General features: G+C 72.2%; 51 protein-coding genes and 1 tRNA gene (1 of these 52 only partly in view). 25 read left to right on the top strand and 27 right to left on the bottom strand.

Annotated features, from left to right (window positions below):
• The 6 genes from IE290_RS29770 to IE290_RS29795 form a co-directional block, all read left to right on the top strand.
• Positions 1 to 760, top strand: partial view of a S9 family peptidase gene (locus tag IE290_RS29770; RefSeq protein WP_191248016.1) — the 3' portion only. Its footprint begins 1,331 nt before the window's first position; only the last 760 of its 2,091 coding nucleotides appear in the window; its start codon lies beyond the left edge, outside the window; its stop codon occupies positions 758 to 760.
• Positions 757 to 1,707, top strand: coding sequence for an LLM class F420-dependent oxidoreductase (locus tag IE290_RS29775; RefSeq protein WP_191248017.1), 951 nt, complete (start codon positions 757 to 759; stop codon positions 1,705 to 1,707). Before IE290_RS29770 ends, IE290_RS29775 begins: the two co-directional genes overlap by 4 nt.
• Before the next feature lie 159 nt (positions 1,708 to 1,866).
• Positions 1,867 to 3,273 (top strand): pyridoxal phosphate-dependent decarboxylase family protein, encoded by a 1,407-nt coding sequence (locus IE290_RS29780; RefSeq protein ID WP_191248239.1) that lies wholly within the window; start codon positions 1,867 to 1,869, stop codon positions 3,271 to 3,273.
• Positions 3,270 to 4,550, top strand: coding sequence for a lysine N(6)-hydroxylase/L-ornithine N(5)-oxygenase family protein (locus IE290_RS29785; protein WP_191248018.1), 1,281 nt, complete (start codon positions 3,270 to 3,272; stop codon positions 4,548 to 4,550). The genes IE290_RS29780 and IE290_RS29785 overlap by 4 nt, the downstream gene beginning before the upstream one ends.
• 53 nt (positions 4,551 to 4,603) lie before the next feature.
• Positions 4,604 to 6,307, top strand: coding sequence for an IucA/IucC family protein (locus IE290_RS29790; RefSeq protein WP_373300566.1), 1,704 nt, complete (start codon positions 4,604 to 4,606; stop codon positions 6,305 to 6,307).
• A complete protein-coding gene (locus tag IE290_RS29795) occupies positions 6,301 to 7,623 on the top strand; it encodes a type I glutamate--ammonia ligase (RefSeq protein WP_191248240.1) in 1,323 nt (440 codons plus the stop codon). The genes IE290_RS29790 and IE290_RS29795 overlap by 7 nt, the downstream gene beginning before the upstream one ends.
• Here the strand turns inward: IE290_RS29795 and IE290_RS29800 are convergent.
• Positions 7,583 to 8,818 (bottom strand): glycosyltransferase 87 family protein, encoded by a 1,236-nt coding sequence (locus IE290_RS29800; RefSeq protein ID WP_191248020.1) that lies wholly within the window; start codon positions 8,816 to 8,818, stop codon positions 7,583 to 7,585. The two genes, IE290_RS29795 and IE290_RS29800, sit on opposite strands and share 41 nt — an antisense overlap.
• A 6-nt stretch (positions 8,819 to 8,824) precedes the next feature.
• Positions 8,825 to 9,838, bottom strand: coding sequence for a GlxA family transcriptional regulator (locus IE290_RS29805; protein ID WP_229874792.1), 1,014 nt, complete (start codon positions 9,836 to 9,838; stop codon positions 8,825 to 8,827).
• A gap of 90 nt (positions 9,839 to 9,928) precedes the next feature.
• Between IE290_RS29805 and IE290_RS29810 the strand changes: the two genes are divergently transcribed.
• Positions 9,929 to 10,621: a DJ-1/PfpI family protein gene (locus tag IE290_RS29810; protein WP_191248021.1), complete on the top strand. Its 693-nt coding sequence runs from the start codon at positions 9,929 to 9,931 to the stop codon at positions 10,619 to 10,621.
• A gap of 128 nt (positions 10,622 to 10,749) precedes the next feature.
• Positions 10,750 to 10,823: transfer RNA gene (locus IE290_RS29815), tRNA-Pro, on the top strand.
• 470 nt (positions 10,824 to 11,293) lie between these two features.
• Here the strand turns inward: IE290_RS29815 and IE290_RS29820 are convergent.
• From IE290_RS29820 to IE290_RS29845, 6 genes are read right to left on the bottom strand one after another with little or no spacing between them, the layout of a single operon-like run.
• Positions 11,294 to 12,037 carry an SDR family NAD(P)-dependent oxidoreductase gene (locus IE290_RS29820; RefSeq protein WP_191248022.1) on the bottom strand — a complete coding sequence of 248 codons (744 nt, stop codon included), beginning with the start codon at positions 12,035 to 12,037 and terminating at the stop codon, positions 11,294 to 11,296.
• 11 nt (positions 12,038 to 12,048) lie between these two features.
• Positions 12,049 to 12,573 (bottom strand): SDR family oxidoreductase, encoded by a 525-nt coding sequence (locus tag IE290_RS29825; protein WP_191248023.1) that lies wholly within the window; start codon positions 12,571 to 12,573, stop codon positions 12,049 to 12,051.
• Positions 12,573 to 13,718: a thiolase family protein gene (locus IE290_RS29830; protein ID WP_191248024.1), complete on the bottom strand. Its 1,146-nt coding sequence runs from the start codon at positions 13,716 to 13,718 to the stop codon at positions 12,573 to 12,575. Before IE290_RS29830 ends, IE290_RS29825 begins: the two co-directional genes overlap by 1 nt.
• Complete coding sequence (locus IE290_RS29835; RefSeq protein WP_191248025.1) at positions 13,715 to 14,098, bottom strand: Zn-ribbon domain-containing OB-fold protein; 384 nt, start codon at positions 14,096 to 14,098, stop codon at positions 13,715 to 13,717. Before IE290_RS29835 ends, IE290_RS29830 begins: the two co-directional genes overlap by 4 nt.
• A 16-nt stretch (positions 14,099 to 14,114) precedes the next feature.
• Positions 14,115 to 14,918 (bottom strand): enoyl-CoA hydratase/isomerase family protein, encoded by an 804-nt coding sequence (locus IE290_RS29840; RefSeq protein WP_191248026.1) that lies wholly within the window; start codon positions 14,916 to 14,918, stop codon positions 14,115 to 14,117.
• A gap of 1 nt (position 14,919) precedes the next feature.
• A complete protein-coding gene (locus tag IE290_RS29845; RefSeq protein WP_191248027.1) occupies positions 14,920 to 16,122 on the bottom strand; it encodes a CaiB/BaiF CoA transferase family protein in 1,203 nt (400 codons plus the stop codon).
• Positions 16,123 to 16,299: 177 nt separating this feature from the next.
• Here IE290_RS29845 and IE290_RS29850 point away from each other — a divergent pair, with 177 nt between their 5' ends.
• The 4 genes from IE290_RS29850 to IE290_RS29865 are packed head-to-tail and all read left to right on the top strand — an operon-like array spanning position 16,300 to position 21,689.
• Entirely contained in the window at positions 16,300 to 17,319 is a 1,020-nt protein-coding gene (locus tag IE290_RS29850) for an NAD(P)-dependent oxidoreductase (protein WP_191248028.1), read from the top strand.
• A 17-nt stretch (positions 17,320 to 17,336) separates the two neighbouring features.
• Positions 17,337 to 18,806, top strand: a complete 1,470-nt coding sequence (locus IE290_RS29855; RefSeq protein ID WP_191248029.1) for an aldehyde dehydrogenase — start codon at positions 17,337 to 17,339, stop codon at positions 18,804 to 18,806.
• A gap of 35 nt (positions 18,807 to 18,841) precedes the next feature.
• Positions 18,842 to 20,251, top strand: coding sequence for an FAD-binding protein (locus tag IE290_RS29860; protein WP_191248030.1), 1,410 nt, complete (start codon positions 18,842 to 18,844; stop codon positions 20,249 to 20,251).
• 52 nt (positions 20,252 to 20,303) lie between these two features.
• Positions 20,304 to 21,689, top strand: a complete 1,386-nt coding sequence (locus IE290_RS29865; protein ID WP_191248031.1) for an MFS transporter — start codon at positions 20,304 to 20,306, stop codon at positions 21,687 to 21,689.
• Here the strand turns inward: IE290_RS29865 and IE290_RS29870 are convergent.
• Positions 21,640 to 22,458, bottom strand: a complete 819-nt coding sequence (locus IE290_RS29870) for an IclR family transcriptional regulator (protein ID WP_191248032.1) — start codon at positions 22,456 to 22,458, stop codon at positions 21,640 to 21,642. The two genes, IE290_RS29865 and IE290_RS29870, sit on opposite strands and share 50 nt — an antisense overlap.
• Positions 22,459 to 22,554: 96 nt before the next feature.
• Between IE290_RS29870 and IE290_RS29875 the strand changes: the two genes are divergently transcribed.
• A complete protein-coding gene (locus IE290_RS29875; protein ID WP_191248033.1) occupies positions 22,555 to 23,616 on the top strand; it encodes a CoA transferase in 1,062 nt (353 codons plus the stop codon).
• A gap of 910 nt (positions 23,617 to 24,526) precedes the next feature.
• On the opposite strand, the gene IE290_RS29880 is transcribed toward IE290_RS29875, so the two are convergent.
• On the bottom strand, positions 24,527 to 25,333 hold the full coding sequence (locus IE290_RS29880; protein ID WP_308431390.1) for a DUF998 domain-containing protein: 807 nt from the start codon (positions 25,331 to 25,333) through the stop codon (positions 24,527 to 24,529).
• 561 nt (positions 25,334 to 25,894) lie between these two features.
• Complete coding sequence (locus IE290_RS29885) at positions 25,895 to 28,201, bottom strand: ATP-binding protein (RefSeq protein ID WP_191248035.1); 2,307 nt, start codon at positions 28,199 to 28,201, stop codon at positions 25,895 to 25,897.
• A 118-nt stretch (positions 28,202 to 28,319) separates the two neighbouring features.
• Between IE290_RS29885 and IE290_RS29890 the strand changes: the two genes are divergently transcribed.
• The 4 genes from IE290_RS29890 to IE290_RS29905 all read left to right on the top strand — a co-directional run bounded on the left by IE290_RS29890 (position 28,320) and on the right by IE290_RS29905 (position 30,899).
• Complete coding sequence (locus IE290_RS29890) at positions 28,320 to 28,763, top strand: ester cyclase (protein WP_191248036.1); 444 nt, start codon at positions 28,320 to 28,322, stop codon at positions 28,761 to 28,763.
• 135 nt (positions 28,764 to 28,898) lie between these two features.
• Positions 28,899 to 29,228, top strand: a complete 330-nt coding sequence (locus IE290_RS29895) for an LLM class oxidoreductase (RefSeq protein ID WP_229874794.1) — start codon at positions 28,899 to 28,901, stop codon at positions 29,226 to 29,228.
• A gap of 146 nt (positions 29,229 to 29,374) precedes the next feature.
• Positions 29,375 to 29,599 carry a biotin/lipoyl-binding carrier protein gene (locus IE290_RS29900; RefSeq protein ID WP_191248037.1) on the top strand — a complete coding sequence of 75 codons (225 nt, stop codon included), beginning with the start codon at positions 29,375 to 29,377 and terminating at the stop codon, positions 29,597 to 29,599.
• 19 nt (positions 29,600 to 29,618) lie between these two features.
• Positions 29,619 to 30,899 carry a family 4 glycosyl hydrolase gene (locus IE290_RS29905; RefSeq protein WP_191248038.1) on the top strand — a complete coding sequence of 427 codons (1,281 nt, stop codon included), beginning with the start codon at positions 29,619 to 29,621 and terminating at the stop codon, positions 30,897 to 30,899.
• Positions 30,900 to 30,909: 10 nt separating this feature from the next.
• Here the strand turns inward: IE290_RS29905 and IE290_RS29910 are convergent, their stop codons facing one another.
• Both IE290_RS29910 and IE290_RS29915 read right to left on the bottom strand, forming a co-directional pair.
• Positions 30,910 to 31,944 carry a carbohydrate kinase family protein gene (locus IE290_RS29910; protein ID WP_191248039.1) on the bottom strand — a complete coding sequence of 345 codons (1,035 nt, stop codon included), beginning with the start codon at positions 31,942 to 31,944 and terminating at the stop codon, positions 30,910 to 30,912.
• 16 nt (positions 31,945 to 31,960) lie between these two features.
• Positions 31,961 to 32,416, bottom strand: a complete 456-nt coding sequence (locus IE290_RS29915; protein ID WP_191248040.1) for a nuclear transport factor 2 family protein — start codon at positions 32,414 to 32,416, stop codon at positions 31,961 to 31,963.
• 171 nt (positions 32,417 to 32,587) lie between these two features.
• On the opposite strand from IE290_RS29915, the gene IE290_RS29920 reads away from it, so the two are divergent.
• Positions 32,588 to 33,499, top strand: a complete 912-nt coding sequence (locus IE290_RS29920) for an MBL fold metallo-hydrolase (RefSeq protein WP_229874795.1) — start codon at positions 32,588 to 32,590, stop codon at positions 33,497 to 33,499.
• Here IE290_RS29920 and IE290_RS29925 read toward each other — a convergent pair.
• From IE290_RS29925 to IE290_RS29940, 4 genes are all read right to left on the bottom strand, one after another.
• Positions 33,468 to 33,815: an antibiotic biosynthesis monooxygenase family protein gene (locus tag IE290_RS29925; protein WP_191248041.1), complete on the bottom strand. Its 348-nt coding sequence runs from the start codon at positions 33,813 to 33,815 to the stop codon at positions 33,468 to 33,470. The two genes, IE290_RS29920 and IE290_RS29925, sit on opposite strands and share 32 nt — an antisense overlap.
• Positions 33,812 to 34,750: a 3-hydroxyacyl-CoA dehydrogenase NAD-binding domain-containing protein gene (locus IE290_RS29930; RefSeq protein ID WP_191248042.1), complete on the bottom strand. Its 939-nt coding sequence runs from the start codon at positions 34,748 to 34,750 to the stop codon at positions 33,812 to 33,814. Before IE290_RS29930 ends, IE290_RS29925 begins: the two co-directional genes overlap by 4 nt.
• The gene (locus IE290_RS29935; RefSeq protein ID WP_191248043.1) at positions 34,737 to 35,837 is read right to left on the bottom strand and encodes an acyl-CoA dehydrogenase family protein; all 1,101 of its coding nucleotides are present in this window, start codon (positions 35,835 to 35,837) and stop codon (positions 34,737 to 34,739) included. The genes IE290_RS29930 and IE290_RS29935 overlap by 14 nt, the downstream gene beginning before the upstream one ends.
• Positions 35,838 to 35,973: 136 nt before the next feature.
• On the bottom strand, positions 35,974 to 36,624 hold the full coding sequence (locus IE290_RS29940; protein ID WP_191248044.1) for a TetR/AcrR family transcriptional regulator: 651 nt from the start codon (positions 36,622 to 36,624) through the stop codon (positions 35,974 to 35,976).
• Between the two features lie 99 nt (positions 36,625 to 36,723).
• On the opposite strand from IE290_RS29940, the gene IE290_RS29945 reads away from it, so the two are divergent.
• The gene (locus IE290_RS29945; protein WP_229874796.1) at positions 36,724 to 38,130 is read left to right on the top strand and encodes an MFS transporter; all 1,407 of its coding nucleotides are present in this window, start codon (positions 36,724 to 36,726) and stop codon (positions 38,128 to 38,130) included.
• A 95-nt stretch (positions 38,131 to 38,225) separates the two neighbouring features.
• Here IE290_RS29945 and IE290_RS29950 read toward each other — a convergent pair whose 3' ends face one another.
• From IE290_RS29950 to IE290_RS29985, 8 genes are read right to left on the bottom strand one after another with little or no spacing between them, the layout of a single operon-like run.
• The gene (locus IE290_RS29950) at positions 38,226 to 39,107 is read right to left on the bottom strand and encodes a DUF1684 domain-containing protein (RefSeq protein ID WP_191248046.1); all 882 of its coding nucleotides are present in this window, start codon (positions 39,105 to 39,107) and stop codon (positions 38,226 to 38,228) included.
• A complete protein-coding gene (locus IE290_RS29955; protein WP_191248047.1) occupies positions 39,100 to 40,047 on the bottom strand; it encodes an aromatase/cyclase in 948 nt (315 codons plus the stop codon). The genes IE290_RS29950 and IE290_RS29955 overlap by 8 nt, the downstream gene beginning before the upstream one ends.
• 23 nt (positions 40,048 to 40,070) lie before the next feature.
• Entirely contained in the window at positions 40,071 to 40,853 is a 783-nt protein-coding gene (locus tag IE290_RS29960) for an SDR family NAD(P)-dependent oxidoreductase (RefSeq protein ID WP_229874797.1), read from the bottom strand.
• Positions 40,854 to 40,889: 36 nt separating this feature from the next.
• Positions 40,890 to 42,500 (bottom strand): dipeptide ABC transporter ATP-binding protein, encoded by a 1,611-nt coding sequence (locus tag IE290_RS29965; RefSeq protein ID WP_191248244.1) that lies wholly within the window; start codon positions 42,498 to 42,500, stop codon positions 40,890 to 40,892.
• On the bottom strand, positions 42,494 to 43,342 hold the full coding sequence (locus IE290_RS29970) for an ABC transporter permease (protein WP_191248048.1): 849 nt from the start codon (positions 43,340 to 43,342) through the stop codon (positions 42,494 to 42,496). Before IE290_RS29970 ends, IE290_RS29965 begins: the two co-directional genes overlap by 7 nt.
• Positions 43,339 to 44,301: an ABC transporter permease gene (locus IE290_RS29975; RefSeq protein ID WP_191248049.1), complete on the bottom strand. Its 963-nt coding sequence runs from the start codon at positions 44,299 to 44,301 to the stop codon at positions 43,339 to 43,341. The genes IE290_RS29970 and IE290_RS29975 overlap by 4 nt, the downstream gene beginning before the upstream one ends.
• A 1-nt stretch (position 44,302) precedes the next feature.
• Positions 44,303 to 45,874 (bottom strand): ABC transporter substrate-binding protein, encoded by a 1,572-nt coding sequence (locus IE290_RS29980; protein ID WP_191248050.1) that lies wholly within the window; start codon positions 45,872 to 45,874, stop codon positions 44,303 to 44,305.
• A gap of 29 nt (positions 45,875 to 45,903) precedes the next feature.
• Positions 45,904 to 47,019, bottom strand: a complete 1,116-nt coding sequence (locus IE290_RS29985) for a ketoacyl-ACP synthase III family protein (protein ID WP_229874799.1) — start codon at positions 47,017 to 47,019, stop codon at positions 45,904 to 45,906.
• Positions 47,020 to 47,278: 259 nt separating this feature from the next.
• On the opposite strand from IE290_RS29985, the gene IE290_RS29990 reads away from it, so the two are divergent.
• The 5 genes from IE290_RS29990 to IE290_RS30010 are packed head-to-tail and all read left to right on the top strand — an operon-like array spanning position 47,279 to position 52,420.
• A complete protein-coding gene (locus tag IE290_RS29990) occupies positions 47,279 to 48,265 on the top strand; it encodes an acyltransferase domain-containing protein (RefSeq protein ID WP_191248051.1) in 987 nt (328 codons plus the stop codon).
• Complete coding sequence (locus IE290_RS29995) at positions 48,262 to 49,530, top strand: beta-ketoacyl-[acyl-carrier-protein] synthase family protein (protein ID WP_191248052.1); 1,269 nt, start codon at positions 48,262 to 48,264, stop codon at positions 49,528 to 49,530. Before IE290_RS29990 ends, IE290_RS29995 begins: the two co-directional genes overlap by 4 nt.
• A complete protein-coding gene (locus IE290_RS30000) occupies positions 49,527 to 50,768 on the top strand; it encodes a ketosynthase chain-length factor (RefSeq protein ID WP_191248053.1) in 1,242 nt (413 codons plus the stop codon). The genes IE290_RS29995 and IE290_RS30000 overlap by 4 nt, the downstream gene beginning before the upstream one ends.
• Before the next feature lie 4 nt (positions 50,769 to 50,772).
• Positions 50,773 to 51,024: an acyl carrier protein gene (locus IE290_RS30005; RefSeq protein ID WP_191248054.1), complete on the top strand. Its 252-nt coding sequence runs from the start codon at positions 50,773 to 50,775 to the stop codon at positions 51,022 to 51,024.
• A 10-nt stretch (positions 51,025 to 51,034) separates the two neighbouring features.
• A complete protein-coding gene (locus tag IE290_RS30010; RefSeq protein ID WP_191248055.1) occupies positions 51,035 to 52,420 on the top strand; it encodes an acyl-CoA carboxylase subunit beta in 1,386 nt (461 codons plus the stop codon).
• 40 nt (positions 52,421 to 52,460) lie between these two features.
• Here the strand turns inward: IE290_RS30010 and IE290_RS30015 are convergent, their stop codons facing one another.
• Entirely contained in the window at positions 52,461 to 53,351 is an 891-nt protein-coding gene (locus tag IE290_RS30015; RefSeq protein WP_229874800.1) for an AfsR/SARP family transcriptional regulator, read from the bottom strand.
• A 702-nt stretch (positions 53,352 to 54,053) separates the two neighbouring features.
• Here IE290_RS30015 and IE290_RS30020 point away from each other — a divergent pair.
• Complete coding sequence (locus IE290_RS30020) at positions 54,054 to 55,406, top strand: FAD-binding oxidoreductase (RefSeq protein WP_268246421.1); 1,353 nt, start codon at positions 54,054 to 54,056, stop codon at positions 55,404 to 55,406.
• 296 nt (positions 55,407 to 55,702) lie between these two features.
• On the opposite strand, the gene IE290_RS30025 is transcribed toward IE290_RS30020, so the two are convergent.
• Positions 55,703 to 56,995, bottom strand: coding sequence for a fumarylacetoacetate hydrolase family protein (locus tag IE290_RS30025; RefSeq protein ID WP_229874802.1), 1,293 nt, complete (start codon positions 56,993 to 56,995; stop codon positions 55,703 to 55,705).

Here is a 56,995-nt window from a genome sequence, read left to right on the forward strand (position 1 = left end):
GCTCACCGTCGGCGAGCGCGGCCTGCGTGCCGCGCTGCTCCTGCCCACCGGCTACCGGCCGGAGGACGGCAAGCTGCCCGTCCTGCTCGACCCCTACGGTGGCCCGCACGCCCAGCGCGTCCTGCAGAGCCGCAACGCCTTCCTCACCTCGCAGTGGCTGGCCGACCAGGGCTTCGCGGTCCTGGTCGCGGACGGCCGCGGCACACCGGGCCGCGGGCCGGCGTGGGAGAAGGAGATCGTGCGCGAGCTGGCCGAGGTGACGCTCACCGACCAGGTGGACGCGCTGCACGCGGTCGCCGCCGACCACCCCGAGCTGGACCTGTCCCGGGTGGCGATCCGCGGCTGGTCCTACGGCGGGTACCTGTCCGCGCTGGCCGTGCTGCGCCGCCCGGACGTCTTCCACGCCGCGGTCGCGGGCGCCCCGGTCACCGACTGGTCCCTCTACGACACCCACTACACCGAGCGCTACCTCGGCGTGCCGGACGAGGAACCGGAGTCCTACGAGCGGAACTCGCTGATCGCCAGCGCGCCGGAGCTGCGGCGCGCGCTGCTGATCGTGCACGGCCTGGCCGACGACAACGTGTTCGTCGCGCACGCGCTGCGGCTGTCCTCGGCGCTGCTGGCCGCGGGCCGCCCGCACGTGTTCCTGCCGCTGGTCGGCGCGACCCACATGACCCCGCAGGCCGAAGAGGTCGCGGAGAACCTGATGAGGGTCCAGGTGGACTGGATCAAACGAGAGCTGGAGGCTGCTGCGCGATGAAGCGCTGGGGAATCACGATTCCGCTGACCGGGGTGCCGCTGACCGCGCACCGTGAGCTGATCGAGCGGCTGCCCGCGCTCGGCTACACCGACGCGTGGTCGGCCGAGACCGCCGGGACGGACGCGTTCTCGCCGCTGCTGCTGGCCTCGCAATGGGCGCCGGAGCTGCGGCTGGGCACCGCGATCGTGCCGGTCTACACGCGCGGCCCTGGCCTGCTGGCGATGTCCGCGGCGACCCTGGCCGAGGCCGCGCCCGGCCGGTTCGTGCTCGGCATCGGCGCGTCCTCGCCGGTGATCGTGCAGAGCTGGAACGCGGTCCCGTTCGACAAGCCGTTCGCCCGGACCCGCGACACGCTGCGGTTCCTGCGCGCCGCGCTGGCGGGGGAGAAGGTGACCGCGGAGTACGAGACGTTCTCGGTCAGCAAGTTCCGGCTGGAACGCGCGCCGGAGCCGGCGCCGCCGATCATGCTCGCCGCGCTGCGGCCCGGCATGCTCAAGCTGGCCGCCAAGGAGGCCGACGGCGCGATCACGAACTGGCTCTCACCCACCGACGTCCGGCAGGTGCGCGCCGAAATCGGGCCGGACACCGAGCTGGCGGCGCGGATCTTCGTCTGCCCGACCACCGACCGCGAGGCCGCTCGGGGCCTGGGCCGCATGCTCATTAGCAGCTACCTCACGGTGCCGGTGTACGCGGCGTTCCACGACTGGCTCGGCCGCGGCGAGGCGCTCGCGCCGATGCACGAGGCGTGGCGGGCCGGCGACCGGAAACGGGCGAACGAGCTGATTCCGGACGAGGTGGTCGACGACCTGATCGTGCACGGCAGCCCCGAGGAGTGCCGCGAGAAGATCCAGTCCTATGTGGACAACGGCTTGACCACGCCGGTGATCGCGCTGCTGCCCACCGGCGAGGACCCGGTGCGGCAGGTGGAGGCGCTGGCGCCCCGGTGACCCGGCGCACGCCGCTGTGACCCCTTTGGCGGCATGACTAACGCTCCCCGGGCGGGCACTTTGGGAGGAACGTGCCCGCCGGGGGTGTGCCCGCGGCGCACGGTGTCCGTATCGTGGCTTAGCGTAGGCATACCTAAGGAGCGGTGAGTGGGCGAATCGATGCCGGAGAGCGCCGGGCTGGCCGGCGGCCGGGAGGGACACCGGCGGCTGGCCGAGCTGATCCCGCTGGTCCTCGACGCGATGGCCGAGGGGACCGCGGAGCGCGGTGGAGCGGGGCCGGCTGGCGGGCCCGCGGCCGTCGCGGCCGGGGTCGCGGCCCTGACCGGGGCCGAGCCGCTGGCCGGGGCCACCGGTGTCGGGGCCGAGCAAGCGCTTACCGAGCTGTCCCGGTTGCTGGCCGCGGGTTCGGTCGACCCCGCCGATCCGGCCTGCGCGGCGCACCTGCACTGCCCGCCGCTCGCGGTCGCCGTGGCCGCCGACGTCGTGGCGAGCGCGCTCAACCCGTCGATGGACTCGTGGGACCAGGCGCCGGTCGCCAGCGAGATCGAACGCGAGCTGGTCACGCTGATCGCCCGGCTGTGCTACCCGGACGCGCCCGCGCCGGACGCCGTCGTCACCACCGGCGGCACCGAATCGAACCTGCTCGGGCTGCTGCTCGCACGCGAGCCGAACCCGGCCGTGCGCCCGGTGTGCGGGCGCAACGCGCACCACAGCGTCGCCCGCGCCGCGTGGCTGCTGGGGTTGCCCGCGCCGGTCCTGGTGGACTGCGACGGCGAGCGGATGCGACCCGCCGCGCTGGAGCAGACCCTGCGTGAGCTCGGCGCGCCCGCGGTCGTGGTCGCCACCGCCGGCACCACCGACACCGGCGAGATCGACCCGCTCCGCGACCTCGCGGACGTGTGCCGCCGCCACGGCGCCCGCCTGCACGTGGACGCCTCCTACGGCGGGCTCGCGCTGTGCAGCGCGAAGCTGAAGCCCCTGCTCGACGGCCTCGACGAGGCGGACTCGGTGGCGCTGGACGCCCACAAGTTCGGCTGGCAGCCCATCTCCGCGGGCCTGCTCGCGGTGCGCGACACCGCGGACCTGTCGGCGTTGTCCGTGCGTGCCGAGTACCTCAACGCCGGTGACGACACCGAGGCCGGGCTGCCCGACCTGCTGGGCCGCTCGATCCGCACGTCCCGGCGCCCCGACGCGTTCCGGATGGCCGTCACCTTCCGCGCGCTGGGCACCGAGGGCATGGGCGCGCTCGTCGAGCACTGCTGCGCCACCGCCGCCGAGGTCGCCGAGATGATCGACCGGCACCCCGCGCTGCGGCTGTGGGGCAGGCCGACGCTGTCCACCGTGTTGTTCAAGCCGGTCGATGCCGACGACGAACTGGTCGCCGGGGTGCGCCGCGCGCTGCTGGAAGCCGGCACCGCGATCGTCGGCCGGGCAACGATGTCCGACGGCGTGTGGCTCAAGCTGACGCTGCTGCACCCGCACGCGAACGCCGAGGACTACCGGCCGCTGCTGGACTCGGTGGTCGCGGCCGCCGCGGCGCGGCCGGCCGAGGTGGTCCTGCGGTGACTCGGGTCGATCTGGCCGGGGTCGGGATCGGCCCGGCCAACCTGTCGCTGGCCGCGCTCGCCCACCCGGTCGCGGACCTGACCGTCGCGCTGTACGAGCGCAGCCCGGAGTTCCGCTGGCACCCGGGGCTGCTGCTGGACGGCGTGACGCTGCAGGTGCCGTTCCTGGCCGACCTGGTGTCGCTCGCCGATCCGACCAGCGAACTCTCCTTCCTGAACTACCTGCGCGCGAAGGACCGGCTCTTCCCGTTCTACTTCGCCGAACGCTTCCACATCCCGCGCGCGGAGTACGACGACTACTGCCGCTGGGTGTCGCGGCGGCTGGACAGCTGCCGGTTCGGCACCGACGTCACCGGGATCGAGTGGCGCGACGGGCTGTTCCGGCTGCACTCGGCCGCCGGGGAGATCAGCGCGCGCAACGTGGTGCTCGGCATCGGCACCGAACCGCGGGTGCCGGAACCGTTGCGGGCGCTCGCCGACGATCCGGACGTGCCGGTGATCCACTCCGCGGAGTACCTGTCCGAACGGGAACGGCTACTGTCGCTGCCCGCGGTGACCGTCGTCGGCTCGGGCCAGTCCGGCGCCGAGGTGTTCCTGGACCTGCTGCGGCACCGCAAGCAACCGGACGGGCTGCGGTGGGTGACGCGGACGGTGTCGTTCGCGCCGATGGAGTACTCCAAGCTCGGGCTGGAGCAGTTCACCCCCGACTACACGCGCTTCTTCCACCGGCTGCCCGAGCCCGAGCGCGACCGGCTGCTGCCCGCGCAATGGCAGCTGTACAAGGGGATCGACGCCGGCACGATCGCGGACATCCACGACGAGCTGTACCGCCGCACGGTCGGCGGCGGCTGGCCCGGCGTCACGCTGACGCCCGGCGTGGAAGTGGTTTCGGCGCGGCGCGACGGCGAGCGGATCGCGCTGGGCCTGCGGCACCGGCAGGAGGGCAGCACGGCGACCTGGGTGACCGACGCGGTGGTCGCCGCCACCGGCTACCGCGAGCGACCGCTGGACGGGCTGCTCGGGCCGCTGGCGGACGCGGTCGCCCGGGACGGCAGCGGCCGCCCGGTCGTCGAGCGCGACTACCGGCTGCGGCTCGCGCCGGAGATCGGCGGCGCGATCTTCGTGCAGAACGCCGAACGGCACACGCACGGCGTCGGCGCGCCGGATCTCGGGCTGGCGGCGTGGCGGGCCGCCTCGATCGTCAACGCGGTCTGCGGCCGCACCGTCTACCGGTTGCCGTCGCGCACGGCGTTCACGCGGTTCGGGTTGGAGGAGTGAGCGTGGAATCAGCTCAGGCGTGGCGCGTGGCCGGCACGCTGATCGTGCACAAGATGCTCGGCGAACTGTCCTACGAGGGGCTGTTCGACCCCTCGCCGGCGGACGACGAGGAGCACCGGCTGTGGCGGCTGGCGTTGCCGGAGGTGACCTACGAGTTCCGGGCCCGGCGCGGCGCCTTCGAATCGTGGACCGTGCTGCCCGGATCTGCCTTGCGCGACGGTGAACCGGCGACCGATCCGCGGACCCTCGTGGTGGACGCGCGCACGGAGCTGGGCCTGTCCGGGCTGCGGCTCGCGGACGTGCTGGCCGAGCTGACCGCCACGGTGACCAACGAGGCCGCCCGCCTGCGCCGCGCGCCCACCGCCGCGGAACTGTCCAGGATGGACTACAACCTGGCGGACGGGCACCTGACCGGACATCCCCGGCTGGTGCTCAACAAGGGCCGGGTCGGCTTCTCCACCGTCGATCGCGCCCGGTACGCGCCGGAGGCGGGGGCTGACGTGCGGCTGCGGTGGTTCGCCGTGCACCGCGACCACGCGCGGTTCCGCTGCGTGGACGAGCTGTCGGCTTCGCGGCTGCTGGCCGGGGAGCTGGACGACGACCAGCGCGCCGAGTTCACCCGCCTCGCCGACCCCGCGGAGTACGTCTGGGTGCCGGTGCACCCGTGGCAGGCCGACGAGATCCTCGGCACCCTCTACGCCGGTGAACTCGCCACCGGGATCGTGATCGAGCTGGGCGAGTCCCGGGACGCCTACCGTCCACATCAGACGGTGCGGACGCTGGCGAACGTGTCCCGGCCGGACCGGCACGACGTCAAGACCGCGGTGTCGGTGCGCAACACGCTCGTCTACCGCGGGCTGGCCGCGGGCGCGACGCTCGCCGGGCCGGCGGTGACGAGCTGGCTGAAGCGGGTCGGGGCGGCGGATCCCCTGCTCGCCGAGAAGTACCGGTTCGAGCTGCTCGGCGAGGTCGCCAGCGTGTCGGTGGAGCACCCGCTGTTCGGCAGTATCGAGGAGCTGCCCTACCGGTTCCACGAAACCCTCGGTGCGTTGTGGCGGGAACCGCTGCTGTCCCGACTGGCCGAGGGCGAGCAGGCGATCTCGTTCGCCGCGCTGCCCTATCGCGATCTCAGTGGGGCGTCGGTGATCACCGGGTTGATCGAGCGGTCCGGCTGGGACGCCGAACGCTGGTGCGCCACGGTGTTCGACCTGCTGCTCACGCCGCTGCTGCAGTGGCTGCTGCGCTACGGCGTCGGGTTCTGCCCGCACGGCCAGAACCTGATCCTGATCGTCGACGAGCGCGGGCGGCCGCTGCGGGTGGCGATCAAGGACTTCGCGCAGGGCGTCGATCTCCTGGACGAGGACCTGGACTGCTACCGCCTGCTCGCACCCGAGGCGGCCGGGGAGATGCTGCGCTGGCCGGCGCACCTGCTCGCGCAGTCGCTGTTCAGCTCGGTGTTCTCCGGGCAGCTGCGGTTCTGGGCCGAGATCCTGCTCGACGACCTGGCCTTCCCGCGGGCGCGGTTCTGGGAGCTGGTGCGGGAGGTCGTCGGCCGCTACCGCGCGGAGAACCCGGATGTGGCGCAGCGGTTCGACGCGTGCCTGCTGTTCGCCCCGGACGTCGAGCGGGTCACGCTGAACCGCGAGCACCTGGCCGGGCAGGGGTTCGACAAGGTGGACCGCGACGACGAGTTCGATGTGCGGTGGGGGCGCGTGCCGAACCCGCTGCACGCCCCGGACCCAGCGGGGGCCTGGTGAAAGCGCCGCGCCCGGTCGGGCCGCGCACGCTCGCCGAGCGGGCTGCGGCTGCCCGGGGCATGCGCGGGGCGCTGGCCCGTGGGGACGTGCCACGGGTGCTGCTGCTGGTGCCCGATCCGCACGCCCGGTTCGCCGCGGTCGAGCTGTCCGGGCGGTTCGTCGCCGAGGAGGTGCTCTCCGGCGGGTACGGGGTCTGTACGTACGTGTTCGCCTGGGACGTCGAGCGGGAGGCGCTGCCGGCCGGGCCGGACAGCCCGTTGGCTCGCTATCTCGACGGCTACGGGGACCTGCGGATGCGACCGGATCTGGCGACGATGACCGCGTTGCCGGACGGGTTGTGCGGCATCGTGTGCGACGTCGAGTGGCCCGACGGCGAACCGGTGCGGGCGGCTCCGCGGCGGGCCCTGACCGAGCAGCTGATGGCGCTGGAATCCCTCGGGTACGTGCCCTCGGCGGGGCTCGAGCACGAGGTCGTGTTCAGCGACGCCGACGGTCCGCTGAGCGGGCACGGCGTGGACTACGCGGTCGGCGGGACCGAGCGGATGCGGCCCCTGCTGCGCGATCTGCGGGGTGCGTTGGAGCGGTCCGGGCTCGGGGTGGAGTCCGCGCGCGCCGAGTGCCATCCCGGGCAGTACGAGATCGTGCTGCGGCACCGGGACGCGCTGGCGGCGTGTGATGACGCCTTGCTGCAGCAGCTGATCGTGCGGTCGGTGGCGGCGGAGCACGGGGTGACCGCGAGCTACCTGGCGGCGCCGGAGCCGGGGCAGGGGTGTTCGTGTCACGTGCACCTGTCGCTGTCCTCGGTGGCGGGCGAGACGCCGTCGGGCACGGAGCTGTCGCCGGTGATGGCGTCGTTCCTCGCCGGCGTGCTGCGCGACGCGGCGGCGCTGGCCCCGGTGTGGGCGCCGACCTGGAACAGCTACGTGCGGCTGCGGACGGCGCCGTTCTCGCCGCGCGAGCTGCGGTGGGGTGTCGACGACCGGACGGCGGCGGTGCGGGTGGCCGGGCGGGACGCGTCCCAGCGGCTGGAGTTCCGGTTCGCCGGCGCCGACGCGCAGCCGCACCTGGTGCTCGCGGCCCTGTTGGCGGCGGGCCGGGCGGGCATCGAAGAGGGGTTGCCGCTGCCGCCGGCGGGGGAGGTCGTGGGCGCGTTGCCGGGTGCGCCGTGGGAGGCGTTGTCCGGCCTGGACCGCGTGGCGAAGCTGCTCGGGGACGAGGTCGCGGCTCAGCAGGAGGCGTTGCTGCGGGCCGAACTGGAGGCGGGCTGCTCCGCGGTCACCGGCTGGCAGCGCCGGCGGGGCGCGTTGCGGGCATGACCGGCGTCGTCAGCTCGCGTGCCTTCTGGCGGGGGAGCGCGAACGCGAGCAGCAGAGCGACGCCGACCAGGACGTAGGTGGCGGCGGAGAGCTGTTCGGGGAACGTCCAGTCGCGGTGCACGACCGGGAAGTCGGTTTCCGGCAGGTTGTGGAACGGCGCCCAGACGAAGAACACCGCGGTCAGCGCGCCCCAGCCGAGCCACGCGGTGGACAGCCACGAGCGGTCCTCGGCGCGGCGGACCGTGATGCCGAGCATGACGACCAGCGCCGGGACCACCCACACGTAGTAGTGCGACCACGAGGTGGGGGAGACGAGCAGGGCGAGTCCGGCGTTGGCCATCAGCGCCAGCGCCGGCTCGGCGCGCCGCATCGCGTTGGCGACCAGCGCCAGCAGGCCGAGCACCAGGACGAGCCACACGGCCTTTTCCGCCGCGCCGGTCAGCCCGGTGCGCACGATGACGGCCTCGATGGCCTGGTTGGTGGCGAACGCGGTGCCGCTGACCCCGCCGCCGCTGAGGCCGCCCTGGAACCAGTAGTGGATGGAGCCGCCGAAGTCCGCCACGAAGCCGATCACGGTGGCGACGCCGAACGTGATGGCGGAGGTGATGGCCGACCGGTAGTCGCGGCGGATGAGGAAGAACAGCACGAACGCGGCCGGGGTGAGCTTGAGGGCCGCGGCCAGGCCGATGCCGAAGCCGCGCGGCCAGACGGTGCGCCCGGCCAGGCAGTCGACCGTCACCAGGGCCATCATGATGATGCTGACCTGCCCGAAGCCGAACGTCTGGCTGACCGGCTCGAGGAAGACGGTGAGCGGAAGCACGACGGAGGCGACCGCGACGCCGCCGTCCCGCCCGAGCTGCGGCCGGACGGCGCGCGCCACCAGGTAGACGGTGACGAACATGCTGAGGCCGTTGAGGATGTACAGCGTGACCACCGAGGCGTCCCACGGCAGCATCGCCAGGGGCGACAGCAGCAGCGCCGCGAACGGCGGGTAGACGAACGGCAGTACCGCGCCGTTGGCGACCTCCGGCAGCGTGCCGTACATGTCCCGGCCGTCCCACCAGGCCTGCACGCCGTAGCGGTAGACCTCGAGGTCGATCTGGGGGCGGGTGGGCAGGTAGTGCATCATGCCCTGCACCGCGAAGAACAGCCAGACCGCACACGGCACCGGGACCAGCCAGAGGTATTTGCGCATCAAGCCCTACTGTAGAGATTCGATAACGTGTGGTCGCGGCGTGGTACCGGTCCGCACGCGTACCCGGCCGCGCCGGTGCACCCGCCGGTACGCCGAGGGCGGCGTGCCGCACAGTTCCACGAACGCCTGCCGCAGCGTCTCGGCCGAGCTGAAGCCGCACCGCCGCGCGATGGCGGTCAGCGGCAGGTCCGTGGTCGCCAGCAGCTGGGACGCGGCCTCGGTCCGCGCCCTGCGCACGAACCGGCCCGGCGGCGTGCCCAGGTGCTCCTGGAACAGCCGCGTCAGCTGCCGCTCGCTCAACCCCGCCCGCTCCGCCAGCGCCCGGGTCGACAAATCGCCGTCGGGGTGGCCGGTGATGTACGCCGCCAGGTCGGCGACCTGGCGGTGCTCGGGCGGCGGCGCGGCGAGGAACATGCTCACCTGCGCCTGGTTGCCCGGCCGCTGCAGGTAGGTGACCAGCCCGCGCGCCACCTCGCGCGCCAGGCTCGGCCCGTGGTCGGCCTCGACGAACGACAGCGTCAGGTCCAGCCCGCTGGTCACGCCCGCGGCGGTGTGCACGTTGCCGTCCTGGACGAACAGCGGCGCCGGGTCGATGGTGACCTCCGGGTACTGCCGGGCCAGCAGGCCGGCCCACATCCAGTGCGTCGTCGCCCGCCGCCCGTTGAGCAGCCCCGCCGCGGCGAGCACGGACGTCCCGGTGCACACCGAGGAGACCCGCCGGGCCGTCGCGGCGACCCGGCGCACGTGCGTGGTCAGCTTGACGTCCGCCGCGGCTGTCGTGTGCCCCATCCCGCCCGCGACGATCAGCGTGTCGACCGGTCCCCGGAGCCGGTCGAGCCGGTCCTGCGCGGCCAGGGTCAGCCCGTTCTGGCAGCGGATCGGCCGCCCGTCGAGGCTGACCAGGCTGACCTCGTAGGCCGGCGTGGCGCCGTACCGGTTGGCGGCGTCGAGCACGTCGGCCGGGCAGGCGATGTCCAGCAGGGCGGCGTCCTCGTACCCGACGATCACCATCCGGCGCATGGCCCCAGCGTAGCCGTCCGTCCGACGAGGATCCCAGGTTTTCGGACATCTGCGGTTCGCGGGGCTGCGGCGCGCGCCAGGCTGCGGGGCATGAAGACGATCGCGTTCGTGCTGTACCCCGGGCTCACGCCCCTCGATTTGATCGGCCCGCTCCAGGTCTTGGCCTCGCTGCGCAACGCCGACCCGTCGTTCGAGGCCACGGTGGTCGCGGAGACGCTGGACCCGGCGGCCTCGGACACGCCGCTTTCGCTCGTCGCGGAGCGCACCTTCGACGACGTGCCCGCGCCGTACGCCCTGGTGGTGCCTGGTGGTCAGGCAGGCACGCTCCGGGCCCTGACCAACGAGCGGTTGCTGGACTACGTCCGCTCGGCGGCCGCGCAGGCGGAGGTGACGGCGTCGGTGTGCACCGGTTCGCTGATCCTCGGCGCGGCGGGCCTGCTGAAGGGCCGCGAAGCCACCACGCACTGGTCTTTCCTGGAGGCGCTGCGCGAGTTCGACGCGACGCCGGTGAAGCGCCGCTGGGTCGACGAGGGCGCGGTGCTGACGGCGGCGGGCGTGTCCGCGGGGATCGACATGGCGCTGCACCTGGTGGCCCGCTTCACCAGCGAGGAGGTCGCGAAGGCGGTGCAGTTCGGAATCGAGTACGACCCGGAGCCGCCCTTCGGAGGCCTCGACTGGGCGGCCGCGCCGAGGCAGATGTTCGCCGGCGCGGCGGCGGCGTGGATCAAGGAGGCGTTGTCCGGCGCGCCGGACCTGGCGGCCCGGTTGGCCGCCCGCGTGTGAGGGGTGGGGCCGTGCCTGGGGGTCGGCCCCATCCGCGCAGGCCAGCGCTTTGAAGGCACCCCGCTACCGGGCTGTGTGCGGTCCGTAATAAGCTATGCCCCGTCGCCGCCCCTCGCGGAGGCGATGGCCGGGCTGTGGCGCAGTTTGGTAGCGCACTTGACTGGGGGTCAAGGGGTCGCAGGTTCAAATCCTGTCAGCCCGACGGTCTGTGGAGCCCGCTGGCTCTGGGTGGAAGCCCAGGTCAGCGGGCTTTTTCGTATGTCCTTCACGTTCGCTCAGCCTCGTCGATTCCAAGATCAACCGAATAACGTGCGAAACGGGACTCGGTCGAAGACCGTTGTAGGTCTTGGTTTCCTTCGCCTTGCCGTTCCCGTTGCTCTGGATGTAGGCCTGGCGGATATGAGATGACCTCGGTATTCAGGTCGACGCGGGGCCCCATCCCGCTCCACGGAGCAACAGCGGCCGGTACGAGCGAGGCAGCGCGCGCAGCCACCGCGGCGAGCACAAGTGCCTTCGCTAGGGCCTGAACTGGCATGGCTAACGGCGCCGGCATCTGGTTGGCTCCGCGGTGCCCCGGACGTCTCGCCGTGCGCGGCTCTCGTCGTGGCGGGACGCCCTCTGCGCGTCTTGTGGACGCGCATCGCGCGCCCACAAGACGACGGCAGCGGTCAGTCAGGCAGCCGGTCGTGCGTAGAGGCTCTTTCCGCCGCACACGTACATGACCTGCCCGGTGATCGCCTTCGCCAGGGGGCCCGCGAGGAAGGCCGTGGCCCAGGCGACGTCGCGAGGCGAGCCGATGGTGCCGGTGGGCTGGGCCCGCATGAGGCGTGCCATGACCTCGGGGGGTTCGGAGCGCAGGAGCGGGGTGTCGATCAGGCCGGGCGCGATGCAGTTGACCCGGATGTCGTGGCGGGCGAGTTCGATGGCCAGCGCGCGGGTCGCGGACACGACCCCGCCTTTGGAGGCGGCGTAGGCGACCTGCCCGTACCAGCCGAGCCAGGCGCGGGAGGCGATGTTCACGATGCTCCCGGCCCGGTTTCCCACCATGGACCGTGCCGCGGCTCGCGCGCAGTTGACGGTGCCGGTGAGGTTGACGGCCAGGGTGCGTTGCCAGTCCTGTTCGGACAGGCGGCGAATGCCGCTGTCGACACTGATTCCAGCGTTGTTCACCAGGATGTCGACTTCGCCCGCGGTACGAAAGAGGTCGTCGACCGCGTCGCGCGAGGTGACGTCGGCCGGGACTCCCGTGACGTCGTGTCCCTTGCCCAGCAGGGCCTTCGCGGCGTCGACGCAGCCGGTCGGCGAGATGTCGGCGATGACGACCCGCGCCCCCTGGGTGGCCAGCTCGTCGGCGATGGCGTAGCCGATGCCCTGCGCGCCGCCGGTGACGACTGCGGTCTTTCCTTCCAGCATCATGTTCGGCCCTCCTAGACCGAGAGGCTCGACAACAGGCTCGACCCGCCGCAGCAGAACAGCACCTGCCCGGTGATGTAGCGGCTGCGGGGATCGGCGAAGAAGGCAACCGTCTCCGCGATGTCCGCCGGGGTCACCGTGGTGGGCAGGAGCGGACCCGGCTCGGTGGTCCCGCCCGCGACCAGGTTGACCGTGACACCGCGGGAAGCGAGCTCGAGCGCGAGGCTGCGCACCATCGCGGCCAGGGCTCCGGCCGCCGCGGCGATTGCGGGCCGGTCGGCCCACCCCAGCTGGTCGCGGCTGCCGATGGCCACGATCGCCGCCCCGCCGTCCGCGGCGGAGCGGAGCCGGGGAAGCAGCTCCCTGGCGAGGCGGCGCAGGTCCTCGGCCGGGTTGCCCGTCACCTTGCCGTCGAAGAGGCCGGGATCGAAGACGACGGCGTCTACTTCGGCGCCGTCGAAGTCCCAGCCGGCCGAGGTCAGCCGATCTCGGGTCGCGGCGATGGCCGCACTGTCACCGATCAGGATCGCGGTGTGCATCAGTCCTCCGCGGTGAGGATGTGGACGGAGCAAGCGCCGTTGTCGACGCCGAAGATCCCGCCGCCGGTGACGTGGGTCAACGCCACGGTCGCGCCGGGTACCTGCAGGTCGCCGGCCGAACCGGTGAGCTGCCAGTAGGCTTCGCCGATCTGGCTCACCCCGGTCGCCCCGACCGGGTGGCCGCGGGAGAGCAGCCCCCCGCTGGGACTGACGGCGACGCGGCCGTCCACGTCGAACTCTCCGTCGGCGAGCGCGCGGTGCGCCTTGCCGCGTTCGGCTATGCCCAGTGCCTCGGCATGCAGCAGTTCCGCGATGCTGAACGCGTCGTGCAGCTCAACGAGATCGAGGTCGGCGGGGGACAGGCCGGACATCTCGTAGGCGGCGCGGACGGTGCGCTCGGTGATGTCGGGCCAGGTCATGTCCCGGAAGCCGGTGTGGAACCGTCCCGATCGCACCACGCTCGCCCGTACCCGCACCAGCGGGGTCCGGAGTTCGCGGGCGAACTCCGGGCTGCACAACAATACGGCCGCGGCCCCGTCGCTGTTGGGGCAACAGTGCAGCAACCGCAGCGGGTCGGCCACCGGACGGGACTGCAGGACCTGCTCCAGAGTGACCGGGGCCTGGAAGTGCGCACGGGGGTTCTTGGCGCCATTGCGCCGGTTCTTGACCGATACGAGGCACAGGTCCTCGACCCGTGCGCCGGTCTCGTACAGGTAGCGCTGGGCGCGCATCGCGTACGTCGCGGGCATCACGACACCCTGGGCGATCTCCGCGTCCGCGGTCGTGAGCGGCAGCGCGCCGCCACCGAAGCCCGACAGGTTTTCCGTCCCGACCGCCACCGCGCAATCATGCGCACCGGAGGCGACCGCCTGCCAGGCGAGATGCACGGCGGAGGCGCCGCTGGCACAGGCGTTTTCGACGGTGAAGACCGGCGGACCGGAGATCCCCGCCCGCTGCAGGACCCGCTGGCCGACCAGCGAGCCGCCGTACACCGATCCCACGAACCCGGCGCCGACCTGGCCGGGCGGCAGGTTCACCGACCGGAGGAGGTCGATCACGGCTTGCTCACCGAGATCCGCGGCGCCGCGGCCGAGGTGCTTGCCGAAGGGCGCGACCGCCGCCCCGGCGACGAAGACGTGCCTCATCGCGAAGCCACCTCGATCAGCGGGCGCACGATGTGCGATTCCTTGCCCGACGTGATGGCGCCGACGGTGAGCTGTACCGGGGTGTCCGGCGCCAGTGCCTGCTCGCCTTCGCTGTGGCTCAGAACCCGCACCCCGTCGATGTCGACATAGGACAGCACATACGGGGTGTCGAAACCGGCCGCACCGACGCGGACCACAGTGGAGGCGTAGACGACACCGCGGTCACCGGTGACGGTCTGCGTGAGCTCGGCGGAAGCGCAGGTCGAACACACCTCCCGCGGCGGGTACCACCGTGCGGAGCAGTCGCGGCACACGGAGATGCGCAGCGCGGTCGTGTCACCGTTGCGGGCGATCCAGTCGCCCGCGATCAGATCGGTCATGGTGTCCTCGGATGTGTCAGGCGCCGTGGTAGCGCGGGTCTCGGCGGTCGGCGAACGCTTGGCGTCCTTCCGCCCGGTCATCGGTGTCGCGGAGCAAGCCCCACAGCAGTTGTTCGAGCTCGATCGATCGGGACAAGGGCAGGTCGTGTGTGCGCAGGGCGAGGGATTTGATCGCCCGCACGGCGAGCGGACCGTTCGCGGTGATACGGCGGGCGAGGCCGAGTGCGGTGTCCATCAGCTGGTCCGCGGCGACGACGTCGCTGACCAGTCCCACCCGATGAGCTTCGACGGCGTCGATGCGGTCTCCGGTGAGCAGCATCTTCATCGCGACGGCTGGTGGGACGGCCCGCAGCAGGTGCGAGGCGCCACCGACGGCCGGGACGCTGGCCCAGCGGGCCTCGGGCAGCCCGAAGGTGGCGTTCGGGCTCGCGACGCGCAGATCGCAGTCGAGAGCGATCTCCAGCCCGCCACCGAGCGCGTGGCCGTTGATGGCCGCGATGAGAGGCTTCGGGATCGCCAGTTCGCTGATCGTGATCGCGCGGACGTAGCCACCGTCGCGCACACCGATCTCGTACGGTGCCAGATGCGCGGCCGCGAAGGGGCCGGCAGGCGCCTTGGTTCGTTTGAGGTCGGCTCCGGTGCAGAACGCGCGGTCGCCGGCGCCGGTGATGACGGCGACGGAGAGTTCCGGGTTGTCGCGGAACCCGATCAGGGTCTCCCGCAGGGACACCATGGCGTCCGGGTCGAGCGCGTTGTAGGCCTCGGGCCGGTTGAGCCGCACGACGAGGATGTCGTCGACCTGGTCGGTGTCGATGGCCATCTCAGCCGATCACTCCTGTCCGTTCGAGCTGGTCGTACTCCGTGTCTGCGACACCGAGCAGCCGCGTGCACACCTCACGGGTGTCGGCGCCGAGCAGCGGGGCGGCGCTGCGGGGGCGGCCCGGTGTGCGCGAGAGGCGGTAGGGCAGCCCGTCGTAGAGGCAGTCGCCCATTTCGGGATGCCGGAGCCTCACCCAGTGACCGCGTGCGCGCAGCTGGGGATCCGTTTCGATGAGGTCGCGGGCGTCGTTGACGCCGGCCGCGGGCACTCCGGCATCGGCCAGGGCGTCGGCGAGCTTGTCGCGGTCCCAGCCGCGGGTGGCCGCACTGATCCACTCGTCCAGACCAGGCGCGCGGCGCCGTTGCGCGGCGGTGGCGAAGCCGGGCTCACTCGGCAGGCCGAGCACCGTGACGAGGGCGGACCACTGCTCGTCGTCCTGGACGGCGATCGCACACCACCGGTCCTCGCCCGCGCAGGGGTAGACCCCGTGCGGAGCGGCCCAGTCGTCGGCGTTGCCCCGCCGCGTGACGTCCTCGCCCGCGGCGGCGGCGACGACGGCGGGCCCGATCAGGTTGACCGTCGACTCGAGCTGGGCCAGCTCGATGTACTGTCCGCGGCCGGTCCGGCGCCGATGGCGCAGGGCGGCCAGCACGGCGATCGCGCCGTGCAGGGGATTGGGCACGTGGTCGGGGTAGTTCGTGCCGGTACCCACCGGCGGCCTGTCCGGATAACCGGACAGGCCGAACAAGCCACCCGCGGCCGCGATGGACAGACCGTAGCCGCGGAAGTCGCGGTGCGGGCCGGACGCGCCCTGCATCGGCATCTCGAGGTAGATGACGTCCGGCCGCACTGCACACGCGGCCCGGTAGCCGAGTCCCAGGCGGTCCATCGTGCCGGGCGTGAAGTTGCTGACCACGACGTCGCTGACGGCGATGAGGCGAAGCGCGAGCCGATGCCCGTCGCGAGCCTTCAGGTCGAGGCAGATCGACTTCTTGCTCGAGTTGCGGTTGGCGAAGTAGCCGCTGCGGTTGATCCCCCGCACGCCGTCGGCGAACGGGGGCATGTCGCGAATGACGTCCGTGCGGGTTCGCGACTCGACCTTGATCACCTCCGCTCCATGGTCGGCCAGCGGTTTGGTGAGGAAGGGACCGGCGCCGACCCAGGTGAAGTCGGCGATCCGGATCCCAGCCAGGGGACCGGGCACGAGAGTCTCCAAACCTCGAAATCAACTTCGTGAACACGAAGACAGGCAGAGTGTGAACCTGCTTCGCGAGGGTTGTCAAGCAAAGGTGGAGGGGGTCTTGACATAGATGGCGACGCGTCGCATGCTCGCCGTATTCGCAAACTCGAAACTCACTACGAGAAAGCTGGCGGTGGTCTCGTGAACCGTGTACGGCCGAAACTCTTCCTCCTCGACGACTGGGAGGGCCGGATCCGTAGCGCGCCGGGGGCGCGCCGCCTCGCCGAGCTGGCCGAGCTCACCGTGCTCGACCGGCCGCTCGCCGAGGTGCCGGACGAGGACCTGGCGGACGTGCGTGTGGTCCTCGCCATCCGGGAGCGCACGCGCTTCGACCGGGCGACGTTCGACCGGCTGCCCAACCTCGAGCTGATCCTGCAGACCGGCGGCCACGCCTACCACATCGATCTCGCCGAAGCCGAGCGCCGAGGCATCGCCGTCGCCCTGTGGCGGAGTCATGACGCTTGCGAAGCGGCCATGCGGGAGCTGACTTTCGCGTTGGCGGTCGCCGCGCTGCGCCGGTTCCCCGAAGCGACGCGCGCAGGGGACGGCGGTCAGTGGCCAGGGCTGCTCGGTGGCACCCTGCGGGGACGCCGGCTGGGGATCCTCGGGATGGGGCTGCAGGGCAGGGCGGTCGCGCGGCTCGCCCAGGCCTTCGACATGGACGTGGTGGCGTGGGCCAGGCCGGGCGGCAGCACCGACGCCGCGGACGGCATCCCGCGCCTGCCGATGGAGGAATTGCTCGCCACCTCCGACGTGGTCAGCATTCACCTCCGGCTGTCCGACGAGTCGCGGGGACTGCTCACAGCCGAGCGGCTGCGTTCGATGAAACCCGGATCGGTGCTGGTCAACACCGCGCGTGGGGCCATCGTGGACGAGGACGCGCTGGTCGAGGTGTTGCGAAACGGGCCGCTGCGGGCGGCCGGGCTGGACGTGTTCGCGCACGAGCCGCTGCCCGCGGACTCCCCGCTGCGCTCGCTGCCCAACGTGGTCCTCACCCCGCACATCGGCTGGACCGTGGAAGAGGCGTTCGCCGAGTTCGCGGAAGGCGCCGCGGGGCAGCTCGAGGACTACCTGGCCGGGAAGCTGGACCCGGCCGAACTCCGTTTCCCGCTGCCTGCCGACCGTGGCCGGCCCGACCTGGTGGGAGGCGTGGCGCGATGACCTCACACGTGGGGCAAATGGAGCGGCACGTTCACTGGATCCACGGCTTCGCGACACCGCCGGATTCGGGGGAGTACCTGCCTACGCTCGATCCGATGACCACACGACCCTGGGCCGAGATCGCGCGCGGCACCGCGGCGGACATCGAATCGGCGGTCAGCGCGGCCGACCGGGCCTTCCGCGCCTGGCGCCGCACCGGCCCCAGCCGTCGTGCCGAGATCCTCTGGCGCCTGGGCGACCTGATCGCCGAACACGCCGACGAACTGGCGGCGCTGGAGTCCCGCGATGCGGGCAAGGTGATCCGTGAGGTGCGTGGGCAGCAGGTGATGCTGCGGGATTGGTACCACTACTACGCGACGCTGGCCCACCACGGCGAGGGCCGCCAGATTCCGCACGACAACCCCTCGATCACCGCGGTGACCGTGCGCGAGCCGTACGGCGTCATCGGCGTCATCCCGGCCTTCAACTCGCCCATGTTGCTCGGTGCGATGGGGCTGGCGCCGGCACTGGCCGCGGGCAACACCGTCGTGGTGAAGCCGCCCGAGGTCAACTCGCTGTCCCTGCTGCTCCTCGGACGGCTCGCGCAGCAGGCCGGCCTGCCCGACGGGTGCCTCAACATCGTCACCGGCTACGGCCACGAAGCCGGTGACGCCCTGGTGGGACACCCCCTGGTGCGCAAGGTGTTCTTCACCGGCGGCCCGGAATCCGCGAAGGCGGTGACCGCTCGCGCGGCGGCCGGCCTCAAGCAGACGGTTCTCGAACTCGGCGGCAAGTCGGCCAACATCTTCTTCGGCGACGTCGATGTCGAGGCCGTGGCCAACGGGGTGATCGCGGGGATCTTCGCGGCCGCGGGCCAGACCTGTGTGGCCGGCTCCCGGCTGCTGGTCCACGAGTCGGTGGCGGACGCCCTCGTCAAGACCGTCAGCGAGCGCGCCCGCCGGATCCGCCTGGGTGATCCCACCGCGCCGGAGACCGAAATGGGACCGATGTCGCAGGAAAAGATCTTCACCGGCGTGCGAACGCGCGTGATCGAGGCGATCGAAGACGGCGCGGAGGTCACCGCCGGCGGTCCCGACGGGCAGGTGCCCGAGGGCGGCTGGTTCTACCCGCCCACGGTGCTCGACGGTGTCACCAACGACATGGCGGTCGCGCGCAACGAACTCTTCGGCCCGGTGCTGTCCGTGATCCGCTTCCGCGACGAGGACGAGGCCGTCGCCATCGCCAACGACTCGCCGTTCGGCCTGGCCGCCGGCGTGTGGACCAACGACCTCGGTCGCGCGCACCGCGTGGCCCGGGAACTGGAAGCCGGCACGGTGTGGGTGAACACCTACCGGGCGCTGCAGTTCGCCACCCCCTTCGGCGGCATCAAGAACTCCGGCTACGGCCGGGAAAACGGGCTGGACGGGTTCGCCGAGTTCACCCAGCCCAAGTCCATCTGGTTCGAATCGAGCGGCGCCGCGGTCGCGGACCCGTTCGTCCTGCGCTGAGCAGGGATTTCGTCAACGACGACGAGGAGACATCCATGCACACCATCGACGACTACGACCTCGTGGTGGTCGGATGCGGCGCGGCCGGGCTCGCCGCCGCGGTCAGCTACGCCGAAGCCACCCAGGGGCGCACCCGGATAGCCGTGCTCGAGCGGTCCGCCGAACAGGACCGCGGCGGCGCCACCCGGTGGACCGGAGCGTTCCTGCGCATCACCGAGGAACGCCGGCTCGACCCCGACTGGCCCGATCGGGTGCGGCGCGTCTCCGGCGGCCGTGCCGATTACGACTACTGCCGCAAGCTCGAATCAGAGGTGCCCGAGACGATTCGCTTCATCGAGGACCGCGGCGTCAAGCTCGTCTTCGACGAATTCCCCCTGGCGCACACCTTCGACGAGGGCACCGCGCGCATGACGCCGCCCGGACGACCCGACGGCGGGGGCAAGGCCATCGTCGAGGCACTGGCGTCCAGCCTCGAACAGCACGCCAATGTGGACATCCGCTACCGCACCGAGGCCGTGCGTCTCACCCTGTCCGATGACGGCGTGGTCGACGGGGTCGTCATCCGCGACGGCGACGGGCGAGCGAAACGCCTCGGCGCTCGGGCCGTCGTGCTGGCCTGTGGTGGTTTCGAGGGCAACTACGAGATGCTGACCCGCTACATCGGCGAGCGCGCCTGCGACCTGCCCCTGATCGCGCCGGGCATCGCCAACAACCGGGGTGACGGCCTGCGCATGGCGCTCGAACTCGGCGCCGACACGGCCGGCCAGTTCGACATGATCCACGCCGAGCCCGTGGACACGCGAACCGGTTCGGCCGACGCTGTGCTCTACGGCTACACCGGTGGCATCTTCGTCAACCAGCAGGGTGAGCGGTTCTTCGACGAGGGCAAGGACACCTGGGACAACACGTTCGAGCTCATCGGGTACGAGATCTGGCGCAACCAGAACCAGCGCGCCTACTGGATCGCCGACGCCAAGACGCTCGCGATCCCCGGTATCGAGAACGCGTTCCTCAGCGACGTCCCGCCCGAACGCGCGGACTCCCTCGCCGAACTGGCGGGCAAACTCGGTCTGGAGGCCGAGGCACTGGAGAAGACCGTCGCCGCCTTCAACGCCGCCACCGGCCCTGGCGACTTCGACCCTTCCCGCCTGGACGGCAAATCGACCACCGGCATCACACCGCCCAAGTCCAACTGGGCCACGCCGTTGGACACCGCGCCGTTCATCGGCTTTCCGCTGACCGCCGCGATCACCTTCACCTACGGCGGCATCCGCACCGACCTCGACGCCCGGGTCGTCACACCCAACGGCACCCCCATCCCCGGTCTCTACGCGGCCGGGGAGATCACCGGGCTGTTCTACCACGAGTACCCGCCCGCGACATCGGTGCTGCGCTCGCTCACCTTCGGCCGGATCGCCGGCACCCACGCCGCCCGCACAGCCTGATCCCCGGCGGGCCCGGGCTCGCCCGGGCCCGCCCCGGCCCGAACGGACCTCCATGCCCGACCCACACCGCATCAGCACCCGTCTGGACACCCTCCCCGTCACCCGGTTCCATCGCTACGTCGTCGCGGTCGTCGGCATCGCGACGTTCTTCGATCTGTTCGACCTGTTCCTCGCCAGCAGCGTCAGCGCTGTCCTGCAACAGGAGTTCGGCGTCGCCGGCACCGAGCTGAAGCTGGTCCTGGCTTCCGCGTTCATCGGCGCCTTCGCCGGCGCGCTGGCCATCGGGCGGCTCGCGGATCGCGTCGGCCGCCGCAACGCGTTCCTGCTCACGCTCGCCCTGTACTCGTTCTTCAGCATGGCGTCCGCGTTCAGCACCGATGTCTGGATGCTCGTCGTGTGCCGGTTCCTCGCCGGCATCGGGCTGGGCGCGGAACTCCCACTCGCCGACGCCTACCTGGCGGACGTGTTGCCGCCCAGTGCCCGGGGCAGGATGACCGCGTGGGCGTACACGCTCGGCTTCTGCGGGGTACCGGCTTCCGGCTTCCTCGCGCGTGCGCTCCTCGGCGAGGCACCGCTGGGTCTGGCGGGATGGCGCTGGCTCTTCCTCATCGGCGCGCTCGGCGCCGCGATCGTCTGGATCCTGCGCACCAACCTGCCCGAGTCACCCCGATGGCTCGCGGCGACGGGCCGCCACGACCAGGCCGAACGCGTCGTGCGGCGCTTCGAGAAGGCCGCGGGACGGCGGGCCGCGCCGGCGGCGCAGTCAGAACCGGACAGCGCCCCGGGGGAGATCCTGCCCGCCAGGGCACTGCTCCGGCCACCGTGGCGGCGGCGGACTCTCATGCTGTACCTGTTCCAGCTGCTGCAGACCTTCGGCTACTACGGGTTCGGCTCACTGGTCCCGATGGTCCTGGCCGCCAAGGGCTTCAGCCTGTCCCATTCGCTCACCTTCAGCGCCGTGTCGTTCCTCGGGTATCCCCTCGGTTCCGCGCTGTCGATCCCGGTCATCGAACGCTTGCAACGGAAGTGGCTCATCGTCGCCAGCGCGGTCGGCATGGCCGTGTTCGGACTGGCGTTCGGGTACGCCTCCACCGGGGCTGCGATCGCTGTCTTCGGGTTCTGCTACACCGCGGTCAGCAACGTGTTCTCCAACGCCTTCCACACCTACCAGGGCGAGCTGTTCCCCACCTCGGTACGGGCCGGCGCGGCCGGCTCGGCCTACGCTCTGTCCCGGCTGGCCACCGCAGCCATGCCGTTCATCCTCATTCCGGTGCTCGACAGTTTCGGGCCGACCGCGTTGTTCACCGTGGTCGCGTCGGCGATGGCGCTCCTCGTCGTGGACGTCGCTGTGCTCGGGCCGCGCACGACCGGCCTGTCGGTCGACGAGATCAGCTCGCCGCGCCACGACGGCGCTTCTCGTGCGCGAGCACCGTATTGAAATCGCTGTCCGGGATCAGTTCCGCCGAGGCGCCCAGCTGCCGTGACACCGCGGCGGCGGTCGCCAGCATGTGACTGACCACGACCGGGAGGCGGTCTTCGGCGAGGCGGCCACGCGGTGCGGACACATGCACCGCCGCGACCGCCTCGCCGTTCGCGTTCACGATCGGCGTGGCCAGCCCGATGATGCCCTCCACGCTCTCCCCGTCGCTGACGCTGTAGCCGCGCTCGCGGATCTCCGCGTACTCGGCGCGCAACGTCGCCCGGTTCGTCAGCGTCAGCGGGGTGTACTGCTCCAGCCTGGACGAGCTGAGGACGCGCTTGGCCAGCTCGTCGTCGAACGCCGCCATCAGCTTGCCGACCGCCGAGCCGTGCAACGGCCGCGCGTCACCGAGCCGGATGATCACCGACAGCTGCTGCGAGGTTTCGATCCGGTCGGCGTAAGCCACTTCATCGCCGGTCCGGACGGCCAGGTAGGTGTTCTCGTTGATCTCTTCGCTCAGGTCACGCAGGAACGGCCGCGCCACCGCGCGAAGCTGCACGGAGTCCACAATCGACAACGCGAGCATGACCGCACGGGGACCGAGTGCGTACGTGCGCGGTCCCGCCAGCCGGACCACACCGATCTCGACCAGAGCCTGCATCAGATCGTGCGTGCTGCTCATCGGCAGCGACAGATCTGCGCTCAGGTGCGTCAGGCTCCGGCCCTCGTGGTGATGGGCCAGGTAGCCGAGGACGGACAACGCTCGGTCGATGCGTGCGGGATTCATCGCCACCACTCCGGTTCGTCGGACACCACTGCACGGTAGCCGATCCAGTATGGGAAAGCTTGTCCAGTACCTTCGAAGACGCGTAACATAATTCGCATGTCCGAAATCACCTCAGAACCGCCCCTGACCGGCGTTCGTGTCGTCCACGTCGGGTCTCATCTGGGAAATTACCTGGCCAAGCTGCTCATGGACCTGGGCGCGGACGTCGTCCGGGTCGACATCCTCAGCGTAAACCCGGATCAGGTTTCGCCGTTCTTCCGGGTGGGGCAGCGCACCGCCTGCCCGGAGCGCCTCGAGGCTGAGCTCGCCGGAGCCGATCTGCTGATCACCAGCGGCGGTCCCGCGGAGCTCGACCGGCTCGGGCTCACGCCGGGCAGGCTGCGTGAACGCTTTCCCCGGCTCGTCCACGTCGCCCTCAGTCCCTACGGCCAGGACGGTCCGTACGCCGACCGGCCGGCGAGTGACCTGACGCTGCTGGCGGCCGGTGGCCTGCTCTACTTGGCCGGCGACCCGGATCGCGCACCGGTGAGGCCGGTCGGTGAGCAGAGCGCGATCGTCACCGACCTCCACGCCGCGGTCGGTGCGCTCATCGCCCTGCTCGTCGCGGAGGAAAGCGGAGCGGGGCAGCTCGTCGACGTCTCCGCGCAGGAGGCGGTGACGCACTCACTGGAAAACGCGGCACAGTACTACGACCTCGAAGGCGTGGTGCGATGCCGCACCGGCAGCACATCTGCCGAAGCCGCGAACGGGCTCTTCGAATGCGCGGACGGCTGGGTTTACCTCGTCGCCGGCATCGGTGGCTCGCCGCTCGGATGGCCCGGTCTGGTCGAGTGGCTGGAGGCCGAAGGCGTGGACGGCGCGGCGGCCCTGCGCGCCGAGCGGTGGCAGGATCAGCGGTGGCGACGGACCGCACCCGCGATCGCCGAGTTCCGCGAGCTGTTCCAGGCTTTCACTCGCAACCGGTCCAAAGCGGATCTCTACGAGGACGGGCAACGGCACGGCGTCAGCCTCGCTCCGGTGTCGACACCGGAGGACCTGCTCGCCAACCCGCAGCTGCGTGCGCGCCGCTTCTTCCGCACGGTGCAGGTCGACGAAGAGCCAGTGGTCGTGCCCGGACCTCCCTACCGGTTCGACGGCATGGCGCTCGGGCCCCGCTGAAGCCGGCCCGGCACGACTGCCATCGGCACCGGCGGACGAAGGCGGAATCCGGCGCGGTCCCGACCCGACAGGGACAGGGGCGACCGGAAGGGGCCGAAGAATGTTGCTTGTTGCAAGGCGGCGCAGCTGCAGGTGCGTGGGTCCGCGAGGTGAATCGTCGTGCTCTACTGCTCGTGGAGGGCCACCGCCCTTCTGCGTCGATTTCCCCGCCGGGAGCCAAATCGCTTCCTGCGGGATGTTTCTCCAAGATGAGCGATTCCCTCGGCGCCGATGAGCCCCGAAACGAGTACGGGAGCGTGCCCTGGGGGGCGGGTCCACCCAGATGCACACCGGTTCCTACCAGTGATGGAGCGTCGGAAGCGTCGTCCGGGGTGGGGAAGGCGCGTTGTGCGCAGGGCGGGCGTACGCATGACGCGATCCAGGACTGCGGCGATGTGGTACGCACGGCCGGACGACGTCATGGGGTCCCGGTTGTGGCACAGCCCGCGCCCGGAGGAAGCCGGGGCGGACCATCGCTGACCAAGCCGGTGATCGACTTCGCGGAAGGGGCCGGTCTCGAGCCAGCGGGCGTTGGGTGCGTAGGGCTGCGGCACCGGCGCTGCGAAGGGGACTGGTGCCGCGGTCACTGGGCCTGGCGCTGGCCTGTCCGACCTCAGCACCGTCGCCGGCGAGCGCCGTGGTAGCTCCGATGCCCAATCGACTCCGCAAGGGCATGGGCTGAAATCGGCTTCCGACGGGCCGAACGACGATCTGACCATTCCGTCGTGCCTGCCGAGGAGTTCCTCCGGAGTTTCCGCGGCGCCGGCAGGAAGCCGGGACACAGCTGGCGCGACCGCCGTGGATGTCACGCAGGGCTGCTTCGGCGCAGCGGATGAGGTGTGCGCGGAGGGTAGCGTAGCGCCGGTTCGCCCTACCGGCGCTGATGAGGCGCCAACGGCTGTGGATACTGGCCAGCCCGCGTCCGCCGGTTTCCCGTGCAGACGTGGACGGCCAGCAAAGCCAGCCACGCCGACTCGACCGCCACCTGCGCCCGTTCGACTGCGCCGACGTCCTGGCTGCCGACGAGGGTCAGCGTGACCGTCGCCAGCCCCGACACGGCGAACCCCATGCCGAGCCCCACGGCGATCCGCGCGAGGCGCCGGTTGGTGCCCCGCCATGTGACCACGGCCAGCGCCGACATGGCGGCAAACATCGCCAACTCGCCGAGCACGCTCGATACGGTGTGCCCTTGCTGCAGCTGCACGACCAGATTGGCCGTTTCCTCATACGATCGGCACCGCAGGTCCACCGAGGGCGCGCACGGCATCGGGTTGAGTGCATCGAAGATCGATGCGATCCCGGCCCCGCACAACGAGACGGACACCACGCGCACAGCCAACCTGGCGGACAGCGCCGTCGGCAGCGTGAGCGCCACGGCGATGATCATCGCGCCGGTCGCGATGTCAAAGGCCCGGAACAAACCACTGGCCGGCTCGCCGCCCACCTCCAGCTCGCTGACGTACGAAGCCTTCGCGCTCAACGTCGACCCGAGCGGACCCGCCAGCACGAACACAGAGTTGCCGCACGCTGCGCCCAGCCCCGCGACGCCCCCGACAACCCGCGCCGCAAACGAATACCCCTCCCTGGGGCGTCGCACCCTGGCGACGGGCGCGCGCGACGTCCCGCGACCGGGTTCTGCTGTGGCCGCCATCGCATCCCTCGCAGCCGCATTCCCCATTGACCGACATTACGCCTCGAAGCAGGTCTTTTGTGGCGACGGTGGGCTGCGGACGAGTTGTGGATGCCGCCCCATGGCCCGTCCTGCCGGCCGCCCGGTCATCGTGCCCGCACGCGCGTCCGTGATGCCAGCCTGGGCACCGTCGAACAGTCGGAACAACCGGAGGCCGGATGCGGTGATGACTGAGGTTTGGAGATGACGCCGCAGCGCCGCTTCGACGACGCACATACTTCAGCGGCTTCTCCGGTGAGTCTCGCAGCGGCCTGCACTGCCCGGCGAGCCATTCAGCCAGCGGCTCCATCAGGCTGGCGCGGCTGCGAAACCATACTCCCGGAAGTGGTTCCCCTGTTTCGCGTCCAGCCAAGCTGTGGCGAGGAAATCAAGCGAGCGCCTCGCAGGTTACGGTGATGCCGAGTTCCTCGGCGAGTTCGCGGACCGCGCAGTTGATGGGTGTCTGGCCGAGGTCGACGGGCTGGGTGGTGCCGATCCGTCGGCATACACCGTAATGCCCTTGCCGCGATGCTCGAACGCTTCGACGTACGTGTCGTACACGCCTGGCGCTCAGGTGGCCGGCGGAACCATCGGATCGTTCAGGGCACCGGCGACCGCGTCGCCGGGGGCGAGCGTGCGGCCGCGGTTCCAGGCGCGCGTCCACCGCGCCGGGCCGGTCCGGGCGCGGGCCGCGTCGGTGACCGGGGCCGTGATCGCGCTGTCGAACGGGGCGGCCCGGGCCGAAATGGCGTCGCGGATCGTGGTGGCGGCTCCGGCCAGCTCGGCCGCCCGCTCGGGCCGGTCGCGCCGCGCCGCGAGCGCCGCCAGCGTTTCCAGGCCCTCCGCCATGCCCTGCCGCTCGCCCTGCTCGACCGCACCGGCGAGCGCCTGCCGCGCCAGCCGATCCGCCCCGGACAGGTCGCCGCGGGCGAGCGCGGTGTGCGCCAGATGGTTGAGCACCCGGGCGGCGAAAACGTCGTCACCCAGCTCGCGGTACACCCGCAACGCCTCCTCGAACTCGGCGGCGGCCGCCTCGACCCGGCCCGTGTGCAACAGCGCCGTGCCCAGGTTCAGGTGTGAGGTGGCCAGGTACCAGCTCGTGCCGAGCCCGCGGCAGATGTCCACACTGCGCCGGTAGGGCTCGAGGGCCTGCCGGTAGTCGCCGCGCCACATGGCGACCATCCCCTGGATCGTCAGCACGTTGCGCAGGTCCAGGGGGTCGTCGCTGCGGTGCGCCAGCTCGAGCGCCTCGGCGGCGAACTCGGCCATCCGCGTGTGGTCGCCCTGCGGGAACGCCAGCGCCGACGCCGCGCACAACGCCTTCGCGCGCAGCGACGGCGGCGACGGCCCGGCGACCGCCAGCGCGGACTCCGACCAGCGCCGGCCCTCCGCCAGCTCACCCAGCTGCCGCCAGTACCGCCACAGCGCCACCGTGTACCGCAGGGCCAGGTCGGTTTCACCGGTGTCGATGGCCCACGCCATACCGCGCCGCAGGTTCGCGCGGTCGGTGTCCAGGCGGCGGAACCACGCCTCGTGCCCGGTGCGCACCAGATGCGGTTCCGCGGACTCGGCCACGGCCAGGTAGTGCAGCGCGTGCCGCCGCCGCACCTTGGCGGTTTCCCCCGCGGCGGCGAGCCGGTCCGCGGCGTACTCGCGGACGACGTCGAGCATGTCGTACCGGGGTTCGCGGCGGCCGTGGTCGAGCGCGACCAGGCTCTGATCCACCAGCGCGCTGACCGCCGCCAGCGCGTCGGCGGGATCGCACCCGGTCACCGGCGCCATCGCGTCGAGGTCCCACCCACCGGAGAACACGGACAACCGGCGCAGCACGGCTTGTTCCCGCGGGCCGAGCAGGTCGTGGCTCCACGCGACCGTGTCGCGGATGGCGCGCTGCCGAACCGGCGCGTCGAGCGGCCCGCCGACCAGCAGGTGCAGCCGGCGCTCGAGCTGCGCGGGGATCGCGGCGAGCGGCAGGTGCTTGACCCGTGCCGCGGCGAGTTCGACGGCCAGCGGGAGCCCGTCCAGCTTCCGGCAGATCGCCGTCACCAGCGCCGCGGTGTCGTCGTCGAGGACGAGGTCGGGCCGCACCGCTCGTGCCCGCTGCCAGAACAACGTCGTGGCCGGCCACCGCGTGATGTCCGCGGACCCGACCTCACCCTCCGGTACCGCGAGCGGCGGCACGGCGTACTCGTGTTCCCCGCGCAGCCGCAGCGCGCTGCGGCTGGTGACGAGAAACGTGGCGCGCGGGCAGCCGAGCGTGAGCGCATACACCAGCGGCACCGCCGGGGTGAGGTGTTCGAAGGTGTCCAGCACGATCAGCACCCGCCGCTGCGCCAGGTGCCGCACGAGCTCATCCGCGACGTCCGCGCCGGTGCGCACCACCACCCCGAGCGCCTGGGCCACTTCGGACGCGACCAGCGCGGCATCGGTCAGCTCACCGAGGCCGGCGAAGAACACCCCGTCGCCGAACTGCGCGGCCACCCGCCCGGCCGCCGCCAGCGCCAGCCGCGTCTTGCCGATGCCACCGGGCCCGGTCAGCGTCAGCAACCGCACCGCCGGGTCTCCCAGCTTGCGCGTGACGACGGTCAGTTCCCGCTCCCGGCCGACCAGCCCGGTCGGGGGTGCCGGCAGCACGGGCGGCGCAGCCGGTTCGGTGCGCCGGGCCAGCGCCTCGAACCGGGCCCGGTCGTACTCACCCAGCGCGAGCGCCGCCGCCAGCCGTCGGACGGTGTCGCGGTGCACCACCGTCCGCAGGCCGCGTTCGATGTCGCTGACCGTGCGGGCGCTGATGCGGGCGCGTGCGGCCAGTTCCTCCTGGGTCATCCCGGAGGTCGCGCGCAGCTTCCGCAGCACCGCGCCCAGCTCGTCGTCGGTCACGATCGCCGCCTTCCCGCTGTGCCCGAAACGGTGACCCGAACGGTGACCTCGTTTCATGGTGCCAAACGACGGCCGCGGGAGATGCTCATCGGGACCGAAAACCCCGGAGGTGAGCCCAATGTCGGCGAACACGGACCAGAACAAGAAGACGGTGCTGCGGCTCTACGAGGAGGCCGGCAACCAGGGCCGGCTGGAGGTGCTGGACGAGATCACCTGCCCCGACCACGTCGAGCACTACCCGTTCCCCGGCCAGGCGCAGGGCGTGGCGGGTCTGAAGCAGCGGGTGAGCATGATCCGCGCCGCGTTCCACCCCCGCTTCACGATCGAGCACGTCGTGGCCGAAGGGGACACTGTGGTCGTGATGTGGCGCAACGACGGCGTGCACGAGGGCGAATGGTTCGGGTTCGCGCCCACGGGGAAGGCGGTCACCGCCCGCGGTGCCGACATCCACCTGCTGCGCGACGGCCGTCTCGCCGAACACTGGGACGTCGTCGACATCTCCGGTTTCCTGTTCGCCGTCGGCGCCGTGCCGGCGCCAGCCGCGACCGGCGCGGACCGATGATCCTCGTCGCAGGCGGCACCGGCCGTCTCGGCACGCTCGTGGTCCGCCGGCTGGCCGCCGCCGGCGGGCCGGTCCGAGCCGTTCCCCGAGGAGGTCCTCGCCGCCCCGGCCGATCCGCAGACGTTTCAGGGCAGCATGGGTGTCCGCGAATCGATCGTCGCGCAGATCCGCCGCACCAACCCGACGGTGCGCGAGTACCTGCGGCAGACGCGCTACACCGGTTCCGGGCACGCGGGTTTCGTCGGGACGCCGGAACAGCTGGCCGACCACATCGAGGACTGGTTCCACTCCGGAGCGATCGACGGGTTCAACCTCCAGCCCGACGTGCTGGTCGACGGGCTGGAGGTGATCGCCGACGAGCTGGTTCCCCTGCTGCGCAGGCGGGGCATTTACCGGCACGACTACGAAACCGAGACGCTGCGCGGCCACTTCCGGGCCGCTTCGCCGACCCCGCGCTTCGACTGAGCCGGCCGCCCCGAACCAGGTCACTGCCGTGGATCCCGCACGGCCGGCCGATCCCTAGGGGAGAAGCGCTCGGCCGCCGGGCCCGGATCGCCCAGCGCCGAGCCCGGCTCCAGCGGGATTCCAGCGCTGCCTGCTTCCCTGGTGGGGTGGCCGAGCGAATTCACGCGGAGATCGTCGCCAAGGTGATCGAGGTTGCCCGTAGCGTCGGGGCCGACCTCGTGGCGGGTGATGCGGTCCTGCTGCTGGAGTCGATGAAGATGGAGATCCCGGTGCTGACCGGGACCGCCTGCCGGCTGAGCCACCTGGCGGTGCGCGTCGGTGACGTCGTCCAGGAGGGCGATCTCCTGGCCGTCGTCGAGCAGGTGCCGTGAGGGTGGAACGGACCCGGTCGTGCGCCTGACGATCATCGGTGGTGGCGGGTTCCGCACACCGCTCATCCACCGCGCCGTCGCGGGGTGGGGCGCGGTCCGGGAGATCGCCCTCTACGACAGCGACCCCCGGCGGCTCGCGGCCATCGGCGCGGTCCTCGGGAACACCGGCGTCGTGCCGCACACCGATCTCGACGCGGCGCTGGCGGGTGCGGACTTCGTGTTCTGCGCGGTGCGCGTGGGCGGCACGCGAGGGCGTGTGATCGACGAACGCATCGCCCTCGACTGCGGCGTGCTGGGGCAGGAGACCGCGGGCGCGGGCGGGCTCGCCTACGGGCTGCGCGGCGTTCCGGTGCTGACGGCGCTGGCCCGCCGCATCGCGGAGCTGGCGCCCGCGGCGTGGGTCGTCAACTTCACCAACCCGGTCGGAATGATCACGGAGGCCATGGCGGCGGTGCTGGGGGACCGGGTGATCGGGATCTGCGATTCCCCGGCCGGCCTGTTCCGGCGCGTCGCGTGGCTGCTCGGTGTCCCGGAGGACAGGGCGTCGTTCGACTACGCCGGGCTGAACCACCTGGGCTGGCTGCGCGCGGTCCGCGTGGCCGGTGCCGACCGGCTGCCCGGGTTGCTCGCCGGGGACCGGCTCGGCGCGATCGAGGAGGGCAGGCTCTTCGGCGTGCCGCTGCTGCGTGAGCTGGGCATGATCCCGAACGAGTACCTGTACTACTACTACGCCACGGCCGCCGCGATCGAGAAGGCGCGGAGGAGTCCCACTCGGGGCGCGTTCCTCCACGAACGCCAGGAAGCGTTCTACCGCGCCGCCCTGGCGGAGCCGTCGGCGGCGGCACGGCTCTGGACCGAAACGCTGGCCGAGCGGGAAGCGACCTATTCGCCGTCGCCCGCGCCGGCGAGCGGGGAACCCGCGGGCGGCGGCTACGAGGCGATGGCCGTCGCGGTGATGCGGGCCCTGGCCGGCGACGGCGCGGCGACCCCGGTGCTGAACGTCCGCAACCGCGGTGCCGTGCCCGGCCTGCCCGCGGACGCGATCGTCGAGGTCCCGTGCCTGGTGGACACGGGCGGCGCGCACCCGATCGCCGGGGACCCGCTGCCGGACGCGCAGCTCGCCCTGGCCCGCGCCGTGAAGACCGCCGAGCGGACGACGATCACCGCGGCACTGACCGGTTCGCGGGCGCTGGCCGAGGACGCCTTCGCGGCCCACCCGCTGGTGGGTGACCGATCAGTGGCGCGGCGTCTGGTGGCCCGGTACCGGGCGGCGCACCCGGAGTTGCAGGCGCTGCGCTGAGGCGCGGCGGTCACCGTGCCGGCTCGGCCCGCCCGCTCACCGCGGCCAGCGTGGCGCTCGCCCGGCGTACCGGGACCAGGCGGTGGCTCGGCAGCAGCCCCGCGACGAACGCGTAATCCTGCCGCAGCTCCTCGTCCGCCTCCCGCCACCAGGTGGCGATGTCGTGCCAGCCCGGCGCCGCCAGCGAGCCCCCGAACTGGCGCACCGACAGCGAAGCGCACAGCGTCGCGAACCGGACCCGTTCGGGCGTCGCCCATCCGGACAGCGTGCCCAGCACGAACGCCGCCGCGAACACATCGCCCGCGCCCGTCGTGTCGATCGCCTCCACCGGTAGCGCCGGGACCGACACCACCTCGCCGCTCGCCCGGTCCGCGGCCACCACACCGTCCGCGCCGCACGTGATCACCACCAGCGGCACGTGCCGGACCAGCTCGCGCAGCGCCGCCTCGACCGTTCGCTGCCCGGTCAGCGCCAGCGCCTCGTCCCGGTTCGGCAGGAACACGTCGCAGTGCCGCAGCTGGTCCAGCGCCTGCTCGCGGCACGCGGCCGACAGCTCCCACCCGATGTCGGCGAACACCAGCCCGCCCGACTCGCGCGCGAACCGCAGCCAGTTCTGCTCCTCGGTGCCCAGGTGGACGAAGTAGGCGCGCGCCCGCGGCGGCCGCCCGATCGCGGTGTCCAACGGCACCGGCCCGTCGTGGGCGTGGGTCACCATCGTCCGTTCCCCGTCCACCACCAGCGACACCGTCACCGGGGAATGCCAGCCGGGGAACCGCAGGGACCGTCCCAGGTCCACCCCCTCGTGAGCGGACAGCACCTCCCAGCAGTAGTCGCCGTAGGCGTCGGTGCCGAACATCGCGGCGAGCGAGGTCGACAGGCCGAGCCGGGACAGGGCCACCGCGAGGTTCGCGATCCCGCCCGGGCTCGACCCCATCCCCGGCGCGCGCACCTCCGTGCCCAGTGCGGGAAACCCGCGCAGCCCGGTCAGGACGACGTCGAAGAACACCGTGCCGGCGCAGAAGACGTCCACCGGCTCCGCAGCCATGCCCGTCATGGCGACGTCAGGACGCGCGCCGGGCCGAGGGCACCAGCAGCAGGTCGTCCCGCGTGATCGAGCGCGACTTCGTCAGCAGCTGCCCGTCGCGCACGACCAGGACGTCGTCGACCAGGCAGGTGGGCAGGAACGTCACCGAACCGTCCGCGTGCGTGAGGGTCACCAGCGCGTAGTACGACACCGTCACGGTGTCCTCGCCCGACGGCTCGATCAGCAGCTTGTCGAACCAGTGCCGGGGCACCACACCCTCGTGCTGGGCGAAGTTCGCCCGCAACGACTCCACGATCGCGGCGCGGCCCCGCACGTCGTCGTCGCGCGACGCGTGGTGCATCCGGCCGTCCTCGGTGAACGTCGCCGCGAACCCTTCGACGTCGGCGGAGTCGAGCAAGCGGATCTGCCGGGCGAAGAAGTGCTGCACCTCGGCGTAAACGCGGGCGCGGTCGGTGACATCGATGTGCGGCATGTGCCCTCCTGGCTCGGGAATCTCCGCCGAGCCTGGCCGCGCGGACTGGAGGTTCGCTGGAGGCGCGGTCGATGGGACCGCCCGGCGGCTGCAGCCTCCTTCGACCGCGATTCGACCACCCGCTGGGAACCTGCCTTGGTGTGGAAGGGATCCACCGGATCGGAGAGTGCCGTGACCGCCACTTCGGAACGCCTCGGGCAGATCGAACAGGTCGCCGAGGGCGTCTACGCCTACGTCCAGCCCGACGGCGGCTGGTGCGTCAACAACGCCGGGGTCGTCGTCTCCGGCGGGGAGTCCGCCGTCATCGACACCGCGGCGACCGAACGGCGCGCGCTGGGGCTCAGGGCCGCGGCGACGGGCGTGGGCGCGGACCGGCCGTCGGTGCTCGTCAACACCCACCACCACAGCGACCACACCTTCGGCAACGTGTTCTTCGCGCCGGAGACGCTGATCGTGGCGAACGAGCCGACCCGCGCCGGGATCATCGAGAACGGCCTGAACCTCCAGCAGCTGTGGCGCGACGTGGAGTGGGGCGCGGTCGGCGTGCGGCCCCCGGTCGTCACGTTCGAGGAGGCGCTGACCGTGCGGATCGGCGAACTGCGGCTGGAGCTGATCACCGTCGGCCCGGCGCACACGGTCGCCGACACCGTGGTGTGGATCCCGCAGCGGCGTGTGCTGTACACCGGTGACGTGGTGATGAGCGGGGTCACCCCGTTCACGCTGATGGGCTCGATCAGCGGGTCGGTCGCGGCGCTGGAGGCGTTGCGGCGCCTGGATCCCGCGGTCGTCGTGCCGGGCCACGGCCCGGTCGCCGGGCCCGAGGTCATCGACGCGAACCTGGCCTACTTCCACCGGATCCGCGACCTGGTCGCCGACGCCGCCGGCCGCACGCCCCTGGAGATCGCGGCCGCCGCCGGTGCCGGCCCGTTCGCCGGGTGGCTGGACAGCGAGCGCCTGGTGCCCAACATCCGCCGCGGCCTGGCCGAGGCCCAGGGACTCCCGCAAGGGGCGCCCCTGGACATCCTCGAAGCCTTCGGTGAGATGGTCACCTTCAACGGGGCGGCGCCTGCGTGCCACGCGTGAGCGGCGCCGAGTCGCGGGCGGCCAGGGTGGCGAAGAAGTCCGGCGCCACCTCGGTCAGCTCCTTCAGCTCGGCGAACCAGCCGAGCACCTCGGGTGAGCGCCGGTCGGCGGCGGCCTGGTGCGCGTCCAGGTCCCGCCACTCGGCGAGCATGTAGTACTTCTCGGCGTGGGTGTGCGACTGGAAGAACCGCAGGCGCACGAACCCGTCCTGCTCGCTCATGTAGGCCGCGATCAGGTCGATGATCTCCCGGAACCGCACCGGGTCCCCGATGACCGTGATGGGGTTGATCATCGTGGTGGTCGTGAACTCGCTCATCGGGCGTCCCCCTCCTCGTCGCGCAGCGCGGCCAGCACGGCGAGCTGACGGCGGTCCCGGGCGGCGACCCGCTGCTCGTAGCCGTCCGTGCCGTACGCGGTTTCGGTCTGGGCGATCAGCTCGGCGATGCCGTCGTCGTCCAGATCCGGCGTGCCCAGCTGCGACCAGCCCGCGGCGAGCCCGGCGCCGATGTGGCCGAACCACTGGCGGATACCGCCCGGCCCGCCCCCGAGGTGCAGCGCCTGGAACGGACCGACCACCGCCCAGCGCGGACCGAGCGAACCGGTGATCGCGTCGTCGATGTCGGCCGCGGTGGCCACGCCCTGCTGGATCAGGTGGATGCTTTCCCGCAGCAGGGCGGTCTGCAGCCGGTTCGCGATGAACCCGGCGATGGGCCGCCGCAGCACCACCGGCGTGCGGCCGAGCGCGGTGAGGAACTCGGTGGTCCGCCGGACGAGCTTCGGCTCGGTGTCCGGACCGCCCAGCACCTCTACCAGCGGGATGACGTGCGGCGGGTTGAACGGGTGCGCGATGAGGACCCGGCCCGGCTGGGCGAGCCGCGCGCCGATCGCGTCCGGGAGCAGCGTCGAAGTGGACGACAGCAGGAGCGCGTCCGCCGGTGCGGCCTGTTCCACCGCCGCGAACAGCTCCTGCTTGTCCGCCAGCCGTTCGCTGATGCTCTCCAGCACCACCTCCGCCCCGGTGACCGCTTCGGCGACGTCGGTCGTCACGGTCAGCCGGGCGAGCAGCGCGTCGGCGTCGGCGGCCAGCGCGGGCGCGTGCAGGCGGACCGCCGCGGTGACCGCATGCGCGGTCTCCGTCCGGCGCACCGCGACCCGGACCCGGTAGCCGGCGTCGGCTAGCAGGGCGGCCCAGCTCGCGCCGATGGTCCCGCCGCCGAGAACGGCGACGGCCGGGGAGTCATGCGTGCTCATCAACACTCCTTTGGTCGGTCGACTCTTCGAGAAGGTGCAGCCACGCCGCCGACGCCTTGTCGAAACGCAGCGCGACGTGACTGGAGGCGGTGTGCACGTCCCGCCAGAACCGTTGCAGCGGACGGCCCCGGGACTGCCCCGCGGTCCCGGCTGCGGTGACCAGCCGGTCCACGGCGCTGACGAGCAAGGAGGCGGCGAGCGCGCTGTCGCGCAGGCCGCGCGCCACCTCCGCCGGGCCGGCGCCGCCCCGGTCGGCGGTGACCGCCACGCGGTGCACCAGCAATTCCGCGGCGTCGGTCTCCCCGTCCGCGCGGGCCACGCCCACCGGGACCGGGGAACCGGGCCGCACCGTGCCGCGGAAGTCGTCGAAGGCGCCCCGCGCGGCGCCCAGCAGGGGAGCGGTGAACGTGAGCCCGCTGATCGCCCGCAGCGGGACCTCGAAAACCGGACCCGGGTTGCCGACGCTGTGGCCGGCGGCCGCGTCGGCGCTGCGGAACACCCGCTGCGGCGGCACGAGCACGTCGTCCAGGATCAGCGTGTGGCTCGCGGTGCCGCGCATGCCGACGGTGTGCCAGCTGTCCGCGGTCGTGAAGTCGGCGCGCGGCACCGCGACGAACACCGGGTCCCCGTCGTCCGGGCGGGTGCAGGCCAGCGCCCAGTCCGCCGTGTCGATCCCGCTGGTGTAGGGCCAGTGCCCGCTGACGCGCCAGCCCTCCGGCGTCGACCTGGCCCGGCCACCGGGCACCAGCGCCGCGGCGACGAGGACGTCCGGTCCCTTGTCCCACAGTTCGGCCTGCCCGTCCTCGGGCAGGTATGCGCCGAGCCGGGCGGAGTAGGCGAACAACGAGGCGAGCCACGCGGCGGACGTGTCGCCCCGGCCCACTTCGGCGACGGCGCGGGTCAGGTCGGCGAAGCCGCCTTCCGCGCCGCCCCAGCGGGCGGGCACGAGGTGGCGCGCGAACCCGGCCGCCACCACGGCTTCCACTGTCTCCGGGCCGACCGTGCGGTGGTCGTCGGCGTGGCCGGAGTGACGCGCGGCGACGGAGCGGGCGTGCGCGGCGTCGAGGACGTGCGGGTCGGCTGCCATCCGCGTCTCCCTGGTGTGATCGGGGTTCCGCTACGGCGGAACCGGGCATGCCCAGGGTGGTGGCGGCGGCTGGAGACCGGGTCGAGCGGCGATCGCGCCCGGGGTCAGCCCAGCTCTGAGTCAGCTGAGTTCTGAGTCAGCTGAGTTCGGGGGCGTCCCGGAAGACGAGTTCCGGCCAGGTCGCCGCGGCGCCGGACAGCGCGGTGACGCCGGGGGCGGCGAGCCCGTCCAGGATCACGTCGAGGAACCGCAGCTGCAGCGCGGCGGCCCGGGCCGCGTCGATGCTCGGCGCCGAGCGCAGCTGCGTCAGCAGCAGGTAGATGTCGGCGGAGGTGACGCCCTCGCGCAGCGCGCCCTGCCGGTGCGCGGCGTCGACCAGCGCGTCCATCTCGGCGCGCAGCGCCGCCACCGCCTCGCCGATCTCCCCGCCCGCGGCGGAATTGCCGATCAGCACGAACAACGAGCACGAGCGCGCCTCGACCATGCACCGCATGAACCGGCGCAGCGCCGACCAGCCGTCCGGCTCCTCCTCCCGCGCCGCGCGCGCCTCCTCGGTGGCGCGCCGCATCGCGCCGAGGCACATCTCCCGCAGCAGGTCGGTCTTGCTGGGGTAGCGGCGGTAGATGCTGCCCATGCCGACCCCGGCCCTGGCGGCCACCGCGGAGACCGGAGCGTCCCACCCGTGCTCGATGAACACGTCGCGGGCCGCGGCGAGCACGGTCACGTCGTTGCGTTCCGCCTCGGCGCGACGGCCACCGGCGGAGGGTTTGCGAGCCACGGTTGCCACGGTGCGGAGTCTACAGGAGCGGATCGTTCCGTTCGATCGACAAGCAGCTATCGGAACGGTATGCTCCGCTCCGATCAGTCCCCGTTCAAGGAGCCTTCCGTGACCTCGGAACCCAGCACGTCGTCCCCACCAGCACCGGCCCGCCAGGCGACCGGCCTGATCCTCGCCGTGTGCTGCGCCGCGCAGTTCATGGTCGTGCTCGACGTGTCGATCGTGAACGTCGCGCTGCCCACCATCCGCACCAGCCTGGGCTTCGACGCGCCCGGCCTGCAGTGGGTGGTCAACGCCTACACGATCGCGTTCGCCGGGTTCCTGCTCCTCGGCGGCAGGCTCGCCGACCTGTTCGGCAGGCGGCGCACGTTCCTCACCGGCATCGCCGTGTTCACCGTGGCCAGTCTCCTGGGCGGGCTCGCGAACTCCGCGACCCTGCTCGTCATCGCCCGCGCGATCCAGGGTCTGGGCGCTGCCGTGGTCGCGCCGGCGACCCTCACCGTGCTGGCCACGACGTTCACCACCCCGGAGACCCGGGCGCGGGCCTTCGGCATCTGGGGCGGGGTGGTCGGCGCCGGTGGCGCGGTCGGGTCGCTGGCCGGCGGTCTGCTGACGGGCCTGCTGTCGTGGCGGTGGATCCTGTTCATCAACGTCCCGATCGGCGTGGTGCTGCTCGTGCTCGCGGCCCGCGTGGTGTCCGATGTGGACACCGGACGGCGCGGGCGCACGCTCGACCTGTGGGGCGGCCTGTCCGCGACGGTCGGCGTGATGGCCCTCGTCTACGGCATCGTCGGCACCGAGGCCCACGGCTGGGCCTCGGCGCACACGCTCGTCGCGCTCGGCGGCGGCGTGGTGGTCCTCGCCTTCTTCGTGCTCGACCAGGCGCGGCTGGCCAAGGACCCGTTGCTGCCGCTGGACATCTTCCGGCACCGCAACGTGGTGGCCGCGAACCTCGTCGTGTTCGCCAGCGGGGCGGCGCTGTTCGCGATGTTCTACTTCCTCACGCTGTTCCTCCAGCAGGTGCTCGGGTACGGGCCGGTCGCGGCCGGGCTGGCCTACCTGCCGCTGGCCGCGGCCCTGACGGTGTCGGCGCGCGGATCGGCGAAGCTGCTGCCGAAATGGGGGCCGCGGACGCTGCTGCTGGGCGGGCTCGCGCTGACCGCGGTCGGGCTGGGCTGGCTGGCGCTGCTGACCACCGCGTCGACGTTCGCCGGGGGAGTGCTCGGACCGACCATCGTGGTGGGCATCGGGCAGGGCGCGGTGATGGCCTCGGCGACGATGGCCGGTACCGCGGGCCTGCCGATGAACCAGGCCGGCCTGGCGTCCGGGCTGATCAACGCGACGCGTCAGCTCGGTGGCGCGATCGGCCTGGCCGCACTGGCCGCCGTCGCCTCGGGCGCGCGGAGCCCGGAGTCCGGATACGTGCTGGCACTGGCCATCGCGGCGATCATCGCGGTGGTGGCGCTCGCCGCCGCGGCGGCCGCTCCGGGGAAGCCGCGGTCCGCGGCCGGGTGATGCTGGGGGTCGTGGGGCGCCCGGCGCCCCACGCACCGCGAAAGATGAAGGGGTGCCTCGTTCGTGGAACGGGGCACCGCTTCTCGGCAAGCGGTTCAGCGAGCCCAGGCGGACGGCTGTTCCATCCACAGCGGCAGCTGCTCACCGGCCTCGACCGCGACCGGGAGCGTGTTGCCCGGCGGGGGCAGTGCGCACGTGGTGTACGGCGAGAACCCGCACGGCCCGTTGACCGAGCGGTTGAAGTCCAGATCGAACTCGAACGCGCCCCCGTTCGCGCTCGCCGGCCGCGGCGCGAACACCAGCCGTGCCCCGGCGAACGTGGTGACCCCGCTGGTGCGGTCCCGGAAGGGGATGTGCAGCTCGTGTTCCGGCCCGGCGTAGACCTCGAGCGTGTGTTCCCCGTCGGCCAGCTCGAACACCACGCGCCCGAAGATCCCCAGGTCCTTGACCTTGTTCTCCACCACCGACCGCAGCACCACCGGGCGACGGCCCTCGTAGGGCTCGTACCGCGCCGGGACGATCCACTTCGGATCGAACGGGTAGGTCGGGATCCCCAGCTCGAGCCGCCTGCTCGCCACGTACGGGTCGCGCGGCTGGATCCCCAGCTGCGCCGGCTGGGACGTCTGCGCGGGGAAGAGCACCGGGCTGATCACCACCTCACCGTGGCGCACCGGCCGGATGTTGCGCGGGCGTGCGACGTCGAAGACCTCGGTGACCCCGTCGACCGGCCGGTCGTCCAGCACCAGGCCGTCCCCGGCGGCGGCGCGCACCAGGATCCGCCGCGAGTCCTCGACCCACCACGAGCCGGGCACCTCGTCGAAGCTTTCGGGGCGGTCGCCGAGCCAGTACAGCCCGACGGGGGAGAGCAGGCCGTAGGGCGCGCTCAGGAAGTCCAGCCAGGCGCGGCGGAACTCGGTCCACTCGGCGTGCAGGCGCGCGGCGGACCGCGCTGTCCCGGCCGCGGGCAGATCAGACACGGCTTGCCTCCACGTTCTGCTTGGCCAGCTTCAGGGTGGCCAGGCTGTTGGTGCCCAGTGCCGCACGCACCTTCTGGCGCGCCGACGCGAGAGTGACCTCCGGCCCCAGTACCTCGGTGACCTTCTCCGGCCGGAGGACGACGGTGTGCCGCGAGGTGGCCTCGACACCGTCGCCGGTCTCGGTGAACCGCCACCGTCCGGTGTGGGCGGACATGATCGGCGGCACCGTGGTCTGCTTGTAGACGATGCTCTCGCCGGGGAAGCACACGCGGACCGACTTGGTGGTGTGCACCGAGCCGTCGGCCGAGCGGGTGTCCATGTCGATCGTCTGCACGCCGGCGGTGTCCTCGCTGAACGCCAGCCGGGCGACGTGGGGCAGGCGCTGGTCCCACAGGTCCGCCCGGTACACGAAGTCGTAGACCTCGGCCAGCGATCCGCGCACGGTCACCGAGTCTTCGAACGAGAACACCAGATCCGCGCGCCGCGCGCCGAGCTCGGCCGCCGCGCGCAGGGCGTCCAGCTCGGCCCCGGTGTTGCGGTCGATGGCCGCGGTGACCCAGTCGACGTGGGCGGGATCGTCGTTCTCGACGGAGAAGTCGTGCCGGAACTCGACCAGTGTCGTGCCGTCGCCGGCGTCGCCGATGAGCCACTCGCCGCCCATGGCGAGCACCGGCGGCGAGCTGACCTCCTGGCGGAAGGCGACGCGCAGCGCGACCGGGTCCAGCTCCCGCCGCGAGGTCCAGTCACGCACCTCGCCGTTGGCGAAGGCCCAGATCCGCAGCAGCTCGGTGTGGTCGTCGCCGTCGAGTTTCTCGACGTGCACGGTGGGGGAGAAGGTGTGCGGCCAGCCGGAGGTGTCCGCGACCAGGTCGTAGACCACCCGCGGTGGCGCCGCGATCGCCACCGTGTGGTGGGTGTGGTGGAGTGCCGGTGTCGGCATCGTTGCTCCCTTGGTGTCGTGAATCAGTAGTTGCCCAGCCCGCCGCACACGTTGAGCGCCTGCGCCGTGATGGAGGCGGCCACGTCGGAGACGAGGTAGCCGACCAGGCCGGCGACCTCCTCGGCGGTGGAATAGCGGCCGAGCGGGATCTTGGCCTGGAACTTCTCGAGAACGTCGTCTTCGGACACCTCCCAGTGCGCGGCGTAACCCTGGCGGACCCGTTGCGCCAGCGGCGTTTCCACGTAACCCGGGCACACCGCGTTGACCGTGATGCCGGTCTTGGCCAGCTCCAGGCCGACCGCCTTGGTGAAGCCCACGACGCCGTGCTTGGACGCGGAGTACGGCGCCCCCAGCACCACGCCCTGCTTGCCGCCGGTCGAGGCGATGTTGACGATGCGGCCGGCCGGCCCATCCAGCAGCCGCCCGGTGGTCAGGACCTCCTTGGTCACGCGGAACACGCTGGTGAGGTTGGTGTCGATGACGTCCAGCCACAGCTCGTCGGCGATGGTGGCGGTCTCGCCTCCACCGTTGCGCCCGGCGTTGTTGACCAGCACGTCGATCCGGCCGTACCGCTCCGTGGCGGCGGTGACCGCGCGGCGGATGTCCTCGACCGAGGTCACGTCCGCGGCGGTGCCGGAGACCTCCAGCCCCTCTCCACGCAACTTCTCCACGACGGTCGCGACGTTGTGCGCGTCGCGGGCGACTCCGAACACGGAGACACCCCGCTCCGCCAGTGTCCGGGTGACGGCGAGGCCGATGCCGCTGGTCGCGCCGGTCACGAAGGCCACCTTCGGGGAATAGCTCACTGTTTCCAGCTCCTTCGGGGAATGACGATGTGCGCCTCAGCGTGTGCCCGCCGGGTACAGGCTGTCTGGAGTCGCTCTCGAAGCCGTCGCCGCCTTCGGGATCGCCTCCAGCAGCTCGCGCGTGTAGTCGTGGCCCGGGTTCGCGAACAGGGCTTCGGTGGCGCCCGTTTCGACGATCCGGCCGCGGCGCATCACGGCGACCCGGTCGCACAGCTGGCGCACCACGGCGAGGTCGTGGGAGATGAACACGTACGCCAGGCCGAACTCGGCGCGCAGCTCGGCCAGCAGGTCGAGGATCGCGCTCTGCACGGTGACGTCCAGTGCGGACACCGGTTCGTCGCACACCAGCAGCCGCGGCTCGAGTGCCAGCGCCCGGGCGATCGCCACCCGCTGCCGCTGCCCGCCGGACAACTCGCCGGGCCTGCGGGTGAGCAGGTCGCGCGGCAACCGGACCAGGTCGAACAGCTCGGCCACCCGGGCTCGCCGGGACCGGCGGTCGCCGATCCCGAACGCGCGCAACGGTTCGGCGACACTGCGTCCAACGCTGAACCGCGGGTCCAGCGCGGTGTAGGGGCTCTGCTGGATCAGCTGCACCGTCCGGCGCAGCGCACGCAGACGGCCCCCGCTCGCTGTCGCCGTGTCCGTCCCGTCGAGCACCACCCGGCCCGCCGACGGGCGGTCCAGGCACGCGATCAGGCGCGCCACGGTGGATTTCCCGGAACCGGACTCGCCGACCAGGCCGAGGGCCTGTCCCGGGGCGACCGCCAGGGTCACCCCGTCCACCGCGGGCGCCTCTTGACCGGGGAAGGTGCGGCGCAGCTGATCCACCTCGACGATCGGGTGCGTGCGGTCCGCGGCGGGTGGTTCGGGCGCCCGGCCGCCGGGGACGCTCGCGACCAGCGCCCGCGTGTAGTCGTGCCCCGGGCGGCTGAGGATCAGCTCCGCCGGGCCGGACTCCACGATCTCGCCCGTGCGCATCACGAGCACCCGGTCCGCCCGCTCCGCGGCGACGGCGAGGTCGTGGGTGATGAGCAGCACCGCGATGCCCAGCTCCCGGCTCAGGCCGCCCAGGTGGTCGAGGATCACCCGCTGCACGGTCACGTCCAGCGCGCTGGTCGGCTCGTCGGCGACGATCAGCGCGGGCTCGGCGGCCAGGGCGATCGCGATCAGCACCCGCTGCCGCATCCCGCCGGAGAGCTCGTGCGGGTAGCGCCGGGCGAGTTTCGCCGCGTCCGGCAGGCCGGCCGTGGTCAGCAGCTTCACCGCGTCCGCCGCGGCCCGTTCCCCGGCCGCGAGGCGGTGGATCCGGCGCACCTCGGCGACCTGTTCACCGATCCGCTTGACCGGGTTGAGGTAGGCGCCGGGGTCCTGCGGGACGAGGGCGACCCGGGAGCCGCGCAGCTGCCGCATGCGCGACTCCGCCGCCCGCGTCAGCTCCTCGTCCCCGAGGGAGATCGTCCCGCCGGTGATCCGGCCGCCCGAGGGCAGCAACCGCAGCACGGCGTGCGCGACGGTGCTCTTGCCGGACCCCGACTCGCCCACCAGCGCGACGGTTTCGCCGCGGGCGACGGTGAAGTCCACGCCCCGCACGACCTCGGCGGCGCCGTAGGCGACGCGCAGACCGTCCACACGCAACAGCGTCACCAGGACTCCCGTCGCCGTTGTTCCAGTGCCCGGGCCAGGCGGTTGGTGGACAGCACCACCACCGCGATCACCAGCCCGGGGAAAGTCGTGAGCCACCACGCCGCGCGCAGGTAGTCGCGGCCGCCCGCCACCAGCGCGCCCCACTCCGGGGTCGGCGGCGCGGCACCGAAGCCGAGGAAGCTCAGCGCCGACACGGTCAGCAGGATCGAGCCGATGTCCAGTGCCGCCAGCGACAGCACCGGGCCGGCCGAGTTCGGCAGCACGTGCGTCACCAGCACACCCGGACCGCGCACGCCACCGCCGCGGGCCGCGGTGACGAAGTCGGCGTGGCGCACCGTGAGCACCTCGGCCCGGGTCACCCGCGCGAAGTTCGCGACGCTCACCACGCCCACCGCGACCGCGACCTGCAGCACGCCGAACCCCAGCGCGGTCACCAGCGCGAGGGCCAGCAGCAGGCCGGGGATCGCGAGCAGCACGTCCATCAACCGCATCAACGCGCCGTCGACCCAGCCGCCGGCGTATCCGGCGAGCGCGCCGATCAGCGCGCCCGCGACCAGCGCGACTCCGACCGCGACCACGGTCGCGCTGAGCGAGAGCGCCGCGCCGTGCACGACCCGCGCGTAGAGGTCGCGACCGAGGTAGTCGGTGCCGAACCAGTGCTCGGCGCTGGGCGGCCGAAGCCGCTGCGCGACCACGCCCTGGACCGGGTCCTGCGCGGTGAACAGCCCCGGCGCCAGCGCCCACGCGACCACCACCAGCAGCACCAGAACCGACAGGACCAGACCGGGCTGCCGCGCGAGCGCGCGCAGCCGGGACCGGGACCGGGACGGGGCGAGGGCGGTCACCGGGACCTCACCACCGGGCGGACGCGCGGGTCCAGCAGCGGGTAGATCGCCTCCACCACGAGGCTGACCACGACGTAGACCACCGCGGCGAGCACGACCAGGCCCAGCACGACGGGCAGGTCCTGGTTGGACACCGCGTCCACGGTGACCGCGCCGAGCGCGTGGCGCCCGAACACGGTCTCCACCACGACGGCGCCGCCGAGCAGGTTGCCGACCAGGATCCCGGTGATCGTCACCGCGGGCAGGCTCGCGTTGCGCAGCGCGTGGCGGAACAGGATCCACGTCCGGCTCGCGCCCTTGGCCTGCGCCAGCTGGACGTAGGGCTGGGCCAGGGTCTCCCGCAGGCTCCGGCCCAGCACCTGCGCGATGATCGCCGCCGTGGGCACCGCGAGCGTGATCGCGGGCAGCACCAGGCTCGCGAACCCGTCGCCACCGGTCGCGGGGAACAGCGACCAGTGGAACGCCAGCAGCTGCAACAACAGCAGGCCCAGCCAGAACGACGGGATCGACACGCCCGCCGCCGGCACCGACTCCAGGAGCTGGCGGAGGAACCCGTTGCGGGCCAGGCCGGCGAGCAGGGCGAGCGTGACACCACCGGCCAGCGCCAGCAGCAACGCGAACGCGGCCAGGCCCGCGGTCTGCGGCAGGGCACCCAGCACCAGGCCGCGCACCGGTTCCCCGGTCTGCACCGAGACGCCGAAGTCGCCCGTGACCGCCCGGCCCAGCAGCGTCAGGTACTGCTCCCACAGCGGCCGGTCGAAGCCGTAAGCGCTGCGCAGCTGCGCGGCCTGCGCCGGGTCGATCACGGCCGTGTCCCCACCCGCCTTCTGCGCGAGCATCAGCGTGACCGGGTCGCTGGGCAGCAGGTACAGCGCGACGAACGCGCCGGTGAACGCCGCCCACACGACGAACACCGCCTGACCGGCGCGGCGCAGCGCTTTCGCGAGACCACCGGGCATGTCAGGACAGCCAGGCGTCGTAGAACGAGACGCCCGAGGTCGCGGTGAACCCGATCCCGTGCACCTTGTCGCTGACCCCGATGACCAGCGCCTGCTCGTTGACCGGGATGACGTGCGCGTCCTCCACCAGGCTCCGCTGGGCGTCGGCCGCGGCCCGCTGCCGCACCTGCGGGTCCAGCGATCCGGCCTGCGTGGCCAGCGCCGCCTTGAGCGCGTCCGCGCCGGTCAGCTGCGCGCGGCCGAACAGGGTGCGCAGCACGTCCGGATCGGCGCGGGTCGAGTTGAGCAGGAAGAAGTCGAAGTTGCCCGCGGCGAACTGGGACTGCAGCTCGGAGATCTGCAGCTGCCGCAGGGTCAGTTCGATGCCGACGGTCTTCAGTTGTTGCTGGATCAGCTCCAGGCTCTGCGGCCTGCCGAAGATCACGTCCAGGCTCAGCCGGGCGCCGTCGCGGACGCGGATGCCGTCCGGTCCGGGCCGCCAGCCCGCCGCGTCCAGCAGCGCCTTCGCGCCGTCGGGGTCGTAGGCCAGTGCCGCGCCGAGGTCGGTGTAGCCGGGCGTGGTGGAGGACAGCACGCTGGTGGCCGCACGGTACCGCGGGCTGAGGAACGTCGAGATCACCTCGGGGCGGTTGACGGCCTTCTGCAGCGCCTGCCGGACGGTCTTGTCCTGCAGCACCGGGCGCCGCTCGTTGGGGTAGAGACTCAGCACGACGCCCGGGTTGTTGTGGCTGAGCAGGGTGAACCCGTTGCCGTCGAACTGCGGCTCGTCCTGCGGCGCGATGTTGCTGCTCACGTCGAGCTGGCCCGAGGACAGGCTGCCGGTGCGGGTGGCGGCCTCGGGCAGCACCTTGATCTCGACGCGGTCCAGGTAGGCGTCGCCGGTGTGCTGCCACGACGGCGGGCCCCACGCGTAGCCCTGGCGTTTGGACAGCACGATCTCCTGCTTGGCGGTGTAGGAGGTCAGCACGAACGGGCCGGTGCCCACGATCTTGCCCGCGCAGCGCTCGGCCGCGGGCACCGCGAGCGAGCCGCGCGACAGGACGGCCAGCGCCGGGGTCGAGGTGGCCTGGAGGAACTGCGCGTTGGGCGCGCCGAACGTGACGACCACGGTGTGCGGGTCGGGCGCGGTGACCGCGGTGACGCCGGCCAGGTTGGCGCCGGAGTTGCTGGCGGTGGCGCCCAGTTTCGTGATCCCGTCCAGGTTGTCCTTGACCACGCTCGCGTCCAGGGCGGAGCCGTCGCTGAAAGTCACCCCGTCCCGCAGGTGGAACGTGAAGGTCTTCGCGTCCGGACCGACCTCCCAGGACGAGGCGAGCGACGGCACGATGTCCCCCGAGCGCGGGTCCTGGTAGGTCAGCGACTCCAGGACCTCGAGGTTGGGGCCTTCACCGGCCTGCTGGGGGTCGAGGCACGAGGGCGTGTAGTCCAGTCCGAAGCGGAGCGTCCCGCCCGGACGCGGGGTGCCCGCGTCGCCCGTGCTGCCCGGCGAGCCCGCCGAGCACGCGGCCACGGCCGAGGCCGCGGCGACCGCCAGCACCAGCGCGCCGGTGCGCCTGCGCACGATGTTTCGCATGTGTCCTGTCCTTCGTTGTGCGCGGCCTGTCAAGAGCCGGCTGGGTGGTCCTGGCTGCCGAGCCTGGGTTCGGCCGGTCGAAAATCGCTGGAGTCTGGCTGGTGGCGGGGCGCCGGGTCCCACTCCACGGGCACGGCGGTCAGCTCGGCGACGGCGCACGACCAGCTGAACCCCGCGCCGACCCCGGCGAACAGCAGCCGCTGGCCGGGCCGGGCGCGCCCGGAGAGCACGAGCTGTTCCAGCCCGGCGAACTGGTCGCCCGCGCCGAGGTGCCCGATCGTGCGGCCCCACGGCCAGGTGGTGGCGTCCAGGTCGATGTCCCAGGCCTTGAGATACCCGGCCGTCAGGCGGCGCAGGCCGAAGTGCGGCAGCACGAACCAGTCGATGTCGGACAGGTCGGCCTCGGCGTCCTTCAGCGCGGTGGTCAGCGCCTCCCGCTGGCCCTCCACGACCTTGCGCACCGCGGCGCCGACCCCGGCCGAGGCCAGGTAGTCGCGTTTGAGGACCTCGAGGTCCATCGGGGCGCGCACGCTGAAGGGCATGCGGCCGAACGGGTCGTTCCCGCGGTGCATCCGTTCCAGGGTCGGGTCGGACACCGTCGCGACGCTGCGCACCACCGCGAAACCGCCGTGGTTGGTCAGGACCGCCGCGGTGCCGCCGTCGCCGTAGACGGTGCCGGGATCGCTGCGCCACCGGTCGAACCCGGGCAGGCCGAAGGTGTCGCCGGTGGTCACCAGCGCGGCGGCCGGCGACTCGTGCCCGCGCAGCACATGGGCCGCCAGCTCGAGACCGGCCATCCCGCCGTTGGACAGTTGCCGGATCTCCACCGCGGGGCACCGGCTCCCGCCCACGGCGTCCTGCACGTGCGAGGCCGGGGCCCACAGGTCGTGGCCCTGGTAGTGCACGTCGGCGTGCAGCACGATGCGCAGGTCCTCCGGTGGCACGCCGGATCGGCGCATCGCCCGCACCGCGGCCTCGGCGGCCAGCTCGGCGGCCGAAGCGGTTTCGGACACCGACACCGACACGATCCCGGTCTGCTCGGCGACGCGCCGGTCGCACTGCCCGGACGCGAGGGCGTCCGCGGTGTGCACGCGGTCCGGCAGCGCGCTCGCCACCGCGGCGATGTGGAGTTCTTCGGTCCGCACTGGTTCTTCCCCGTCTCTCGCGGCGGCAGCCGCCGGCCGCACTCGTTCGTGGCGAAAACGGCCGGCGGCTCGTGGCGGACCGGGTCGGCCGCCCTGCCAGGCGATGGCGGATCGCGCGGCACCGCTGGCCCGGTCATGGTCGGGCCGCTCGCTGGAATCGGGGTGGAACGCGCGCTGATCCGTTTCCTGCCCGGGCTCCAGCGAATCGCCAGCGGCGCCGGGCAGCATCCGTTCACCGGGAAGGAAAACGGAGGTGGCCATGACGCGATCGGTCGTCCTGCTGGTACCGGGCCAGGGCGCGCAACACCCGGGGATGGCGGTGGATCTCTACCACACGCACGACGGTTTCCGCGCGGCCGTGGACGAGGTTTTCGCGCTGTGGGGCGGTGAAGGCGCGCGGATCCGGGCGGACTGGCTCGGCCCGGACCCGGAGATCGAACTGGACGACCTGCGCCGCTCGCAGCCGCTGCTGTTCGCGATCGGCTACGCGCTGGCCACCGCGCTGCGGGGCGAGGGGATCGAGCCCGTGGCACTGGCCGGGCACAGCGTCGGCGAGGTCGTCGCCGCGGTGGTCGCCGGGGTCTTCCGGCTGCACGACGCCGCCGAGGTGCTGGCCGAGCGGGTGGCACAACTGGCGGACGGGCCACCGGGCGGGATGCTCGCCGTCGCCGCCTCGGTCGCCGAGGTCATCCCGTACCTGGACGCGGAAGTGCACGTGGGTGCGGTCAACGCGGCCCGGCAGATCATGCTCGCCGGCCCGTCCGCGCCGCTGGCGAACACCGCACGGCGGCTGCGTGCGGCCGAGATCACCGTCCGCCCGGTGCGTACGCGCAATCCCTTCCACAGCCCCGTTCTCCAGCCCTACGCCGACAAAGCTCTGCCCACGTTGCGGCGGCTCCCGCTCGCCCCGCCGAAACTGCCGGTCTACTCCGGGTACACCGGGAAGCTCCTGACCGCGGCCGAAGCGACCGATCCCGCCTTCTGGGCCGCCCAGCCCGCGCGGCCGGTGTACTTCGCCGACGCGCTCGCCGCGGCGGCGGAGTCCGGCAGGCACCTGTTCGTGGAAACCGGTCCCGGCCAGGGCCTGACGGCACTGGCCCGCCGCCACCCCGCGGTCACCGCCGCCGGTTCCCGCGCCGTGGCTCTGCTCCCGGCACGGGCCGGGGGCGACGCCGCGCAGTTCACCAGCACGGTCGCGGAGATCTTCGCGGCCGCCACCCCGACCAGTGAGGCAGTCCTGCCATGACCAGACGAGCAGTCATCACCGGGATCGGAGCCGTCGCACCCGGCGGCATCGGCGTCCCGGCCTACTGGAAACAGCTCACCGACGGCGTGTCCGCGACCGCGCCGATCTCGTTGTTCGACGCGTCGCCGTACCGGTCGCGGATCGCGGCCGAAGTCGATTTCGACCCGGCCGGTGCGGGGCTCAGCCCGCGGGAGATCCGCCGTCTCGACCGCGCCGCCCAGTTCGCCGTCGTCGCCGCGCGGGAGGCGGTCGAGGACAGCGGGCTGGAAACCGGCGCGCTGCCCGGCGAGCGGACCGGCGTCGCGCTGGGCACCGCGGTCGGCTGCACCACCGCGATGGAACGCGAATACGTGGTGCTCTCCGACGGTGGCCGCGACTGGCTGGTCGACCCGGACTACGCCGTGCGCGAGCTCTACGACCACTTCGTGCCCAGCTCGATGGCCGTCGAGCTGGCCCGGCTGACCGGCGCGCGCGGGCCGGTGTCGGTGGTCTCCGACGGGTGCACCTCGGGCCTGGACGCGGTCGGGCACGCGCTCGACCTGATCCGCGAGGGCAGCGCCGACGTCGTGGTCACCGGCGGCACCGACGCGCCGATCTCCCCGATCACCCTGGCCTGTTTCGACGCGATCAAGGCGACCTCGCCGCGCAACGACGCCGCCGAGCACGCCTCCCGCCCGTTCGACCGCACCCGCAACGGGCTGGTGCTCGGGGAGGGGGCGGCGATCCTGGTGGTCGAGGAAGCCGAGCACGCCCGTCGCCGTGGCGCCCGGATCTACGCGGAGGTCTCCGGTTTCGCCAGCCGGTGCAACGCCTACCACATGACCGGGCTGCGCACCGACGGTGTGGAGATGGCCGAGGCGATCCGGCTCGCGCTCGACGAGGCCCGGCTGGCGCCGTCGGACGTGCACTACGTCAACGCGCACGGCTCCAGCACCAAGCAGAACGACCGCCACGAGACGGCCGCGTTCAAGCGCAGCCTCGGCGAGCACGCCTACCGCGTGCCGGTCAGCTCGATCAAGTCGATGATCGGGCACTCGCTGGGCGCCATCGGGGCCCTCGAACTCGCCGCGTGCGCGCTGGCGATCGAGCACGACGTCGTCCCGCCCACGGCGAACCTGCACGAGCCCGACCCCGACTGCGACCTGGACTACGTCCCGCTGGTCGCGCGTGAGCAGACCGTCGACACCGTCTTGAGCGTCGGCAGCGGATTCGGCGGCTTCCAGAGCGCCGTGGTGCTCACCGCGCCGGAAAGGACGGCGGCATGACCAGCGCGGTCGTCACCGGCATCGGCGTCGTCGCGCCGACCGGCATCGGCACGGAGGAGTACTGGCGCGCCACGGCCGCGGGGGAGTCGGCGATCGGCCCGATCACGCGGTTCGACCCGGCGCCCTACCCGGTGAGCCTGGCGGGCGAGGTGCCCGGGTTCGTCCCGGAGGAGCACGTGCCGTCCCGGCTGCTCCCGCAGACCGACCACGGGACCCGGCTCTCCCTGGCCGCCGCCGCGGAAGCGCTTTCCGGCAGCGGCCTCACCGCCGCCGAGGCGCCCGAGTTCGGCATCGGCATCGCCACCGCGTCGTCGATGGGCGGGTTCGAGTTCGGGCAGCGCGAGCTGCAGCACCTGTGGCAGCTGGGTGCTCAGCACGTGAGCGCCTACCAGTCGTTCGCGTGGTTCTACGCGGTCAACACCGGTCAGATCTCGATCCGCCACGGCCTGCGCGGGCCCGGAGCCACGATCGTCGCCGACCAGGCGGGCGGCCTCGACGCGCTCGGCGTGGCCCGGCGGCAGATCCGCAAGGGCACGGCGGCCGTCGTCACCGGGGGAGTGGACAGCGCCCTGTGCCCGCTCGGTCTGGCCGGGCAGCTCAGCACCGGCGATCTCAGCGGCGCGGGCGACCCGGACCTGGCGTACCTGCCGTTCACCCGGGAGGCCGGCGGTCACGTGCCCGCCGAGGGCGGTGCCATCCTCGTGGTGGAGGACGCCGAGTTCGCGCGCGAGCGGGGCGCCCAGGTGCTCGGCGAGATCGCCGGGTACGCGGCCACCTTCGATCCGGACCCCCGCGACCCGGCCGCGGACGGGCTGTTGCGCGCGGCGCGGCAGGCCATCACCGACGCGGGGCTCGAACCCGGCGACGTCGATGTGGTCTTCGCCGACGCCGCCGGCCGCCCCGCGGCCGACCGGCGCGAAGCCGCGGCGATCACCGCGCTGTTCGGCGCCGGCGGAATCCCGGTCACCGCACCGAAAACCGGCACCGGACGGCTCTACGCGGGAGCCGGTGGTCTGGACACCGCCACCGCCCTGCTGAGCCTGCGCGACCAGACGATCCCGCCCACCGTGCACGTCCGTGCCACCGACCCGGCCCACGAGATCGACCTCGTCCTCGGCCGGGCCCGTCCCGCCGCGCTGACCACGGCGCTCGTCCTGGCCCGCGGTCGTGGCGGATTCAACGCGGCGCTGGTCGTGCGCGCACCCCGGCCCGGAAAACCCAACCACACCAAGGAGTAGCACCATGAGCACACTGACCATCACCGCCCTGAAGGACATCCTGCGCTCCGCCGCGGGCGAGGACGACGGCGTCGACCTCGACGCCGAGATCCTCGACACCCCCTTCGCCGAGCTGGGCTACGACTCGCTCGCGCTGCTGGAGACCGCCGCCCGCATCGCCCGCGAGTACGGCGTGACCCTCAGCGACGACGACGTCGACCAGATCGAGACCCCCCGCGAGCTGCTCGACCGCGTCAACGCGGCGGCGCGCGCGTGAGGCCGCGGCGATGACGGCCGTCGCTGGAACGGAACAGGACGCCCGCGCACCGCTGACGCGGATCGGTGCCCTCGCCGACGCGGGCACCGTCGTGCCCCGGGGAGAGCGCGACGGCGGGGTGTGGGCCATCGCCCAGCTCCGTGGCGTGGTGTGCGCGGTCTTCGCACTCGATCCGCGGGTCAGCGCGGGTGCGATGTCGGCGGGCAACTGCGACATCATCGTCGCCGCCTACGAGCACGCGCTGGAGGCCGGCCTACCCGTGGTCGGGCTGTGGCACTCCGGTGGCGCCCGGCTGCAGGACGGCATCGGCAGCCTGCACGCGGTGTCGCGCGTGTTCGCGGCGATGACCCGGGCCTCGGGCCGGATTCCGCAGGTCTCCGTCGTGCTCGGCGCCGCCGCGGGCGGAGCCGCCTACGGGCCCGCGCTCACCGACGTCGTGATCATGGCGCCGGAGGCGCGGGTGTTCATCACCGGCCCCGGGATCATCCGGGAGGTCACCGGCGAGGAGATCGACGCGGAGAGCCTCGGCGGGCCCGGGCAGCACGGGCGGACGAGCGGAGTCACGCACGTGGTCGCGCGGTCCGAAGCCGACGCGCTGGTCAGGGCGGCGGCGATCGTGGAACTGCTGGCCGCGCCCGGGCACGTCGACCCCGCCCGGGTGCCCGACCGGCCCTTCGCCCACCTGCTGCCGGAACGGGCCAGGCGGGCCTACGACGTCCACCCGGTGGTCGAGGCCCTGCTCGACGGCCCGCCGGAGGAGCTGCACGCCGGCTGGGCGCGCAACATCGTCACCGCGCTGGGCAGGCTCGGCGGCGCGACCGTCGGCGTGGTGGCCAGCAACCCGATCCGCAAGGGCGGGTGCCTGGATTCGCAGTCGGCGGAGAAGGCGGCCCGGTTCGTGCGCATGTGCGACGCGTTCGGCGTTCCGCTGGTCGTGCTCGTCGACGTGCCCGGCTACCTGCCCGGCGTCAAGGAGGAGTGGGGTGGCGTGGTGCGGCGCGGGGCCAAGTTGCTGCACGCGTTCGCCGAGGCGACCGTGCCGCGGGTGAGCGTGATCCTGCGCAAGGCTTACGGCGGCGCCTACATCGCCATGAACTGCCGCGGGCTGGGCGCGGACCACGTGATCGCGTGGCCGGGCGCGGAGGTGGCCGTCATGGGCGCGACCGCCGCGGTCCGGCTGTTGCGACGGCGTGAGCTCGCGGCGGCCGAGGACCGGGCGGCACTCGAGGAACGGCTGGTGGCCGAGCACGAACGGGAGACCGGTGGGGTGCGTGCCGCGGTCGAACTGGGTGTGGTCGACGAGGTCGTGGAACCGGACCGGACCCGCAGCGCGGTGGCGCGGGCGCTGCACGAGCGCGGCCCGGCGCGCGGTGCCCACGGCAACATCCCGTTGTGAGCGGTGTGCCGCCCCGGGGGCCCGGGGCGGCACACCGTGGTCAGGCCGACGATCCTTCCAGGCACCGGGCGAAGCCCGGCACCAGGTCGGCCAGCTCGCCCCGTCGTTCGGCGAGGAGATCCAGCGACAGCACCGATTCCGGCCACTCCACCGACGCGTCGAGCCGGGCGTCGCAGGTCAGCACGGCCTGGTGCAGCTGCTGCATGCGGGCCGAGGGCTCCAGGCCCAGCTCCGTGTTGAGGACCGACCGCAGCCGAGCGATGACCTGCAGGGCCTGTGCTTGGCGGCCGCACCGGTAGAGCGCCAGCACCAACTGCGCGTGGAAGTTCTCGTGGGTGGGATGCGCCGCGACGAGCCCGGTCAGCTCGGCGAGCACCTCGTGGTGCGTGCCGAGCCGCAGGTCCGCCTCGATGCGTTGTTCGAGCGCGCCCAGCCGGCGCTCCTCCAGGCCCGCGACCCACGCCCGCAGCCGGGGCCCGAGAGCGACGTCGGCGAGCGGTTCACCGTGCCAGACCGACAGCGCCCGGCGGAAGAACAGGGCGGCGCAGCCGTCGTCGCGCCGGGCGAGCGCCGCGCGCCCCTGGGCGGCGAAGGAGTTGAACTCGTCGACGTCGAGCTGGCCGGGCGCCACCCGCAGCAGGTAGCCGCGGGATCGCGTCTTCAGGACGTCCTTGGCACACGGCGCCGAGCCGACCGAGGGAAGGGACGCGAGCAGCCGCCGCAGCTGCAGGACGTAGGTCTGCAGCGTGGACGCCGCGCTGGAGGGCGGGTTGTCCTCCCACAACTCGGCGATGCACGATTCGATCGACACCACCGTGTTCGCGTTGAGCAGCAGGAAGGCCAGCAGCTGCCGCTGCTTGGGCGCGGTGGGTGTGAACGCCTCGCCGTGGTCGTTGACCGCCAGCGGGCCGAGCACCTCGTAACTCATCATTTCGCAGACCCCCCATTTCCGAGAACCGTACCGAGTGTCAGCCGCGATCTTTTTTTCCACATCGTTTCGTACAAGGAAACCTCTCTGCGCGTCGTGGATTCTTCCCGCGGGCCCGCCGACGACCTACCCCTGGACGAACCGTCGTCGGGTGAGCCCGTGATCGAGTGGACACCGGATCGTCGAGTGGCGATCGCCTCCTCGGGTTGACACTGGAAAACCCTTGAGATTCTAGCGTTCGGGAGTCGCCGTCCGAATGGACCGGAGGGTTCCGTTCACCCACTGGGCTGTGAACTAGCTCACGGTGACAGTCCGCTCGTGATCAGCTATCCGGCTCGAACGTGATTTCGAACAAGCCTTGTCGAAACAGTGCGGAAACGCGAGTGGAACTCCAGCCGCTTTCCAGGGGGCCGGCGCATCGTCCCGAGGACGTTCCGGGAGAAAGGGAGTCGATCGATGGGCACAGTGACGCGACGGGGTTTCGTGGCGGGATCGGCCGCGCTCGGTCTGGGGGCCGTCGCCGGCGTGGGCGGTGCGGCCCCCCGACGGCCTGCTCGATCTGCGTCGCCGAACCGGCCAGCCGGTAGTAGTCGGGGCTGCCGAGGAACCGGTAGTTGTACCCACCGGTCAGGCTGGCGTACCGCGGATCGGACGGCCGGACGGTGACCGGGCCGAACCCGGTCACACCGCCGGCCGCGGCAGGCGCTGCGCGCGGGCCGGCGCATCGCGGTGCGCTCGGGCGGCCACTGCCTCGAGGGATTCGTCAACAACCCCGGCGTCGACGCGGTGATCGACCTCGCCGAGTACAACGGCGTGTACTTCGACGCCACCCGCAACGCCTTCGCCGTCGAAGCGGGCGCGACGCTCGGGCAGGTGTACGACACGCTCTACCGCGGGTGGGGCGTGACCGTGCCGGGCGGGGTGTGCCCGCAGGTGGGCGCGGGCGGGCACATCAGCGGTGGCGGTTACGGCGCCCTGTCCCGGGCGTTCGGGCTCGTGGTGGACCACCTCTCGGCGGTCGAGGTGGTGGTCGTCGGCTCCGACAGCACTCCGCGCACCGTCGTGGCCACCTCCGATCCCGCCGACCCGCGGCGCGACCTGTGGTGGGCCCACACCGGAGGCGGCGGCGGGAACTTCGGCATCGTCACCCGGTACTGGCTGCGCTCGCCGGGGGCGAGCGGCACCGATCCGGCCGCACTGCTGCCCAAGCCGCCGGCCACGATCCTGTTCAGCCAGCTCAGCTGGCCGTGGAGCGCGCTGACGGAGACGTCGTTCACGCGGCTGGTTGACAACTTCAACCGCTGGCACGAGAACAACAGCGCGCCCGGATCACCGTACGCGTCGTTGTTCGCGACCCTGTGGCTCAACCACGTCAAGACCGGCAACCCCGCCCTGACTGTCCAGCTCGACGGCACCCGCTCCGACGCGCGGACGCTGCTGGCCGACTTCGTCGCGGCGGTCAGCGAGGGCGTCGGGGTCGCACCTGTCTCTACCACCGGCGCGCTGCCGTGGCTGCTCGCCAAGAACCGGCTGGGGTTCGCGGACTTCGGCGCCGGCGTGGGCAAGCGGGTCAAGAACAAGTCGTCGTACCTGCGCCGGGGTTTCGGCCCCGGTCAGCTCGCGGCGATCCACCACCACCTGACCAGGACCGACTACGCCGGCACGTCGGCGTCGATCCTGCTGGCCAGCTACGGCGGCGCGATCAACGCGGTGGCGCCCGCGGCGACCGCGATCCCGCAGCGGGACTCGATCATCAAGGCGCAGTATTCGGTGTCCTGGAGCGATCCGGCGGAGGACTCCGTCCACATCGGATGGGTGCGCGAGCTGTACGAGGACCTCTTCGCGGCCACCGGCGGGGCCCCGGTGAGCGGCGACGTGAGCGACGGCGCCTACATCAACTACCCCGATGTCGACCTCGCCGATCCGGACCGCAACACCTCCGGGGTGCCCTGGTACACGCTCTACTACAAGGACAACTACGCGCGACTGCAGGCGGTGAAGCGAACCTGGGACCCGCTGGACGTGTTCAACCACGACCTTTCGGTGCGGCCGTCCTGACCGACCGCCGAAGCCGGGCCGCCACACTTGCCCTCTGGCTCGAGCACTACAACACTCACCGCCGCCACAACGCACTCGCCACCCACCCACCAGCCGACCGCCGCCAACCTCCCGCCAAGTACACCTAGGGGGTGTCCTGCAGGTCATTGAAGCCAGAGGACGATGGCAGGCGATCTGGTCCTCCCGTTCCGGGCTGGTCAACCGGAGTCGCCGGTCCCGCATCGCCTGCCTCGGGACCGGCCGAGTCCTTCCCCGCCGACCGCGAGCGCCTCGACGTTGCCGTCACCGCACCGAACCTAGCCCCTCTCGACGAGGGCTTTGAGCCGGAGCAGGGTTTTCTCGATGGCCTCCGCATCCCGCCGGCCCCAGGCGGATCCTGCCACGCGCTCCCCCCACGGCGAGGTGGTGAAGTCGCAGGTCTCGGTGACCAAGGTTCCGTCCGCGACCTCCTCGAGCTCGTAGCGCCAGCGGTGCTGCCCCGGATGGGCCCATGCGATGCGGCGGTTCTCCTCGTACTCCACAACGGTGTTCGTCACCTGGTAGGGCACGTCGAACAGCACCATCGACACGGTGAACTCCGAGCCCGAGGTCAGGCGGCCAGGACCGGCGATCGTGTCCGCGACCGTGCCGGACCCGTCGAACTCGCCGTGCCGACGGGGATCGGCGATCACCTCGAACACCGCCGCCGGCGGAGCGGTGATCGTGATGCCCCGCGTGATCAGCATTTCGGGCACGAGCTTCTCGCCCTTGTCCACCATCCGTGCTTCCACCGCGCCGAGTCGCTCCACCTCGACCTTGACCGTGTCACCCGGTCTGAGGTAGTCGCGGTGTCCGGACAACTCGAAGATGCACCCGGTACCGACCGCTCCGCTGGAGATGATGTCACCCGCCCGCAACGTGGTGTCCCGTGATGCGTGCGCCAGCATTTCACCGAAGGACCAGTGGATCTCGCCCCAGTTACCACCTCCGTACAGCTCACCGTTGACGTAGCCGTTCATCGTGAGCGCGTACCCGTTGCCGGACCGGTAGGGCTCCAGCTCGTCCGGCGTGACCAGGTACGGACCGAGACTTGTCGCGGTGTCCTTGCTCTTCGAGGGCCCGAAGGGGAAACCCCTCTCGCGAGCGGAGACGTCGCGCGCACTCCAGTCGCAGTAGACGAGGTAGCCGGCTATGTGGCTCTCGGCCGTCGCCGGGTCCAGGTCCGAACAATCGTCCGCGATCACGGCGGCGACCTCGACCTCGTAGTCCCACGCCTTCGTCACCGCGGGAACCGGGATGTCATCGCGCGGTCCCCGGATCGCGGCCGGGTTCGAAAAGTAGAAGACCGGCTCCTCGTACCAGACCGAGCTGATCGTGCCATCGCCGCCCGCGACGGCTCCCGCGTTGCGGACATGCCGCTCGAAGGCCGCGAAATCCCGGATCGACGGAGGGGTGGGAATCGGTGCCAGGACGTCCGCCCAAGCCAGGTCCACGATCTCGGCCGGGTTCGACGTCACCAAGGCCGCGGCCGCCTCCAGACCTTCCCCGGAACGCAGCACGTCCAGCAACGTGGTTCCCGCGGCGTGACCGAGGATCTTGGCTCCCCGCAC

This window comes from Amycolatopsis deserti (assembly GCF_014653945.1).
GTDB lineage: Bacteria > Actinomycetota > Actinomycetes > Mycobacteriales > Pseudonocardiaceae > Amycolatopsis_E > Amycolatopsis_E deserti.

Excerpts from the sequence above, each read along its gene's own strand:
- IE290_RS29775 (WP_191248017.1), top strand. The coding sequence starts at position 757 with ATGAAGCGCTGGGGAATCACGATTCCGCTGACCGGGGTGCCGCTGACC.
- IE290_RS29780 (WP_191248239.1), top strand. The coding sequence starts at position 1,867 with ATGCCGGAGAGCGCCGGGCTGGCCGGCGGCCGGGAGGGACACCGGCGG.
- IE290_RS29790 (WP_373300566.1), top strand. The coding sequence starts at position 4,604 with ATGCTCGGCGAACTGTCCTACGAGGGGCTGTTCGACCCCTCGCCGGCG.
- IE290_RS29800 (WP_191248020.1), bottom strand. The coding sequence starts at position 8,818 with ATGCGCAAATACCTCTGGCTGGTCCCGGTGCCGTGTGCGGTCTGGCTG.
- IE290_RS29805 (WP_229874792.1), bottom strand. The coding sequence starts at position 9,838 with ATGCGCCGGATGGTGATCGTCGGGTACGAGGACGCCGCCCTGCTGGAC.
- IE290_RS29810 (WP_191248021.1), top strand. The coding sequence starts at position 9,929 with ATGAAGACGATCGCGTTCGTGCTGTACCCCGGGCTCACGCCCCTCGAT.
- IE290_RS29820 (WP_191248022.1), bottom strand. The coding sequence starts at position 12,037 with ATGATGCTGGAAGGAAAGACCGCAGTCGTCACCGGCGGCGCGCAGGGC.
- IE290_RS29825 (WP_191248023.1), bottom strand. The coding sequence starts at position 12,573 with ATGCACACCGCGATCCTGATCGGTGACAGTGCGGCCATCGCCGCGACC.
- IE290_RS29830 (WP_191248024.1), bottom strand. The coding sequence starts at position 13,718 with ATGAGGCACGTCTTCGTCGCCGGGGCGGCGGTCGCGCCCTTCGGCAAG.
- IE290_RS29835 (WP_191248025.1), bottom strand. The coding sequence starts at position 14,098 with ATGACCGATCTGATCGCGGGCGACTGGATCGCCCGCAACGGTGACACG.
- IE290_RS29840 (WP_191248026.1), bottom strand. The coding sequence starts at position 14,918 with ATGGCCATCGACACCGACCAGGTCGACGACATCCTCGTCGTGCGGCTC.
- IE290_RS29855 (WP_191248029.1), top strand. The coding sequence starts at position 17,337 with ATGGAGCGGCACGTTCACTGGATCCACGGCTTCGCGACACCGCCGGAT.
- IE290_RS29860 (WP_191248030.1), top strand. The coding sequence starts at position 18,842 with ATGCACACCATCGACGACTACGACCTCGTGGTGGTCGGATGCGGCGCG.
- IE290_RS29865 (WP_191248031.1), top strand. The coding sequence starts at position 20,304 with ATGCCCGACCCACACCGCATCAGCACCCGTCTGGACACCCTCCCCGTC.
- IE290_RS29870 (WP_191248032.1), bottom strand. The coding sequence starts at position 22,458 with ATGAATCCCGCACGCATCGACCGAGCGTTGTCCGTCCTCGGCTACCTG.
- IE290_RS29875 (WP_191248033.1), top strand. The coding sequence starts at position 22,555 with ATGTCCGAAATCACCTCAGAACCGCCCCTGACCGGCGTTCGTGTCGTC.
- IE290_RS29880 (WP_308431390.1), bottom strand. The coding sequence starts at position 25,333 with ATGGGGAATGCGGCTGCGAGGGATGCGATGGCGGCCACAGCAGAACCC.
- IE290_RS29890 (WP_191248036.1), top strand. The coding sequence starts at position 28,320 with ATGTCGGCGAACACGGACCAGAACAAGAAGACGGTGCTGCGGCTCTAC.
- IE290_RS29895 (WP_229874794.1), top strand. The coding sequence starts at position 28,899 with ATGGGTGTCCGCGAATCGATCGTCGCGCAGATCCGCCGCACCAACCCG.
- IE290_RS29910 (WP_191248039.1), bottom strand. The coding sequence starts at position 31,944 with ATGGCTGCGGAGCCGGTGGACGTCTTCTGCGCCGGCACGGTGTTCTTC.
- IE290_RS29915 (WP_191248040.1), bottom strand. The coding sequence starts at position 32,416 with ATGCCGCACATCGATGTCACCGACCGCGCCCGCGTTTACGCCGAGGTG.
- IE290_RS29925 (WP_191248041.1), bottom strand. The coding sequence starts at position 33,815 with ATGAGCGAGTTCACGACCACCACGATGATCAACCCCATCACGGTCATC.
- IE290_RS29930 (WP_191248042.1), bottom strand. The coding sequence starts at position 34,750 with ATGAGCACGCATGACTCCCCGGCCGTCGCCGTTCTCGGCGGCGGGACC.
- IE290_RS29935 (WP_191248043.1), bottom strand. The coding sequence starts at position 35,837 with ATGGCAGCCGACCCGCACGTCCTCGACGCCGCGCACGCCCGCTCCGTC.
- IE290_RS29955 (WP_191248047.1), bottom strand. The coding sequence starts at position 40,047 with ATGCCGACACCGGCACTCCACCACACCCACCACACGGTGGCGATCGCG.
- IE290_RS29975 (WP_191248049.1), bottom strand. The coding sequence starts at position 44,301 with ATGCCCGGTGGTCTCGCGAAAGCGCTGCGCCGCGCCGGTCAGGCGGTG.
- IE290_RS29980 (WP_191248050.1), bottom strand. The coding sequence starts at position 45,874 with ATGCGAAACATCGTGCGCAGGCGCACCGGCGCGCTGGTGCTGGCGGTC.
- IE290_RS29990 (WP_191248051.1), top strand. The coding sequence starts at position 47,279 with ATGACGCGATCGGTCGTCCTGCTGGTACCGGGCCAGGGCGCGCAACAC.
- IE290_RS29995 (WP_191248052.1), top strand. The coding sequence starts at position 48,262 with ATGACCAGACGAGCAGTCATCACCGGGATCGGAGCCGTCGCACCCGGC.
- IE290_RS30000 (WP_191248053.1), top strand. The coding sequence starts at position 49,527 with ATGACCAGCGCGGTCGTCACCGGCATCGGCGTCGTCGCGCCGACCGGC.
- IE290_RS30005 (WP_191248054.1), top strand. The coding sequence starts at position 50,773 with ATGAGCACACTGACCATCACCGCCCTGAAGGACATCCTGCGCTCCGCC.
- IE290_RS30010 (WP_191248055.1), top strand. The coding sequence starts at position 51,035 with ATGACGGCCGTCGCTGGAACGGAACAGGACGCCCGCGCACCGCTGACG.
- IE290_RS30015 (WP_229874800.1), bottom strand. The coding sequence starts at position 53,351 with ATGATGAGTTACGAGGTGCTCGGCCCGCTGGCGGTCAACGACCACGGC.